Source organism: Lysinibacillus sp. G1-3, from assembly GCF_056322905.1.
The window spans coordinates 346,029-403,699 of the sequence record NZ_JBWHYQ010000001.1 but is presented as its reverse complement, the minus strand read 5'-3'; the positions used below and the strand labels follow the sequence as shown (position 1 = coordinate 403,699).

The following is a 57,671-nucleotide window of genomic DNA, read 5'->3' as shown; positions in this document are numbered from 1 at the left end:
TTTATAAAATTTAAGTATTTTAAAAGTGAACCTTAATGGTTACTCTCTTCAGAATAGAAACTTAAAACAGTTAAGGTGATTGTATATCTGTCGTTGCTGTCGCTTCGCTTTCGCACAAATAACACATCTTGTTGAAGCTTGATTTTATCCCTATAAATTAGATTAACATGCCAGAAAATACATGCTAAATGAAGAGGTTGATTGTAGAGGAGACTGGGCGACTCCTTGGGGATTAGCGATAGTGGAAATCAACCCCTCGTTTTTCCGAAGAGTCATATTTTGATGCTTTAATTTCATTGAATTAACAAATTTTCAAAACAAAAAACTATTGTGCATTTTTTACATACACAATAGTTTCTCTTCTTATGCTTGGAACGGATAATCTTCGTTTATATACACTCGCTCACAATGACGAGCTTTTCCTGTTTTATCATCAATGTCTACAAAGAAACCACTTAACACATCGCGTCCTTTTTTAGGCACTTCAAAACGAGATGGCATGTTTGTTTGGAATCTATAAATGACACTTTCCTTCGTCATCCCTAAAATTTCATCGTATGGACCTGTCATACCAACGTCCGTAATATAGGCTGTTCCATTTGGATAAATTCGTGCATCAGCTGTTTGCACATGTGTATGTGTACCAACTACTGCCGAAGCCTTTCCATCTAAATGCCATCCAAGTGCAATTTTTTCACTTGTCGCTTCTGCATGAAAATCCACGAATACAAGCGGTGACGTTTTATGCGCTTCTTCGATTAATTTCTCTGCCATTGCAAATGGATCCTCATGAGGAGGTAAAAACACTCGACCGTGTAAATTAATAACAGCTAGTGTTACACCGTTTTTTGAAATTTGCACCATACCTTTACCTGGTGCATCACTTGAAAAGTTTGCAGGGCGTATTAAATAATCTGCATCATCTATAAAATCAAAAATATCTTTATTATCCCAAGTGTGATTGCCCATCGTAATAACATCTACACCCATTTGCAATAGGTCATTATAAATATTACGCGTAATTCCACGTCCTGCCGCTGCGTTTTCACCATTGGCAATAACAACGTCTGTGTTATATTTTTTCTTTAAGCGTGGTAAATACTTTTCCACTGCATCTCGGCCGATTGAACCTACAATATCCCCAATAAATAAAACTTTCATTTTCATAACCACACTTTCATTAATTAGCACCTTATATTTTACCACCAATTCAAAGACAAACGCAAAATTATGTCCGTCTAGCGTATTTAACAGATGCTTTTTATAATAGGCTTGAAGATGTAGGCGCTGATACTCTTTCTGATTGTCTATAAAAAAACTGACAAGCTATTAGGTACTTGTCAGACGGACGTTGCTATTTTCTATTTTCTTGTATGATAATACTGGCTCTTATATTGTTCTTTGGGCAGAGCATAGTTATTCATAACAACGCCTAATATTTTCGCTTGTGCTACTAGTAAGGAATTTTTTGCTTTGACAACACTAGATTTCTCTACTACTCCTGTATTAACAATAAGTAGTGCACCATCTGTTTTATTCGCCAAAATTTGTGCATCGGTCACAGAATTAACAGGCGGCGTATCAAAGATAATTACATCATAATAAGTTATCATTTTTTCTATTAACGTATCCATCATTTCTGAAGCAAGAAGCTCTACAGGATTAGGTGGGATTGGTCCACTAGTGAGGACAAATAATCCTTCTATAAACGTTTCTTGTATCGCTTCGCTCAACGTGTCATTTTGTATCAATACACTTGATAGACCTGAAATATTAAGCAATTCAAATGTATAGTGGATAGCAGGTCTTCGCATATCAGCATCCACTAATAAAACTTTTTTACCTTCTTGAGCAAAAACGATTGCAATATTTGCTGCATTCGTTGTCTTTCCTTCACCAGGGATAGATGATGTCACTAAAATTGTTTTACACGATAAATTAGGGAGTGCAAATTTTAAATTTGTTCTAATTGTTCGAAACTGCTCAGAAATGATAGAAGTTGTGTGCACGTTAGTCAATAGTTTCCGTTGCATCATCGCTAATGCTTTCTTTTTTTTATTTTTCATTTTAAACATTATGTGACTCGTCTCCCTCTTCTAGTAGAGATAGATCCTCTGCCTTCTTTTATTGAACTTACAAATCCTAATATCGGTAAATTTAATAGTTCTTCAATTTCTTGCTCTGTCTTTATTGTTGAATCGAAAAATTCTACACTAAAGGCAATACCTGTTCCTAAAAGTAGTCCAAGAAAACCAGAAATCGCAATATTTAGAATTTTTTTCGGCTTCACTGGTTGTGGGTCATCAGCTAATTTAGCTACTGAAAGGACATTGATATTATCTACGTTCATCAGTTTTTGAATATCTTCTTTAAAGACATCTATTATCGTATTGGCAATCTCCACCGCACGTGCTGGTTTTTCATCAAGAATCTTTATAGAAACTACTTGTGATTGGCTTTCATTATTGACTGTAATTTTTTCTGCTAATTGTTCGGGAGATAATTCTAATTTCAACTCTTCAATTACTTTTGATAGAATAGCTGGGCTCTTTATAATGACATTATACGTATTTATTAATTGTAAATCTGTCTCAATTGAATACGCACCCGTATACATTTGTTGTTGATCCATATTTTTTTGATTGATTAATATTTGAGTTTCAGCCTGATATACGGGTGTGATGACATAGTAGCTAACATAAGCAGCCAATACCATCGCGATTACGATTATCGAAAGAATAAGAAGTATACGTTTTCGTAAGATTTTTACTATCGCCTTTACTTGAATAGAATTCTCCATCGAATATATCTCCTTCCCCTAAACTATCTAAATTTGTGTAATGGAGTGTGATATTCATAGTTAATTGTTATAGTAGCTAGTAAAATGAAATACTCAATTATATATTTATTATATAAATTTATGTCCTATGTTATTCCTAATACAACAAGTAATTCATTTTTTCCTCATCGATAAAAAAATGATAAATGCTAGCGTAGATACAGCATTTTTTTTCAACAGCTGATAATAGAGCTTCTTTTTCAATGAAAATTTTATTGGATTTAACTCGAGAACATGAGGGTAGTCATCAACAAAACTGACTATTTCTTCTTTAATCTCTTTTAATAAATGGAGCCCCTTATATGGGGAACCCTGCAAATGAAGTGTTAAATTTACTAAACCTGAAAATACATATCCATTAAAGCTAGTTTCAATGGATGTAAAAATATTTTCAGCTACTAATGTCTCACGAATACGTTCATAGATTACATCATATTTTTCTCGCTCATTCTTACGGTAGCTTCTCGTTAATGATTGCTGTGGCAACACATTGTAATGATAAAGCTGCTGAGGCACATAACAAATTGTTTTACTCTTTGTGATCGCTTTTGTTATGAATAAAACATCTTCAGAAAAATTCATATCCTCTTCAAATCGAATTCCAAATTGATCAAGAAAGGCTTTAGAATACAATTTGCAGCAAGCAAAACCGAAATGTTTTTCATGAAATTCAGTAAATAATAAATGCAAACATTTCTGAGGGTCAAAAAGTGCATTTGCTGTCGACGGATAGTTCAGACGATTGCCATCATTTTTCCCATCTACAAAAACGTCACATTTAGCTATTTCAGTTTCTGTTTCTTGAATAGCGTTATATAATCGTTCCAACATAGATGGCTCTATCCAATCATCCGCATCGACAAACGTAACGTATTGACCTCTAGCCTTGTTAATCCCTATATTTCTTGCATGACTAACCCCACCATTTGATTTATTATGAATGATTATTCGCTGATCTTGTAAGGCAAATTGATGTAAAATAGAAAGAGAATCGTCAGTACTGCCGTCATTAATCGCAATAATTTCGATTGGCTTTAACGTTTGTTGGCAAATACTTGCTAGACATTTCTTTAAATACGATGCTGCGTTATATACCGGTATAATAACAGTTACGAGGATTTCTGACCCCAAAATTTCACCCCTCCAGCTAGGCTGAGCATTTTCATTTTTCCAATTAAATATTTTCGATCAGAAGTAGAAATTCCAAATATGAACAAAGATATACCAAAAATCATACTGTATAAGGCAATATACATTCCTAGAATGTACCAAGTATTCGAAAGTGGGAAAACAATTAGTATAACTTGCATTAAAAGGGACGCAATAACAATAGATACGAAAAGCTTACTAATGCGTAACCAAAATCTTTTAATATTCAGTTGTATTTTTTTTGCATAGTAAACATTCATAATACATGCATTTCCAATAAATAAAGATACTGCAGTTATGATTGCTGTTCCAATAACCCCGAAAAAATAGATGGCAGGAATAGATAGAATAAAATTTGTGCTAGCAAGTGTAATTAACAATACCGTTCGAAACTTAAACATGTTTTTTGCCTTTAACACACTCAGACCTATATTTTGAATTAAATCGACTGAGAAAGGCAACATGATGATCAGTACGATCGGATAGACGATTAAATATTCATCACCTATCCATAATGAGATAAAAGTTTTACCAAATAAAAAAAAGCCACTTAGTACATACCCAAGAATCATTAGCTGAATGGCGCCAACATTGACAAATAACCGATTAATCTCCATTAGACCATCTGCTTGTGTCACCAACATTGAAATCTTCGGCAAATACAAATCACTTATGGCAAGTGCTAGTGCCATAAAAATCATAATAAATTGTATAGCAATTGCATAAATGGCTACATCTTCTGTTCCTTTCATAATCCCCAGTAATACTTGGTCAGTTTGCCAATAAATTTTATCCACTATGACTGTCACAAACAAAAAAAATGAATAGACGAATATTTCTTTTATAAGGCCTGGATTATAACCAGAAAAGATAAATCGTACTTTTAAAGTTTTCAAACAAATAATAGAATTTATTATTAATACACATACATTTAAGCTAGCTACAATACAAACCATCCCCACTGCATCAGCATCTTGTAACAAGAAAAACAGCATCAGTAACGGTTGTACTATTACTTTTATAAATGAAGTTAACTTAATTAGTATGAATTTTTCATAGGCTTGAAGTATTGAAGAGAAAACACTTAATGGAAATTGTAAGGCAAAGCTTACGGTCATCACCATTACCATTACTTTTGCCTTTTCGATTTGCAATGAAGATAAGCTTTGTCCAAAAATTGTCTCGACTTGGAAATATACAAAACAACCGATGGCAAGTGTAAACACACCTATAATCGAAAAAAGTCGCAGAAAAAAGCCATTTAATCTAGCCTCCATCTCCTTATCCCCGACTACTCGATTATTAGAAATATAACGAATAATTGCATTCCCTAAACCAAAATCTAATATTGTTAAATATCCAACAAAAACTGTAATTAATGTGTATAATCCGTATTCTTCTTGACCAAGAATTCGAATCATAATAGGGGTAAACACAATTGCTACTATAAACGTACAAACAATTGATAAGTAAGAGAGAATAGCACCCATCCGAATTTCCTTCATTAGTTCACCTTACCCCCACTTGTCCTTTTATGGATTACATTTTCACTCGAAAATCTTGATACCATTTAATTTTTTACGTGTTTTATTTAACTGATCAAAAGCATTCGGTCCAAATAATTTGTTGATAGCATATTTATAACGCATTACTTTTTTATGTCGTTTTTTTTGTTGCTCTGACAACCATGAACCATTAAAGTGATGGATCGTAAAAGTATTAACAGTTTGGTTAATCGTTCCTGATTCGAAGTCCTTCGCACAGAAATATTCAAATGGATATATGTGTAGGTCGTCATCCAATCGCCTATGTTGGTTGGACTCTGTAAATCCATACTTTTGTCTCGTTAGATCTGTAATGATAACAGTATTTGTTTGTTGACCTTGTTCCGTATAGAAGCTTTTATCTTCATAATAATCTAGCAGTAACTTAATCCATGGATGCCCCTTTACAGCCCCCATTGTACCGGTTACACATGTATCACTATTTTCTCCGCCAGTAAATGCTTGATGAGATAAAAAAGGGTTTAACGATTGCACAACTTCTACATCTGAATCCAAGTAAATGCCACCTTGTGTATATAGTGCATATAACCTTACATAATCAGCTACATAAGCATACTTTTTAGATTCGTAGGCTTCTTGTACAAATTGATTGGATTGAATATCAAATGATTTTTCATTCCATTCAATTAGTTCATAGTCAGGCATTAATTTTTGCCAGGAGGTAATACACGCTTCAACTACCTGCGGATACGGATTTTCGCCAAACCAACAGAAGTGAATTTTTTTAGGAATCATTATACAATTTCCTTTCTGTTATCCAAATAAATTAACGGCATATTACATATCAAACTATTTCATTACTAACTTAATAAACTCCATCAGTTTTACCCTATCTAATAATAGGCTCCACTCTAAATAACTAACATCTGGTGTCACAAATTCAAAGCTATTTAAGTTTGCCATCGTAAAATTTGATAAATTTCGGTGTAATTTAAAAAAGTGTCCCTGTGTTTTCCGTTCAAAATTGTTGACCCAAGGATAATCGGTCGTAACAATTTTCAAATCTAATGCGCAGTACTCAAGGAGCTTAGTTGAAGCTTGTAAATTGAAAGGGTACACATCAGGCATATAATTCAATCCGTATTCAGCCTTTGACGCTAGAAGAGGAACTTCATGATAAGGAAGTGATCCTGAAAAGATAATATTTTTATAGCCTTTGAAAGATTTATATAATTCATTTGTTGGATTTCCTATTAATAAAATCGTGTTATCCTTTAAAGTTGTCGTAAAGGGCTTTAGCGCATCAGCGGTACCTCTTTCAGTTCCCATTGCGCCGACATATACAAAGTCGTACTCTTTTTTTGATGTTTTGATGAAAAAGTCTTTTGATATTCCCATATCTCGATGAATTTTGGGAACATTGTCCTTCATCTTAAAATCCTTTTCCACAAGTTCATTCAAAAATACGCGACCATGTGGTTTAACATTACAAGTCTTTTTTACAAAATTTTTCAACATCGGAAAATGACCAGTTGATAACGAATTATATTCATGAATAATCTTTGTCTCTCTTGAATGTTTTTTTATATCTAAACCAGGAAATTTCCATATTAAATCTATATTAGTTTTTGGAATTTCATCTATCTCCGCTGTTAAAATGGTGCTGGCTTCTATATTATCCTGCTGATTTAAATATGCTACATAGGCTGAGATTTCTGGTAAAAATGATTTTCCGTTGTTGACAAATCCAATCTTCAAATAGATGATTCCCCCTTCTTACAACTGCTAATTTTCATTTATAATGGTCTGTCTATTAATTTCACGCTTTATTCATATTTGACCTATTGAGTGCGAGTTTATGATGGGTAAATGAATTTCCGGAAAGAACAAATAAAACAATCATTATCGGTGTTGTATAAATAATAATTTCCGTCATTGAAAGTAAAATATAGGTTATAAGTATTAAAAACGGTAATAGTTGTAGCATGTTCGTATACTTAACTTGTTTTTTAGCAAAAGAAAATGCGTTCCATACTAATGCTGCTACGAATAGTAGAAAAAATGTAACGGCCAACCAACCATACTCAGCTAATAAGGCGATAAAGGTATTATGTGCGTCCAATTGTCCAACATGATAATTTTCTCCATGGCCAAATAATGTGGAATCTTTTATGATGTTTTGCCAAATAGCCATTCGTCCATCAGATAGATCAGCCGATTTCCGCTGAAATTTCCCTACAATTTTTTGAACCGCTTCATTTAGTATCGGAATTTTACTTAGACTAAAAATAAATGCCACACTTAGTACAAATAGAACCGTTACGAGTGCGCCCACTTTTCTAATATTTGAAGCGTTTTGAATAGCTAACAAGACCATACTCATTATGACAGCGGTTAGTACGGTGATGGCAGCCGTTCTACTTTGAGTTAGTAAAATAATATAAAAAACAAAAAAGAATAGGCTTACTAGAACTACGATAGGAACCTTGTTCTTTACACCTTGAAAATATTGAATAGTCCCAGCTAGTAATACGACTGCTAATAATGTCATGGCCAATCCCATCATGTTCGGGTTGCTATAAATCCCCGCAAATGCGTTGAAAACAACTCGATTCATGAAAAAAGATAAGAGAAGAATAATGAGATGTGAGAGACAAATACTAATAGCTAGCACATGTAAAGTAGCTGTTTGAAAAGAGTTATATATAATCGATAACCCTATATACATCGTAAGCATACATACAATATTCATAAGTGATTCCATATCAGAATTGGCTAAAGCACTTATTAGCCCACAAATAATAAATAAATAGAAAAATAAATCGCTCACATACATCCTGCGAATATTTGCGCTGCGATTATAAATAAAAAGGATGATCGGAAAGATGGAAAAAAAGACAGTAAAGTAAATTAGTATAGATATTTCATAAGATAATGCACTGGTGAGTAGTAATACACTCATACATATTGTTAGGATAAAAAACCGCACTTTCATCACCCTCACTATAGCTTCATTTCGTATGTTATTTTGTGAAAAGATGCCACCATTTTCTTTCACTTTTTACGATTGGCTCCGCAATTAATAGCTGCTTATTTTCTAAAATACGTTCATTGTTTTCAAGAAAAAGGTCGACCATATCCAGTTGTTTCATTTTCTCCAAGTAATCTAACCCAGCTTCAAAAAGCAATGGTCTTGTAGATATATTATGGACATCTGAACCATACGTATGAACAAGTCTTGCTTCTATTAAATCCATTGCAAATTGTTGAATTTTTTTGCCAAAATGCCCAGCAATGCTACCTGCCGTAATTTGTGCTAATGCCCCATCACGAATGAATTGTTCAAGGAGCGCTACGTTTTGTCGAATAGCTCCATTTCGCTCAGGATGCGCAATAATCGGTGTAATACCCGATGCAACTAATGACCTAATAATTTCCTTGCAATAGAAAGGGATTGTTTCTGAAGGTAATTCCAGTAAAAGGTAGTTTGAGTTTGCTAACGTATGAAGCTGTTTAGTTGTGATTGACTTTAAAATATTTTCATTAATGCGCACTTCATGTCCAGGAAATAGTTTGATTGGCCATGCTCTTTTTTCTATTTCTAGCTGTAAAGTATGTACTTGATGTAATACAATTTCATATGGCACATCGTACATTGGGTGCTTGACATGAGGGGTCGTAATAATGGCTGTTATACCTTGCATCACAGCATGTTCTAGTAATTGCAATGACTCTGAAAGTTGTTGTGGTCCATCGTCAACTCCGTATAATAAATGACTGTGTGTATCAACCATGCTCTATCATCTCCACATTCCAATTCATCACCTAACTGTTTTTCACCAATTTAAATTATTATTAGTAGAATTTTTTTTTGCTGATAAATAAAGGCACTTATTGTATATATGCCTATTTTCACGGTAAATATGACAGTAGCTTACATACAACTAAGTTAAGAAAAAAGCGCAAAAGCGCTGGAGAGGCCGAAGCAAAAGTAAACGCTCCACCACTTTTGCCCGAGGAAACGAAGCGACCTCGAGGATGTAGCGCTTTAGCCTAGATCCTCGAGGTCGCTTTAGGTATTGTACAGGCAAAAAATCTATAGTTTCCTTAACTATAAAAAAACGTCTTTTACTCTATTTTGAGTAAAAGACGTTTTTTGTATGACAATTATTTTGCGTATTCTACGGCACGTGTTTCACGAATAACCGTTACTTTAATATGGCCTGGGTAATCAAGTTCTTCTTCAATTCGCTTACGGATATCTCTCGCTAAGCGATGTGAAGCCAAGTCATCTATTTTTTCAGGTTGTACGATAATACGGATTTCACGACCAGCTTGAATTGCAAAGGATTTTTCTACACCATCATAGCTTTCGGAAATTTCCTCTAACTTTTCAAGTCTACGGATATAGTTTTCAAGCGTCTCACTTCGAGCACCTGGACGAGCTGCTGATAACGCATCAGCTGCAGCTACTAACACGGCAATAACAGATGTTGCTTCAGTATCACCATGGTGAGAAGCAATACTATTTATAACGACCGGATGTTCTTTGTATTTTGTAGCTAATTCCACACCGATTTCGACGTGGCTACCTTCAACTTCATGGTCAATTGCCTTACCAATATCATGTAATAAGCCTGCACGGCGAGCTAATGCTACATCTTCACCAAGTTCAGCAGCAAGTAAGCCTGCTAAATATGCGACTTCAATTGAATGTTTTAGGACGTTTTGTCCATAGCTTGTACGGTATTTCATGCGGCCTAAAATCTTCATTAAATCTGGATGTAAGTTATGAATGCCAATTTCAAATGTTGTTTGTTCACCTGTTTCGCGGATTTGTTCATCCACTTCACGACGAGCTTTTTCCACCATTTCCTCAATTCGAGCAGGGTGAATGCGGCCATCCTGTACAAGTTTTTCAAGTGCAAGTCGAGCCGTTTCACGACGAATTGGATCAAAGCCTGATAAAATAACTGCCTCTGGAGTATCATCAATAATTAAATCTATACCTGTTAACGTTTCCAAAGTTCGGATATTACGACCTTCACGACCAATAATACGACCTTTCATTTCATCATTTGGCAAGTTCACGACAGATACTGTTGTTTCTGCAACGTGATCTGCTGCAAAACGCTGTAGTGCCAGTGATAAAATTTCACGCGCTTTTTTATCTGACTCTTCCTTCGCACGTGTCTCAGCTTCCTTCGTCATCACAGCAATATCAGTTGCTAGCTCTTTTTCTACTTCTCCTAAGATAATAGCTTTTGCTTCATCTCTAGTTAAAGCCGAAACTCTTTCTAGCTCTGTTTTTTGCGAGGCAACGAGCTCGTCCACTTTGCTTTCCATCTGTTCAATATGCTGTTGTCTTTCGCTTAGAGCTTGTTCTTTACGCTCTAAACTTGCTTCTCTCTTATTTAGAGCATCATCTTTGCGATCAAGATTCTCTTCTCTTTGCAATAAACGGTTCTCTTGTTTCTGAAGCTCAGAACGACGTTCACGAATGTCATTTTCTGCTTCAGTACGAAATTTGTGAGTTTCATCTTTGGCTTCAAGTAGTGCTTCTTTCTTCAATGCCTCCGCTTCTCGTTTTCCTTCTTCAACGATTGTTTCAGCGACATGTTTAGCACCAGTGATTTTTGAGTCATTCACTTTTTTCATGTAGATATAGCTAACAGCGGCACCAACGATGAGTCCAAGCAAAGCGGAGATGATAGTAATTGCATCCATATGAACACCTCCTCTTGCTATTTGGGTAATACAGTTTCAGTCGGCGCATACATTCATTTCACCTTGGCATAATTATGTCCCGGATTTTGAATTGTGTTCAAGTATGCACGAGGACCGAAACGATGTCGGTCATTCGGTAAAGTCACTAGACGTGGTGTTTTACCTATGCAAATTAGTTAGCCGTTTTCGCAGGATGCGAAGCTTTAAGGCGAACGTTCTTATGCATCATTGTCTGTTCAAAATCTTGCCAGTTGCCAGAGGCTTCAACTTCATTTACGAGATCTTTAAAAGCCTTTCCAAAATGAAGTCAAAATGTAATGTACTGCCTATTTAAAGTCATAATTCAGAAATTATACATATTTAATTGTATAGCTAGCCTCAAGCTCTGTCAAGGATAGTCGGGCATCTGTTCGCCTCTCAAAAGAAAAAAAGTCAGTCATATCCATTAGGAGAATTAATTACCTATTACTTTTACACTAACGTTAAATTCACCTTTTCATATTCATACGTAGAAGCAGTACTTAGGAAGTATTATTTTCTTTTGGTGGAAGCTATTTATTCCCGATGCTATATCAAATTTACGGTGAGGAAAATATGATCCCCACTTCCCTTTATGACGTTCAATCTATCACTTCTTTGATTCTATCCTTCGGTACCTCTTCCTATTGCCGACTCATTGCTCAATTGCCTTCATCACTAAATATATGGATATCCTTACAAATATTATACAACCACATTCTCCAGTATGTGTAAAGAACAAATGGCAAAAGCGCTCGTTTACATCCGACAAGCGCTGGAGAGGCCGAAGCAAAAGTAAACGCTCCATCACTTTTGCCCGAGGAATCGAAGCGACCTCGAGGATGTAGCGTTTTAGCCTAGACGCCGACTATGCTTTAGTTTATCCACAGGCAAAAAATCTATAGTTTCCTTAAAAAATAAAAAAAATGCATTGCTCTCACTATAAAGAGTGGGAACAATGCATTTATATTATTCATCTTCAAGAAGAAGCTTTAATTCATCATCCATATCTTCCTCTTCATCATGCGCAGCAATTGTATAAGATGAAGATGCAATACCGTAAGAAGCACGGATTTTATTTGCGATGTCGTCAAGCACTGCTGGATTTTCTTTTAAATACTGTTTAGCATTTTCACGACCTTGACCTAGGCGCTCATCACCGTAAGCGTACCAAGAACCGCTTTTTTGAACAATGTCTAGTTCAACACCTAAATCGACTGTTTCGCCCTCTTTTGAAATTCCTTCACCGTACATAATGTCAACTTCAGCTGTACGGAATGGTGGTGCTACTTTGTTTTTCACAATTTTAATTTTTGTACGGTTACCCATAATGTCATTGCCTTGTTTAATAGCTTCTGCACGACGTACTTCTAAGCGAACGGAGCTATAGAATTTAAGTGCACGTCCACCAGGTGTTGTTTCTGGGTTTCCGAACATAACACCAATTTTTTCACGTATTTGGTTAATGAAAATAGCAATTGTTTTTGATTTATTGATAGCACCTGAAAGTTTACGTAAGGCCTGAGACATTAAACGCGCTTGTAAACCAACATGCGAATCACCCATATCTCCTTCGATTTCCGCTTTCGGAACTAATGCTGCTACTGAGTCAATAACGATGATATCGATAGCACCACTACGTACTAATGCTTCTGCGATTTCAAGCGCCTGTTCTCCTGTATCTGGTTGAGATAATAAAAGCTCATCAATATTGACACCCAATTTTTGTGCATATATTGGATCTAATGCATGCTCAGCATCGATAAACGCTGCTTGTCCACCATTTGCCTGAACCTCTGCAATGGCATGAAGTGCAACCGTTGTTTTACCTGATGATTCAGGGCCGTATACTTCAATAATACGTCCACGTGGATAACCACCTACACCTAATGCAGCATCAAGTGCTAGCGAACCACTTGAAGATGTAGCAATTTCTAAATCCGTCTTTTCGCCAAGTTTCATGATAGAACCTTTACCAAAGTTCTTTTCAATTTGTTTTAACGCCTGTTCTAAGGCTGCTTTACGATCACTCATTCATTTTCCTCCTTCGAAAACTGTTCACTGTTTTTCTCTATCTCTACTATACTTGTTTTTAAGAGAAGACGCAAGAAAAAAGCGAACGTTTATTCGTTTTTCTTCAAAATAAAAATTTGGGTAACTTTCCATTACCCAAATTTCTATTTTCAACTATATTATGGACCATCACTAAAACGTGTGGTTGATTTTCGTTCTGGCTGGGCGCTCTCCTAGGGGCGTCCAGTCTCCCAACTTATTTACATAGTAGACGTTTTAACAAAAGTCATCTGCAACTTTTGGTGATGAACCTATATTATACCGGGGCAAATTAATTAACGTTTTTTAAAGCCTCTTTCTTCTAAAAGCTGCATTAAATAATGACAAGTAAATTTCGCAGCCCGCAGTCGATTTGTATTACGCATGCCCGATAAATGAAGTAAGTACGTGATCGGTTTCTCATCACCAATTGCGATACCAATCCAAACCGTCCCTACTGGTTGATGATCATGGGCTGTAGGACCTGCTGCACCTGTTAATCCAATACCAATATTAGTATCAAATTTTTCACGTACAGCGCTAGCCATAGCTGCTGCACATTCACTGCTTACAATCCCATGTGTAGTTAATAATTTTTTAGAAATACCGAGCTGCTTTATTTTAGCCTCTTCTGTATACGTAACAACGCCACCAACTAGGGCATCCCCAACACCTGGTATTTCTGCAAGCTCAGACTGAAATAATCCCGCTGTTAAACTTTCTGCCGCAGAAATTGTTAACTGATTATCTAGTAACATTTCTACTGTTTTAGAGGCTAGAGAATCATCATCTATACCGTATTGATAGTCACCTACAAGCGCTTGGATCTCTGCTACCTTTGCAGCAATAAGCTGCTGTGCTTCTTGCTCCGTTTCTGCCTTGGCAGTCACACGCAGTGTAACTTCGCCGTCAGAAGCAAGTGGCGCAACAGTTGGGTTTGTTTGCGAATCTAAAATGGCTTGGACACGTACTTCAAGCTCTGCCTCTCCAATGCCATAAAAACGCATAACATGCGATAGAATAACCCCTCCAGTATTTAACATCGCACTAAGCTTTGGCTTTGCTTCAAACTGGAACATCGGCTCAAGCTCTTTAGGTGGCCCCGGAAGCAAAATATAAGTACGCTCATCTTTAGTTAGTATCATTCCAGGTGCCATACCATGATGGTTTGCAAGCACCTCACTACCTGCTAATATTAAAGCCTGCTTACGATTATTGTCCGTCATTGGACGTCCTCGCTTTGCAAAAAATTGCTCAATATATGTCAGCGCGATATCGTCAAATTCAAGAGTAACGCCAAGATGACGAGCAATCGTTTCCTTTGTTAAATCATCCTTAGTAGGTCCAAGCCCACCAGAAAAAATGATTAAATCAGCACGAGACTCTGCAATGGAAATAGCTTCTTCTAAACGTTGTGCATTATCTCCAACTACAGTGTGATAATACACATTTATCCCTAATTCGGACAACTGACTAGAAATAAACTTTGCATTTGTGTTCGAAATCTGACCAAGCAATAACTCTGAGCCAACCGCAAGAATTTCAGCATTCATGATCCTCAAGACCTCTCTTATTTAGAATCGAGTAAGGCACGTCGATTTAGATAGAAATAATCCCATCCAGACCATAGTGTAAAGAACAATGCAATATATAACATAATTGTATCAAACGGAATACCAATAAGTGTAAATATTGTATTGTGTAAAAGTGCTGCTCCGATGGCGACAATTTGGGCCCACGTTTTAATTTTACCAAGCTGGTTTGCCGCAACAACTTCTCCTTCACCTGCCAATATTAAACGAAGACCAGTTACTGCAAACTCACGGCTAATAATTATAATTATTATCCATGCAGGCGCCATATTAAGCTCTACCATTAAAATAAAAGCTGCTGAAACTAGTAATTTGTCAGCAAGCGGGTCTAAAAATTTACCAAATGTTGTCACAAGATTATACTTACGTGCGTAATAACCATCCACCCAATCAGTCGCTGAAGCAAAAATAAAAATAAGTGCACCTACAAAATGATGAACAGGCATATCCGCACCGAATAGTGACATTGTTCCCCAGCCAAAATCAAACATCATAACAATGACAAAGAACGGAATAAGTAAGATTCGAGAGATGGTAATTTTATTTGGAATGTTCATTTTTCTAACACCTTTCATGATGAAAGAAAGTAGTCATCACTAGATGACTACTATTCTTTATTGAAATTGATGACGATGTTTTGCGTTACAGCTTGCTGTGCATACGTTAAAGGCTCGTCATTAATGTATACCTTGGCTTGCGTTGAATTACCTAAACGGATACGAGCATAATTTTGAGATGTTGCGTCAAATTCTACTACTTCTCCTGCATTATATACACGAGTATCTGTTAGTATTTCTTGTTGCTGTTGGTCTCGAATACCGATAAATGTAGGACCTGATACTTCGATACGTATTTTAAATGTATCTGCACCTGTTAACGTATATGAAGTTGTAGCACCATCCGCTTCAACAGTCCCTGCTGAAATCGATTGCTTAACCTCTTCAGTTTCGTCAGGTGTATCCTTTGCTGAATCTGTTGACTCTTGTTTGTCATTTGATTGAGCTTTTTTATTTTCTTTTTCTTTATCTTTTTCTGTATCTATAGGTTTTGCTTTTGTATCGTATTGCATTTCTGGAGGCGTCTCATCTCCAGCATTCGGTACTGCACTATTTTTAGACTGCATGAGTACCCAAATTACTACAATAATGACAATGATAAATAAACCAACGATTATTTTCGGCATTGCCTCCATCATTTTAGTAGAAGGGCCTTTTGAAATTTTTCTTCTACTTGGACTATTCGTCATCGATTGACTTACTTGATTGTTTGAAGTACCTGGTAGCTCACTTTTATACGTTTCTAAAATTTCCTCTGCGTTCAAATCAACGGCGTCAGCATATTGTTTGATAAAAGCTCGTACATAAAATGAACCAGGCATGATCGAATAATTGCCCTCTTCAATACCTATTAAATAACGCTTTTGTATTTTCGTTATTTCTTGTAAATCGTCTAAACTGTAGCCTTTAGACAGTCTCGCCTCTTTCAGTCGAGTCCCTAATTCTGCCACTCAAAACACCTACTTTAACATCAATTTAAAAATTAAATCCTAAAATCCTCCAAATGAATTGGATTCGGACATCATATGGTTTTTTTCCATTATCTCATACGTAATTTCTTCATCTGGGTGATGACGTAATTCAATGATATAATCAAAATCCTCTATCCTATAATCTGAATGCTGAACAAACATGTCTGGATGCTCGACGACCTTTATGGAAGGCATATTCATCATTTCACGCACTAGTTGTAAATGCCGCTCATCAGATGAACGACGTGTTACAATGCCATCTAATATAAAAATATTATTGTCACTGAATTCATCACCAGCGAGTTTATTGCGAACAGTCTGCTTAATCATTGTAGATGATAAAAAAATCCATTTTTTATTGGCACATACACTAGCCGCTACAATCGATTCAGTTTTTCCAACTCGAGGCATTCCACGTATTCCTATGAGCTTATGCCCTTCTTTTTTAAATAGCTCAGCCATAAAGTCAACTAAAATACCAAGTTCATCTCGGACGAAGCGGAAGGTATTTTTTTCATCTGCATCTCGAGGAATATAATGACCGTGCCTTATGGCTAAACGATCACGGAGTTTTGGTTGTCGAAATTTGGTTACGTTAATATGTTCCATTGTCGAAACAATTGTACGAAAACGCTCAATTGTCTCATCGTTGTCTGTATGCACTAACATACCACGTCGATCCTCATCGACACCATTTATTGAAATAATATTGACACGAAGCATCCCTAAAAGTGAAGCAATATCTCCTAATAATCCAGGGCGATTCACCTGAATTTCATATTCAAAGTACCAATCGCTCAAACACACTCGTTCCCTTCCTATTAGTTAACGTAAAAAATCCCTTATAAGTTCCATCATAGCTGATTTTTTATGTAATGGAAAGTTAGAATACATGGAATTATAGCGTTATTTTTAAAAACTTACTATTTTTTTTTTGAACATCCTAAATAGGCTTACATACGTTCCCTTTTCTATACAGAAATTGCTTTATTAAATAGAAAAAAGAGGAGATCACTCTCCTCTTTTTTTACTGTACAGGTTTATTTTGCACAAGTTTAACGACACAATTCGCCAGTGCGTGTTTTTCTTCTTCAGAGGCAACGCCCCATAAATCCGACAGCACTCGTTCTTGTTCATTTTTAGGATCGACATTTGTCGCCAAATATTCTCCAATTTGTACAGCAGCTTGTTGAATCATTTGCGATGGCACACCGCTAGATTCTGCTCGCATAACATTTTGACCTAAAAACGATGTCCATTTATGCCAGTTCTCTAAGATAGTCATACTGTTCCTCCTCCTTTACACATGTAGTATGTGCAAAAAAGAACATTATATGTACCAACCACCGTTTAATCGAATTACTTGTCCCGTTACATAATCTGCATTTCCAGAAAGGTAGAAGCGCACCATTTTAGCAACATCCGTTGTTTGTCCAGCTATCCCTAGCGGAATGTCCTCTAAAATATAGTCAAGCTCCTCTTCACTTAAATGACTGTTCATCGAGGTATTTATAAAGCCAGGTGCAATGGCATTAACTCGAATACGTGACAGTGCCGCTTCTTTCGCATATGACTTTACAAAAGCATGTTGGGCGCCCTTCACAGTTGCGTATAGAGCTTCACCAGCCGATCCAGCCTCTCCCGATACGAAAAACATATACATTTCTTCAAAAAATGTAAACATCTCTACTGTGACACAACTTATTTCTTTCGAATTTCGTTTTGTGTCTTCCTTATTCTCCGAGTCTGGTTTCGCAAAAAGCTACTGCCATTTTGTATGACTCTCCAAAGGCTTAAATTCTGCAGTATCGTAGCGTACACACCTAAGGGTTAGTTTTTAGTTAAGCTCCTTAGATTGAATAATTTGCTAAGTTAATGCTTGCGTTCAAATCTCTATACAACTTTAATCCGCAAGAGCAGATAAATAATCTGTCTTTCAGTTTCAAATCGAATTTGATTTGTCCACAACTAGAACAAGTTTTGGATGATGGATACCATCTGTCGGCTTCAATAAATTCAATTCTGTATTTTTGACATTTGTATTGAATTTGCCGTTTGAATTCATATAGCTTTTGCCCGGCTACCGCCTTCGCCAGATGTTTATTTTTCATCAACCCTTTTACATGTAAATGTTCCATTACAATACGAGATGGCTTGGTTTTCACAATCTCATTAGAACATTGATATAATGATTTGTTCGGATGTCATTAAGTCACTTATATAAATTGCGGATTTCAGAGTTTAGCAAATTTCCCAATGGACATTCATTCCATGCGTACCACCTCTCTTTCACTAGGATAAAATCACATTACCCTATTTAGAGAGGTTGTTAACATTTTTAAAGTTGTATATATTTTTCTTGTTCACACGAAGGCGCAACCCTTCATGCAGTCTTTCTCTCACGAGTAGACCTCTTATGCTTTCACATAAGCGCAGACTATATCTTCATCTTATCTTCTAATAAGAGCCACATTTTTCTTCCGCCATTCGCTTGCGGTTTTACTCTCCCTCGAGGAGATAGTCGTTGAACGTCTTCCTTGTCTCATTAGAGATTTAGGAGTTCGCTGCTAAACATCCATTGTCAAAGCACTTAGCGCCACCGTTTTCCGTTGTCACGATGATCCTTTACGGACACTGAGTGATTTTTTTCAGCTTATGCCATCCTTGTTGTTTTTTCTGCTTTCGCACCGTTACATCTGCCGTTTCCAGCTCCGCGTTGGTCACAAGGCTTTAGGAGTTAAAAGCAATTAACGTGGAGTTCGCACCAATCGCTTGATACGAAGGGTATTCTGTTATAAATTTATGCTACTATACAGGTTTGTATAGGTTTGTCAAAATTTGTTGTAACAGTTTAGTTACCCAAATCGAACCGATAAAAAGTACATAGCTGACATCATGAGCACGAAGCTTTGATGACAGCAATGCCGTCAGGCGCATTGGGTTTTGCACATGGACACGCCATAATGCATCCATATCCTCCACAGTAGTATCTTCAAGTAGAGAATAATGCGCTTGACCATTTGCAAAAACAATTGCTTGCACATTAAAAATTTGCGCTGCTAGTAATTGCGCCCCGGATGCTTTCGAAAAATCTCCCTGCACAAGCATAAATTCCTGTGCAGGGAAATTTTCTGAAAGAGAGTGGTATAAAGCCTGTGCTGCTTTTTCATTGTTTGAAAAGTGTAAGTAGATGGACCAGCCGTCTTCTGCCAGACTCTGACAAATAGCACGACCAATCTCACCCGATGCACCTAACACGAGGGCAAACTTTTTCACTGTTCGCCCTTCTCTGTAGGTAAAATTTTAAAGACAGTTTGTTGTGATTCACCTTGAATTGAAGAAAATGCTTTTTGCAAATCTTCAATCGTTAGTTCTTCTAGCACAGGTACAACATCGAACAAATTCATCTCATTAAACGAATAACGTGTAAATTGGTTGGCGATGAATTCAATAGAGTTCAGCGCACGTAGGAAGAAACCAATTTTTTTACGTTTCACTCGTTCTAAATCGGCACTTTCAAATTGTGCATATCCTTCATACTTTGCCAATTCTTCTTTAATAGCTTTCTCTAATCCAGCCGGGTCTGCAGAATCCGAGCCAATCATAGCAAAACCAAAGCCGTTTTCTAACGTGAAATCAAATGCATACGTTTCATCAATTAAGTCATTTTCATAGATGCGCTCATAAAATTCAGATGTACGTCCGAAAATAAGTTCAAGTGCAATTTGAACAGATAGCTCATGTTTTAACATATCACGACCAGAAAGATTTGTTTCTTTTGCTTTTAAGCCGATATAAACCTTTGGCTTTTGTACATCCATATGCAACTCACGCTCTTTGATAGCAACATCAGTCGGTTCTTTATCAAAGTAGCGTTGTATTGGTGTTGGTTCAGTGAACTCTTTTTTACCTTGATTGTCACGAATAAACGTCATCATTTCATTAGGGTCTACAGCACCAATAACAAACAATAACATATTGGATGGATGATAGAACGTATTGTAGCACGTATATAAGTGGTCCGCAGTAATGCCATCAATCGTCTCGATTGTACCAGCGATATCAATTTTTACCGGGTGATTATGATACATATTTTCGATCGTACCAAAATACAAGCGCCAATCTGGCTGATCATCGTACATCGTAATTTCCTGACCAATAATACCCTTCTCCTTATTCACTGTTGCTTCTGTAAAGTAAGGCTCTTGCACAAAATTTAATAATGTTTCTGTACTTTTATAAATATTGTCCGTCGAAGAAAATAAATAAGCCGTACGTGTAAATGATGTAAAGGCATTTGCTGAAGCGCCGAATTCACTAAACTTTTGGAATACATCCCCATCTTCTTTTTCAAACATTTTATGCTCTAAAAAGTGAGCAATGCCATCTGGAACTGTAATGCTTTCTGTTTCACCAAGCGGCACAAATGCACGATCAACAGAACCGTACTTAGTTGTGAACGTCACATATGTTTTGGAATAGCCTTTTTTCGGTAAAATATAGACATCTAAGCCATTCTCTAATTTTTCATAATACAATGTTTCATCTAATTGTTTGAATTCAATTGTCTTCATTGTGCGGCTTGCTCCTTCCCACATAAGAAATAGACCGCTTCTAGCTGAATTTGCTTCGCCATTTCAACGATATCTTCTCTCGTTACAGCTTTCCATTTATTTGCCCAAGCTTCAACAGAGAACTCCTCGGGTAAATCTTTATATTGGTCAAAAATTTCTATTTGTCCTCGGGCAGAATCCAATGACTCTTTTAGCTGATTCGTCAGCATTGCCTTTGTTTGCTCTAATTCCAAATCAGTAATATCGCCTGCTTGCATAACAGCAATTTGTTCTTTAATTAGTGATAGTGCTTTTTCTTCATTTTTTGGTTCAATCCCAGATACAACAAAGACTAAGCCATAATGTGATGCAAAGGAGCTAGACGCATAGTAAGCTAAACTTTCCTTTTCACGAACATTCATAAATAATTTGGCATGAGGATAGCCACCGAATACGCCGTTAAAGATTTGCATTTTAGCAAAATCAGGATCACCAAATCGTACTGGTGTACTAAAACCAATATGCAGCTTTCCTTGCTTCATATCTTGTTGCTCACGTACATAATCATTTTGTGGATGCTGTTGCGGAAGCACAGCAGGAACTTCTTCAGGTGTACGATCATTAAACGGTAGTGCTTTTTTCAGCTGTTCCACGATTTCGTCTTCATTAATATCACCCGCGACATAAATATCTATTTTATCGTTAGCAAGCATCGATTGATATGCTTCAAACAATGACGCAGGGGTAATTTTTTGAATGTCCTCAACAGTTCCATTAGCAGAAATAGAGGCCGGTTCATTCGGACGTAAAATCTGTTGAATACGTTGCTGCGCAAATCGAGATTTATCGTCAAAAATAGACTCGATACGTTGAATGACCGTTTTCTTTTCACGCTCTACTATCGATTCTTTAAATACACCGTTTTCTATATTCGGTTCAAAGATTGCTGTGTGCAATAAACCAAGTACCTCGTTTAAAACACTTGTATTTGCCAAATAATGATCGTTAACGGATTCTACATTCATCAGTACTGTATGCTCATTACCACGTTTAGATGTATCAAAATAAAGCACTGTGCCATACAAGTCATCCAAGAAACCTCGGAATGCAGCTGTTGTCTTATATTTAGCATTGCTGTGTTGCAACACATTTGTTAACACTGTGCGTTCAGACGCATTTGTAGCCGTTAATGCTCTTCTCCATTTAATTGAAAAATTTACGGTTTTAAATTGGGTCGTTTGTCGGATATGCAAATTGACACCTTTTGCAAAAGGGATTGTTTTAAACATATATAGAACCCTCCTTATCTTTCTTAATATAACAAAGTACTACACATACTATACATGTCTATTGTCTATAATTGCAAAAAGAATCCAAAGTATGTATACGGAAAGTTTGAAATTTCATTTGGTTACTTGATGAACCTGTTCATACTAGCAAATAAAGATCAACCTTCAACCATTATTTTCCCAAACACTTGCGCTATGCACAAGGAAAAAGACTGAGCATTTTCGCCCAGTCTTTGTTGTAAACAATTGTTTCTTTAGCGTTTCCCCTTAATATAAGGTTGACCACTAGCTTTTGGTGCATTTGCTTTACCGATAAATCCTGCTAATGCAAGGATTGTTAATACATACGGTAAAATTTGCAAGTATACAGCAGGAATGTCTTGAACGTAAGGAATTGTGCTTCCTGCAACACTTAACGTTTGTGCTACTCCAAAGAATAAAGCTGCACCTAATGCACCGATTGGATGCCATTTCCCAAAAATCATTGCAGCAATGGCCATAAAGCCTTGACCAGCAATTGTTGCATGTGAGAAATCGCTTGTAATTGATTGCGCATACACTGCACCACCAAGACCACCTAACGCCCCTGAGATGACAACAGCAATATAGCGCATTCTATTAACATTTACGCCCATCGTATCTGCAGCCATTGGATGTTCACCGACAGCGCGTAAACGTAAACCGAATGGCGTTTTATAAATAATAAACCATGCGCCGATAGCTACTGCAAAAGCTAAAATTGACGTACTATAGACATCACGGAATAATAATGGACCAAGGAACGGAATATCCTCTAACAAAGGAATTTCAAAACGAGTTATTGGGTGGGTAATCATATCAGTTTGCCCTTTACCATAAATCATTTTTACTAAGAATACAGTTACTGCTAAACCTAATAAATTAATAGCAACCCCTGATACCGTTTGATCGGCACGGAAGGAAATCGAAGCAACTGCATGGAATAGAGAGAAGATTCCCCCAGCAATGACAGCTGCCAGCATAGCTACCCAAATTGTTGCTGCACCAAATGTTGAAGCAAATTCTAAATTGACATAAATACCAACAAATGCACCTACAACCATTAAACCTTCTAATCCGATATTGACAACACCAGATCGTTCAGAGAATACACCACCGATTGCCGTAAAAATTAAAGGTGTTGCGAAGAAAATTGCAGAAGGGATGATGAAATATAACATTTCTAAAAAGCTCATGTTATTGTCCCTCCTTTTTTTTGCTCAACTTTTGTAATGCTACTCGAATAATATAACCTGATGCTACGAAGAAAATAATTAACGCAATAATAATAGATACGATTTCCTCGGGAATACCCGCAGCATTTGGCATATTTAGTGCTCCGTATTTAAGTGAACCGAATAATGAAGCCCCGAATACAACCCCTAGTGGCGTATTAGCACCAAGTAAGGCAACGGCGATACCATCGAAACCTATACCTGTAAAGCCTGGTTTAATAGAAGCGTTTTGGAAAGTACCTAATGCCTCCATAGCACCTCCAAGACCCGCAAACATACCTGAAATCGTCATAGCTAAAATAATGTTTTTGTTGACGCTCATACCTGCATAATCTGCAGCATGTTTATTAAAGCCTACCGCTTTAAGCTCATATCCACGTGTTGTTTTTTCTAAAATGAACCACATAACCATGACCATTAACAGTGCAACAATGATGCCATAGTGAAGACTTGAATTGTCTGTTAGCTCTCTTAAAAACGGAGAACGTAAAGAAGCTGATTCATGAACGCGTTCTGTTTTAAAGCCACCGTCAGACAATTTTTTAATCACTGCATTCGCAATATAAAGCGCAGTGTAGTTTAACATAATTGTCGCTATAACTTCGTGAACTTTAAATTTCGCTTTTAAGAAACCTGCAATAAAGGCCCAAAATGCACCTGCAGCTGCTGCCGCAAGTAATGCTAATGGTAAGTGAATAATTTTAGGTAGATCAAACGCATAGCCTACCCAAGCTGCTGCTAGCCAACCTAAAATTAACTGACCTTCTACACCAATATTAAATAAACCTGTACGGAAAGCAAATGCTACCGCTAGACCCGCCAATAAATACGGTGTTATTTGACGGATTGTGTTCCCAATAGAATATGAATCTCCAAAAATACCTGTCCAAAGTGCGATATAACCTTGTACTGGGTCATAGCCGCTAACTACCATCACGATAGCCCCAACAATTAAACCGATAATGATAGAGATGATAGGAACGAGAATATTAATGACACGATTTGACATTAGTCATTCCCCTCCTTCGTACCATTCTTTTTATTTTCACTTTTTTGTCCTGCCATTAATAGACCCAGCTCTTGTTCTGTCGTTTCTGTTGGATTTAACTCATCAACAATTTGACCGTCATAAATAACAGCAATTCGGTCTGAAACATTCATGACTTCATCTAATTCAAATGAAATTAACAGTACCGCTTTTCCTTTATCACGTTGCTCGATCAAGCGAGAGTGAATAAACTCAATTGCCCCTACGTCAAGACCACGTGTTGGTAGTGCAGCAATCAATAAGTCTGGATTACGATCAATTTCACGACCGATAATCGCTTTTTGTTGGTTACCACCTGAAAGGGCACGTGCTGGTGTCATTTCACCATTCCCTGTACGCACATCATATTCTTCAATGATTTGGCGTGCTTTTTCAGACACTTTCTTATAGTCCATAACAAAGCCCTTAGCGATCGGAGACTGATAATATGTTTGTAGTGCGATATTATGACCTATTGGGAAATCTAAGACTAAACCATGCTTATGGCGATCTTGTGGAATATGCCCAACGCCTTCCTCAGTAATTTTCCGAGGCTTCATATTTGTAATATCTTTGCCATTTAATTTAACAGTACCACTCTTTATTTTACGTAGACCAGTAATGGCTTCGATTAACTCAGACTGTCCGTTACCATCGATACCTGCAATACCAACAATTTCACCTTTACGTACTTTTAAGTTTAAGCTTTTAACCTTATCGATATTACGGTAGTCTGTAACAACCAAATTATCGATTGAAAGTACTTCATCAGTTGGGTTTGCTTCTGTTTTTTCGGTTTTAAATTCGACTTGGCGACCAACCATCATTTCAGCTAATTGGTTAGGATTTGTTTCAGCAGTGCTAACCGTTCCAATCCCTTCACCTTTGCGAATAATTGTCACACGATCAGAGACTTCCATAATTTCTTTTAGTTTATGGGTAATTAGAATAATAGATTTGCCCTCTGCAATTAAGCGACGCATTATTTGAATAAGCTCTGTAATCTCCTGTGGTGTTAAAGATGCAGTTGGTTCATCAAAAATTAAAATTTCTGCACCGCGGTATAGTGTTTTTAAAATTTCAACACGCTGTTGCATCCCCACAGTAATATCTTCGATTTTGGCATATGGATCAACATCTAAGCCATATTTTTCAGAAAGTGCTTGTACTTTCTTCGCCGCATCTTTAATGTTAACAATACCCATTTTCGTTGGTTCAGAACCTAAAATAATGTTCTCTGTTACTGTGAAATTTTCCACTAACATAAAATGTTGATGAACCATACCAATCCCTAAATCATTGGCCACATTCGGGTTTGTAATTTTAACAGCTTTCCCACGAACTCGAATTTCGCCACCCTCTGGTTGATACAAACCAAAAAGGACGTTCATTAAAGTCGATTTACCTGCACCATTTTCGCCTAGCAGTGCATGGATTTCGCCTTTTTTCAGCTGGAGGGTGATGTTATTATTCGCCACGAAATTACCGAACTCTTTTCGGATTCCTAGCATTTCAATCACATATTCCAATTTTGTCACTCCCTTAATAGGCACTTTTATCAATTTCGCCTTGACGTAATTGTGGCTGTCGCCACAGAAAACATTGTTCACCGCTTAAAACTAATGCAAATACTTACCATAATCCCTGGTGCTCAGCGTTTATCACATCGCACAACAATGAATTCAGCCAGAGATTAACTCTTCGTTCATTGGGCATTATGTACCCTATTCACAAAAAATCCTTGCCTATCTTGTCCCACTAAATAGAGGTAGATAGTCTTCTAAATGAAGATAAATTAATACAGGAAAGGTCATCGTTAGAAACCTTTCTTCTATTAACTTGTTACCATCATTACTATTCTTGCGATAAGCTCATATAAAATTCTACCTCTACGATAATGATCAGTATAGTTAAATAGAATGTTATGAATAGTCAAAATATAACGATAGATTGAAAAATCATCATAAGGGCCTTCATAAAAAGTCCCTTATGATGATCAAAGGTGAATTATTTTTTCACTTTTTCTGGAACTTTAATTTCACCCTTAGCAATTTTTTCTTTATATTCTTCAATAACCTTTAGTACATCTTCTGGGATTGCGCCACGAGAATCCGCAAGCTTCACGCCGTCTTCAGCTAAACCATAAGTAAGCGTTTCGCCACCTGGGAATTCACCTTTTTTCGCTTTATTAGAAATATCTACAACTGCTGTGTTTACACCTTTTAACATAGAAGTTAAAGTAACATTTGTTTTACCGTCTACTTTACCTTCTTCATATTGGTCAGCGTCTACTCCGATTACCCAAATGTTTGCATTAGGATCTTTTTTCTTACGTTCTTTTGCCTCAGAGAATACACCGTTACCAGTTGCACCAGCAGCGTGGAAGATTACATCTACACCTGAAGAGTACATGCTGTTTGCAGTAACTTTACCAAGGTCAGCTTTATCGAATGCAGCAGTATATTTTGATGTGATTTCGATATCTGGATTTAAAGCTTTTGCACCTTCAAAAAATCCAGCTTCGAAGCGGTTGATAACTGGAATATCTACGCCACCTACGAAACCGATTTTACCCGATTTAGACATTTTCGCTGCAGCTACACCAGCTAAGAAAGCACCTTCTTGCTCTTTGAACAATACTGATACTACATTGTCCGCTTTTACTTCAGCGTCAATGATTGCGAAATGGTTATCTGGATTTTCTTCAGCGATTGCAGAAATAGAATCTTCCATCATGAAACCAATACCATAGATTAAGTTAAAGTCACGACGTAATAACGCGTTTAAATTTGAATCATAGTCTGCATCTGATTTTGATTGTAAGTAGTCGAAGCCGCCATCACCTTTTTTTAGGTTATGTTCTTTACCGAAAGCTTGAACGCCTTCCCAAGCAGATTGGTTGAATGATTTATCATCAACGCCACCTACGTCAGTTACCATTGCTACTGAGAACGCATCTTCTTGGTTGCTTTCGCCTGATGAAGCGTTTTCATTTTCATTTTTAGTTTTTTCTTCCTCTTTCGTACCACATGCACCTAAGATTGCACTTGCAGCTAAAACTGATGATAATACTAAGCCAAATTTACGTTTTTTCATTTGATTAACCCCCCAAAGGTATTGTAATTAGCAGGAAAAAATTAGAAATGTTCTACACCCGTTTACGAACTACATGGAAGCTGAATTTATCAGCTCGGAAATAATTTTTTGAATACAGCACTACTTGATCATGATCATCGTAATGTAACTGCTTTAATACTAAAAGAGCTGTTTCACGTCCGCAATTTAAAATCGGTGAAGCTTGCTCATGATACCCGATAGGATCAATATATGTAACCGCATAGGCAACATGAATTTTACCGGATTGTTCAAGTGCAGAGAAAAGTGAAACTTCTTTTTTTTCTACAAAGTCAGTTGGCAGGAAGCTTGCTGGTAATCTGTCTATGCAATAAACTACCGGCTCACCATCCGCTGTTCTGACACGTTCAATTGTGAGTATTTTATCCTCGCCATCACACTGGAAGCGTTTTAAATCTTCCTCAGCAGGTATGCTTTCCGTCGCCTTTAAAAAGCGGGAACCGGGTTCCATACCCGCTGCCTCGATCATGGAAGAAATGCTCGATAAATGCTCGATGCCTGATGTAAACAACGGCTTAGGGTTTACAAATGTGCCCACCCCATGTCGACGCACAATCACATTTTCCTCTTCCAACAGTCGTAGCGCTTCTCTAAGCGTTGCTCGACTGACTCCTAGTGATTTCGATAATTCAAATTCTGAAGGCAGTTTTTCATTTTCTTTAAAAACGCCTTTTTCAATGTCAGACTTTAAACGATCAATTACTTGAAGATAGAGATGACGATGATCTGCTTTTATAGTCACATATATCACCACCAAAATCAGAGATCAGACATCTGATGTACAACATTCCTACTAATCGTTCATAAATATAACATTTTTATAGACTGAAAGCAATTACACTTAATGTAATTGCTTTCGAATTTTTAAATGAATTTGGGCCTACTCGATGTATACAACATTGTTCAATTTTTAAATTTTATTTTGGTACTAATTATCGTATTGATGAATGAGCACTTGTCGAGGTTTACTACCCTCTGAAGGCCCGACAATACCGCGTTGTTCCATTTGATCGACAATGCGAGCAGCTCTCGAATAACCGATACGGAAGCGGCGTTGCAACATCGAAACAGAAGCCGTCTGCATACTAACAACTAACTGTACAGCCTCATCAAATAATTCATCCGTTTCCTCTAAAATTGTCTCTTCTTCGGTCGGAATCATTTCCTCCTGATATTGCGCCTTTTGCTGTTCTATAACAAAGTTAACAACTGACTCAACTTCTTGATCTGATAAAAAAGCACCTTGCACACGTTTTGGTTTAGATGCACCCGCTGGTAAAAACAGCATATCTCCTCGACCGAGTAACCGCTCGGCTCCACCCATATCTAAAATCGTTCTAGAATCGATTGCAGACGACACTGCAAAGGCAATGCGCGAAGGAATATTTGCTTTAATAACACCTGTCAACACATCTACACTTGGTCGTTGAGTTGCAATTATTAAATGAATCCCCGCTGCACGTGCCATTTGTGCTAAACGTGTAATAGAATCCTCTACATCACTTGAGGCAACCATCATTAAGTCTGCTAACTCATCTACAATTACTACAATATAAGGTAATTTAGGGTGTTTTTCATCTGTTTGCTCATTTACTTTTTGTACATGACTATTGTAACCTTCGATATTACGGGTACCTGTATGTGAAAATAGATCGTAGCGGCGTTCCATTTCTGCCACAACTTTCTTCAACGCCTGAGACGCTTTACGTGCATCCGTAACAACTGGTGCCAGTAGATGTGGAATACCATTATAAACATTTAACTCCACCATTTTCGGGTCAATCATCATCAGCTTAACCTCATGTGGTTTTGTACGCATTAGGATTGATACGACAATACCATTTACACACACACTTTTCCCACTACCTGTCGAACCCGCAACAAGTAAATGTGGCATTTTATTGAGCTCAGCAAGTACTGCTTGTCCCGTAATATCACGACCAAAAGCAACTTGCAATAATGCTTCTGGCTTTGCGCCGTCCTTAGTCTCTAACACTTCCCGGAGTGTAACAATAGCTACCTCACTATTTGGTACTTCAATGCCAATCGCTGACTTCCCAGGAATAGGTGCTTCCATACGAATATCCTTCGCAGCAAGTGCTAAAGCAAGGTCATCCTGTAAGTTTACAATTTTACTTACTTTCACACCTACGTCTGGTAATATTTCGTACTTTGTTACAGCCGGTCCTAAATGAACCTGTGTAACTTTTGCCTTTACCCCAAAGCTTTGCAACGTTTGCTCTAGCTTTTTCGCATTTGCCTGTATGACCGAATATTCGCCACTTTGGTCATGTTGTGGCGGTAATTGTAATAAATTATAAGACGGAAGTTGGTAGTCTGCATTCTCCACAGCATCTGCACCTTCAATATGAACATCATCAATAATCTCACCATGTTCAATGTCTTCATTTTCGGCCATTGCAAATGACTCTCGTTCATGAGACACATTTTGAGTAAAAGCAGAGATGATTGGTTCATGAGGAGTCTCTTCTTCCTCTTGTACTTCAGGCTCCTGATCAACGGCCGCAATTTCATCCTTGCTTTCTACTTTTGAACGGCGATTAGTAGGTTTTTTCGGCATATTCTTTTTCTTATCACGATGTTTCTTCTGCCATTTGCCAAAAAGGTCGGGCATTTTTTTTGCTAAATATGGAACAAGTGCCTTTCCTGTTACTAAAATTAAACCGATAAAGAAAATAACCCATGCAACGACTTTCGCACCTGCCGCCTCAAATAAAACATGTAGAGCACTAAATAACAGTGCACCCACCATTCCGCCACCAAGCGCATTACTTCGATTGATGATACCCTCAGAATTAATTAAAATTCGCCAAGATTCTCGCAATACAGAGTCTGATAATAATCCACCAGATTTTGATAATTGTTCAAATAAAATGCCATGACTAAAAATTGTTAAACTCATAACAATTAGAAGCATACCTAATATGACACGATCATAAATGCTTATTTTTTTACGCCCAATCATCAGTAACACCGCAACGAAAATAAGCATAAAAGGCACAGCAAAATGTAAATTCCCAAAAAGGAACATCGCAATTGTTTGTAAAACTCGGCCAATCATGCCATATTCAAAAATCATAATAACCGCAAATGCAATTAAGATAAGACCTAAAATTTCATACATAAGCGGATGCATTTCTTTTTTCTCTGTCGTCGCTTTTCCTTTCGTGACTTTTCTTTTTTTACTAGTCGCCATCTATTTCACCTTCTTTTGCAATCCATTCTTTAATATGTAGCAAATAATAACATGTAGAACTTGATTATTTCAAAAAAAAGAATCTTCACCATAACGTGGGGGTGATTTCCGTTCCGGCTGGGCGCTTTGTTGCTGCCGCTTCGCTTTCGCACAGTTAAAACATTTGTTGCTGCCGCTTCGCTTTCGCACAGTTAAAACATTTGTTGCTGCCGCTTCGCTTTCGCACAGTTAAAACATTTGTTGCTGCCGCTTCGCTTTCGCATAGTTAAAACATTTGTTGCTGCCGCTTCGCTTTCGCGCAGAGAAGAGATTCCTGAGGGCGCCCGATGAACCGCTAATCCCCAAGGAGTTGCCCTATCGTAACGAAGATCAACTTATTATAAATGGCATATATTATAACAAATATCATCTCAAACTTTCTGGATTGAGGAAAAAAAGGATTTTCCACCGTTTACATTCGGTTAGAAAATCCTTTTTCAATCAACGATGATCTTTCATTTTTAATATTCCATAATGATTGGGATAATCATTGGGCGGCGCTTCGTTTTTTGGAATAAATACGTATTCAGTGTATCTCGAATTTCTTGTTTAATGTTTGTCCATTCAAATGTATCTTTACCAACGTATTTTTCAATAACATTTTTAGCAATATCAGAAGCTTCCACCATTAATTCTTCTGATTCGCGTACATATACGAAACCACGCGATAAAATTTCTGGACCCGATGCAATTTTCTTTTGAGCACGGTTTAATGTAACGACAACAATGAAAATACCATCCTGCGATAATAACTTACGATCGCGAAGTACTATGTTCCCTACATCACCTACACCGATACCGTCTATTAAAACATTACCAGCTTGTACACGGCCACTCATTCGCATTTTACCATTTTTATATTCTACAATATCCCCTTTATCAGCGATAAAAATTTGTGATTTTTGCATACCTAGCTGTTGAGCAAGCTTAGAGTGAGCAATAAGCATGCGATACTCACCTTGCACAGGGATAAAATACTTTGGTTGCATTAAGTTTAGCATTAACTTTAAATCTTCTTGGCTACCGTGACCCGATACATGTACATTTTTGCTAGATGTGAGAATTTCAGCACCTGCTTTTGCGATCGAGTTCATTGTATTAGCCATCTGTACTTCCATACTAGGAGACGGTGTAAATGTAATTAATACTGTATCGTTCTTTTTAATTTTAATGTCTCGGTGATGTTTGCGGACAATTTTCTCTAATGCATCAAGTGGCTCCCCTTTATTACCAGTAGCGATAATAATAATCTCATCATCTTGATACTTTTGCATTTCTGAGATAGGGATGATTGTATCTTCTTCTACTGTTAAGTAACCTAGATTTGCACCTAAATCCACAGCTTTTTCTAAAGGTTTCCCTACAATAACTACTTTACGGAACGACTTTTGAGCTTGTGTTAATACTTGCTGTATACGAATAAAATTCGATGCATAAACAGCAACTAAAATACGACCTGGTGCTGAATGGAATGTTTTTGATAATTGCTCTTCAATCACAATCTCAGATGTCGTATAACCTGGTCGCTCAGCTTCACTCGACTCAGATAGCAGCATAAATACGCCTTCTTCTCCTAGCTGAGCCATTTTTGCTAAATCAGGCTTAAACTTACCTGTCGCGGATTGATCGAATTTAAACTCACCTGTATGAACAATTGCTCCTTCAGATGTATGGAACACTACCCCTAACGAATCGGGAATACTATGTGTTGTATGGAAGAATGTCACATACGTTGAGTTAAAATTCATACGACTACGGTTCGTAACCTCAAAGAATTTCACCTGATGTGGTGCAGGCAATTCCTTTAAATGTTCCTTTGCAAGTGCAATTGTTAATTTTGATCCGTACACTGGCGCTTTCACTTTTTGTAATACATAAGCAATTGAGCCAATTGCATCTTCATGACCATGTGTTAAGAAAATCCCTTTCACACGCTCTTTATTTTCTTCTAAATACGTAATATCTGGAATTACGATATCTATGCCCAACATTTCGTCTTCTGGGAACATCAATCCGCTATCCACTACAAATAGCTCTTCGTCGATTTCTACTACGTACATTGCTTTTCCAATTTCGCCAACGCCACCAAGTGGGATGATGCGAATTAATTCATTTTTCTTTTTTGTCAATTTATTTCCTCCTAAAAAATATCCCGAACAGCAACCACTTAAGATTTATTATAAGGTTTGCAAAGCTTTTGCACAAATTAAAAATGCAGCTTTCATGATAGAAACAGAAATTTATTGCTAATTTTATTTCTAATAGATGGAAAGTAGGCGGAGGATGTAGCATCGTAAAAGGTATAATTTTATAAAAAAAAATCGAAGCGAGCTTTTGGAGATTGGGATATAGTGCGGTTAAAGCCATTTTCAGTAATGTTTTTTCTTCTTCCATTTAAATAAAATCGATGATTAAAAGATAAAAACAATTGACTATAAAAATAGATCTAAATACCTTGATAGATTCTGGATTCCTACCTGAGAGAATATCAGTCATCCCTGAGCAGTTATCCTCATTGGGACGATACTCTATATTTTTTCGGGAAAGTGTCTCACCTGTCTACGAAATATCCAAAGAAAAAAGACCGTAAACAAACTAAAAAAATTCGAGTTTGTCTACGGTCTGAAGATTTACTATTTAGCTTTAATTACAAATTAACTAAAGGTACTTACTTCTCTAAAGCTTCTCGCTTTTTCTTGATACGTATCCCAAATTCGGTCAAAGTTTGCTTTTTCTTCTTCTGTCATTTCCATCATTGGTAAACGAACATTAAGTGTATCAAAGCCTAATTTGGTCATCGCGTATTTTACAGGCGATGGGTTTGGCTGTGCGAATAGCGCACGTACAAGTGGTAATAATGCTCGGTGAATTTTGGCTGCTAGCTCGTGATTTCCTTCTTCAAACGCTTTAATCATTAATTGCATATCATTCCCTACAACATGGGCAGCAACTGAAATAATTCCTGCTCCACCGATTGCTAGTAGTGGGAGTGTTAAACCATCATCACCACTATACACTAAGAAATTATCATCTGAATCAACATTCTCAATAATATCGCCCATTTGATCTAAATTGCCACTCGCTTCTTTTATCCAGGCAATATTAGAAATTTTACTTAAAGCAACAGAAGTTTCATAGGCAACATTGACGCCTGTACGTCCTGGCACGTTATAAAGCATGACAGGTAAACTTGTTTCTTTTGCAATTGTTTCAAAATGCGCGAAAATACCGCGTTGATTTGGCTTATTATAATATGGTGCTACAAGCATGATACCATCTGCGCCATTTTCTTCAGCCTTGTGCGTCATTGCTATAGAGTAAGCCGTTTCGTTATCTCCTGTACCCGCAATAACCGGTACACGACCTGCCACTTTCTCTACTGTAAAGCGTACAACTTCAATTTTTTCTTCTGTGGACATAGTTGGGTTTTCAGAGGTTGTGCCACATGCGACAATACAATCTGTACCATTATCAATCAAATGATTAATAATACGTTCTAGTTCTGGATAATTAATCGTGCCATCTTCTTTGAACGGCGTAATCATCGCCGTTCCAATTCGACCTAAATTCATCCTTACACCCCTCTTATAGTAAGTTATCCTCTAGCATTGCTTCAGCAATTTGAATAGAGTTTAATGCCGCGCCTTTCAAAAGATTGTCAGAAACGATCCATAAGTGGAATCCTTTTTTATTGTCTAAATCTTGACGGATACGCCCTACAAAAGTAGCGTCTTCCCCTTCTGCATAAATAGGCATTGGGTAAGTTTGTGTTGCGATATCATCTTGTAATACGACACCAGGCGCATTGCGTAATACTTCAAAAATTCCCTGTAATGTTGCTTCTTTTTCTACTTCAAGATAAACAGATTCAGAGTGTCCGGAAACGACTGGCACGCGAACGCAAGTTGCGGCTACTTTTAACTCTGGTGCATGCATAATTTTCTTCGTTTCATTAATCATTTTCATTTCTTCGTATGTAAAGCCATTGCCTGTAAATTTATCAATTTGTGGAATGACATTACGAGCGATTGGATAATGACGTTTGTCGCTACCAGAAGGTAAAATATTTGCTTCTACATCCTTACCTGCATCCCAATTTGCACTTTGTGCCTTTAATTCCTGAATAGCAGAAACACCTGCACCTGAAACTGCTTGATATGTTGATACAATAATTTTTGTTAAGCCAAATGCTTGACGGATAGGTTCAAGTGCAGCCATCATTTGAATCGTAGAGCAGTTTGGATTTGCAATAATCCCTTTATGCTTAGCAAGATCACCTCTATTTACTTCTGGAACAACTAATGGTACGTCTGGATCCATGCGGAAATGACTCGTGTTATCGATCACTACTGCACCGCGTTTTGCTGCTTCTGGCGCTAGCACTGCTGATACCGAACCACCAGCTGAGAATAAAGCGACATTGACGCCATCAAAAGCTTCAGGTGTCGCTTCTTCAATTGTATATGTCTTCCCATTAAATTCGATTGGTTTTCCTGCTGAACGTGCTGAAGCTAAAAACTTTATATCTCCGATTGGAAAATTCCGTTTAATCAGTTGTTCCATCATTTTTGTGCCTACTGCTCCTGTTGCTCCAACTACCGCAACTGTTAACTGCTTTGTCATCTGTCATCTCTCCTTGAATCCAAGTTACATAATGTGTGCTATTGTATCACAAAAATACTGAAAATTGTGTGTAATTTGAGAATTATTTTAAATATTGTACCAACAGTGGCTGTAATTGCTTTTTCTCAGTAATCGCTTCATAAACAGTTTCGACCATTTGATCAAAATCAGCAATCAAGGAATTTGGTTTTGAATGTGGTGAGTCCTGCCCAAATGGAATAAAATAAATATTTTTAGCATTTAACAGCCTCATTATATTTATACCATTTAAGCCAAGTGCATCATTCGTTGATATACCTAGAACAACAGGCGAACCGTTACGCAATGTTGCCTTCGCAGCCATCAATACAGGACTGTCTGTTGCTGCATTTGCAAATTTACTAATACTATTTCCAGTCATCGGAGCTATAACCATCGCATCCAATGGATTGGATGGCCCAAATGGTTCTGCCTCTTTAATAGAAGAAACAACCTTTTCTCCCGTTAATTCCTCTATTTTGGCAATCCACTCCTCGCCAGTGCCAAAACGCGTAGCCGCATGTAAAACGGAGTGTGTAATGATTGGAACAACTGTTGCTCCTGCATCTATAAAGTTTTGGATTTTAGGTACTACGTCCGCATACGTACAGTGGGAGGCCGTAATACCTAAACCAATTCGTTTCCCCGTTAGCAATTTTCTTCCTCCTCTATTGCCTTGCACAATATTGTCGCAGCATCATGCGCAAAGTATTTCCCAGGTAATGATGGCAATAGCACATACGTTTGTAATTGTTCAACGTCTATATCTAAACAGCCAGGCTCCGAAGCCAAATCATATAGTACAGCTGGGACATGATCTTGGAATGATTCAGTAATCCACTTAGCAGGAATCGTATTGACAAAAATCCCATCATTAATTGACCATTGGCGGTCATCTAAATCCGTAGCTTTATAACCATATGCCTTTGCTTCACTCACTTGTACAACTGAACGCGCTACTATATGGACATTAGCGCCCATCTTGACGAGTAAAGATGCGAGCATTTTGGCAGTGCGCCCAAATCCTGCGATAGTAAAGTTTTGTCCGTAAATACATTTTTGCTCGAGTCCATAAAACGTGGCGATAAATCCCTCTGCTGTTAATCTTGCATTTTGCCAAATAAATGATTCTTGTTGTAAATAGCAATTTGTTTCATTTTTCTCAAGCAATTGCTTCCAATGCATCGTTAAACGCCCTGTATAAAACTTAACTTGAGATATCCCATAAAGCTGTTCCACTTCAATTTTTAGTGGAAGAATAGGAAGAATAATTCTATTTGGTTGGAATTCTAATACAAGCTTATTCAACTCTTCATTCCAAACTGATGTTCTTTTATAAAATACAGTTCTCGATGGGCTTCTTAGCATGGTAGCTAATTCCTTTAACCTTAGATCCTCACCGATAACAAGCCATTTTTCATTTTCCAAAAGCTCACCTCACTGTAAAAATTCTGACTGTACTGTCGTTGTTTTGTTAAATAAAATTCGATCTTCGCCTATTAGTATAATTTCGTGCCAAGGTATCATTTCACTTACTTTCACTTTCTTTTTCTGAAATGGCAATTTATCTTTCACAATTTCAAAACCATGAATTTTTCCTGTTTGCACATCTAATAAACATTCCGTATGTGCCAATATGCCAAAGTGTACGCCACCCTCAACTTGAATTAACTCTTTATCCACCATCTCTGATAGTAGCATGCCTCATCTCCCTCCTTGAACCGTTACCCCAATATATGCCGAGTTTTTGCAATTCGTGACCCTTACCCAAAGTCTGAAATGTGTATTTACTAGCACATTTGTAAATAGTGTATATATACAAATGTGTGAGGTGAGGAATTTGTGCAAATCCATTTGAGCAACCACAAGCGTTTTACCATTTTAAGGGAGTGTGCTAACTAAAAAATTAATGGCAGGTGACACACTACCATCTATTAGTGCACTTACTTTTCGCGATATGACAATGTGGTGGGCTTATGTTGTTTTAAGCGAGGTGGATTTATCGAAACGGTAACTGGAAAGGAAGCTTTGTTACAGAAAGAAATCAAGATTTTCTACGCGAGGATATTGCGTCATTTTTAAAAGTATATGCAGCAAGCGGTTAGAACGGTCTTAACTGCTGGCTAACAAAAGAGAAAGTACAGGAGTTATTTAAATTATGAATACTATTGAACTTCATGCTTTACATTAAGGCATGAATGGTTTTCTCTTAATTCAGTACCGAGGTTATCATTGGTTTTACTGGACCGAGGAGTCGACTGCGAAATTTTGCTATTCGGCAAGGATGTTGTCGAACATGAAATATCGATTAAAAACGACATCGGTGTAGTTTTTGACGATTTTCATATACTTGAAACGCTCAATGCGACGTAACTCGACAAGACTATGGAAAAAGGTTTTAAAATATGGGATAGTGATTGGCACTATTTAAAGGAAGTAATGAGGAAGTAAGCAAAATACCAGAGGTACTAGTTCATAAAAATAAAGTATCCAATGAAAAGGCTTCGATTCATTTTTGTTCAGTTTTATATCCATCATCTAGACGAGCAAAAAGGGGGCGTCATTTTTATGATTAGCAAGAGAAGTTTTTTAAAGAATAAAAAAATAGGTTGCCGTAGAGGGGCGACCTATTTTTTATCAATTACTACATGGACTAACGTATCATTCGCTATATCAATTATAAATGCCTTACCGAAGCCTACTACATAGCGGCCTTCCAATGGTGTGAGCTCAAATAGTGAGAAATCAAGTGTACGTAACAGCTCCATCATTTTAGCATTAAACAATTTATTAAATGCTGCAAATACATCCTCATGTCCTTCACTGCCTAATTCCTTTGGTTTACATTGCCAACGTGCTCGTTCTGCTGCAAATGGATTTGGTGTCACTGCCTCATCTGCCACGCAAAGTACATCTACAAGTTGAGCCTGCTCCATGAGTTGGAAATGCTCTGCGATACGACTAATATAGACGTAAAATTTACCATTCAAACGCACAAATGGGGTAGTGCTACTAAAAGGTTTCCCTTCTCGATCCACAAGACTTAACACACAACTTTTCTTTCCTTCAATAAATGTTTCATAGCCTTGCTTTACTTGCTCAATATCCATTTCTTTTTGCATCTTACTTCCTCCTATGCCTTGACAGTACTTTTTAATTGAATCCGCGGAGCACTATCCCATGATACATATTGAATTTCTGCATCCATTCGGTATATTTGCTGAATCATCTGTTCGGTCATTACCTCTTCAGGCGTGCCAACTTGGGCGCGTTGACCATCCTTTACAACTACGATTTTATCACTATAGCTAGATGCTTGATTTAAATCATGAAGCACCATCACAATCGTCATCCCCATTTCGTGATTAAGCTCTCTCACTAATTCTAGAACTTCATGCTGATGTGCGATATCTAGGTATGTCGTTGGTTCATCCAACAATAAAATTTGTGGCCGCTGCGCCAAAGCCATTGCTATCCAAGCTCGCTGTGATTCACCACCCGATAAAGCTGCAATAGGCTTTTCTCTGTAATGTGTGAGATGTGTTTTCTCAAGAGCCCAATCAATAATAGCCTCATCCTCTGCATTTAAACGCTCAAACCATTTTTTATGTGGATATCGTCCGTATGCCACTAGGTTTTTAACAGATATATCAGTTGGAGCCTGATTTTTTTGACTCAACATGCACATTTTTCTTGCTATGTCTTTGGAAGAGAGTTGACGAATATTCTCTCCATCAAAGATAATGGTTCCTTCATTATAAGGCTGCATACGTGCAATAGCTTTTAAAATAGTAGATTTTCCGGAGCCATTGGGTCCAATAATGGATAGGACCTCACCTTTTCCAACTTTAAAAGAAAAATTATGGACAACTTCCTTTTGTTCATAGCGGACATATAGCTGTTCAATTTTTAACATTAAAACGCCTTCTTTCTCATTAAATATAAGAAGTAAGGTCCACCAATGACAGACATAAGGATGCCCGCTGGAATATCGAGTGGCGCAAACAAAGTTCGTCCACCAGTATCAGCAATAAGTAACACAATAGCCCCCATTGCCATACTCATTGGTAGTAAATATTTATAGTCTGAGCCTACAAGCATTCGAGCCATATGCGGTACGATTAAACCAATAAAGCCAATCATTCCTACTGCTGCTACCGAGATTGCCGCTAAAAATACAGCCAAAATAGATAACATAATACGAATACGAGTTACATTTTCCCCTAAATTTACTGCTACTTGATCTCCTAAACGTATAATATTTGCCTTGCGTATCGCAAAAATAGATATGACCCAACCTATTATTGCGTACAAATAAATCATTTGCAGTGAAGCATTTCCCTTGGCCGCTAAACTACCATTCATCCATTGCACTGCTGATGGTAATCGATCACTATAAAGAGTCGATAAAAATCCAATAACACCACCGCACAGTGCATTTACTGCAACTCCTGACAAAATAATAGTGATTGGTGTAATGCCTGTTCGTCGCCAGGCCAGTGCATAAATTATAGTTGCGGCAATTAAGCCCCCAATAAAAGCTGCGGCTGGGATAAAGTGAGTGAATTCTGGATTTGCTAATAAAATGATTAAAACAAATGCCGCTGCTCCACTTGTAACACCCGTCAGCCCTGGATCAGCTAGTGGATTTCCCATTACGGCCTGCAATAATGCACCTGAGATTGCAATATTAGCTCCAACTATTAGTGCTAATAAAACACGCGGTAAACGTATATCCCAAATAATTGTAGTATATACGCCAGCATTATCACGTCCATTGACAATTGTTGTTAGAATATCTGGGATTGATATTTTTACACTCCCTAGCCCTATCGCAACAATAGCTGCTACCATTGTTAACACAAAGGTCATGATAATAATTATTCGACTTCTTGTTGTACTAATCATAGGAATACCTCATTATTATTTGTAAAAATAATCTGCGATTGTTGTAAGTGCTGTCTCAACATTAGAAATGGAAGTTACACCAAACGTACTATAATCAAGCATATGGATTTTATCATTTTTATAAGCTGAGAGTTTTTTCCATGCACTGTTTTTTTCAATCTCTTCTTTGAACTTATCTTCATTTGCTCCATGGTCACCTGATGCTAATACGAAAATGATATCTGGATCAGCAACGACAATGTCTTCTAGATTCATTGCAGAATAAGTTGATTCTGCTTTTAATACTGATTTTGCAATATTATCAGCACCTAAACGCTCAACTAGACTACCTAGATATGATTTTTCATTCATAACCATAAAGGAATCAGATGTTCCGATCACAAGCATGACAGATGGAAGTTCCTTTCCTTGTGCTTTTGTTTCAAGTTCCTTTTCCTTTGCGACAATGTTTTGAAGTAATTTATTCATTTCTTCTTCTTTTCCAAAATATGTACCAAGTACCTTGAAGCTCAATTTTAAGTCATCATATGAATCTGTCGGTAGATAGGCTGTTGGTAAATTCATTCCCTGAAGTGCTTGGTCTAGTGAGCTTTGTAGAGAAGTAGCTCCAATTATTAAGTCAGTTTGTAAACTCGCTATAACTTCTAGATCTGGTGCCATAGGTGAGCCAATTCGTGTAATAGCATCGAAATCTGCTGGAATCGGATTTGTCGATGTTGGAACACCTACTGGTTCTATATCAAGGAGATGTAGCATTTCTGTTAAAGGAACCGAAGAAGTAACGATTTTTTCGGGAACTTTTGCTGGAAAGCTAGCTAATGCTTTTTGAAATTCCTCCTCATTTACACCATCCACAAATTTCCCCTCTTGTACTTTAGTTGATTCTGATATTTCTCGTTGCTGTAATGTCTCGTCTTTTTGTATCTCCTTATTTTCCTCTTTTTCTTGTTGTGAGCATCCAACTAATGTAAGTGATAATGCTAGAAGCCCTACACCTAACCAATTTTTCATACTAATACTTACCTCCAACTAATTGATAATGATTTTCAATATCAACTATACTATCAAACTTTATTGAGAATATCAACTTCTAATTGATAATGAGCTTTTTCAACTAAAAAAAGAAGAACCTCGAAAGCTATCGAGATCCTCCTACTATCGAAAAACGATGTCAGTGATAATGAAAAAAGGAACACAAAACTATAGTAATAGTTTTGTGCTCCTTTTAAATTTAAGCTTCTGGACCAATAATTGAAATGGCTGGCTCAGCTTTTAAAATTTTTGCTATTAAGCGATCAACCGATTCCATTGATACGGCATCGATGGACGCTAATACTTCATCAACCGAACGATGTTTACGATGCACTAACTCACTTGTACCGTTGCGATTCATACGAGCACCTGTCCCCTCTAGACCGAGAACAAAACTACCCTTCAGCTGTTCCTTCGCATTCATAAGTTCTTCCTCTGTCACACCACCTGCTACGATATCAAGTAATGTCGCATCAATTGTATGTTGAAGCTGTGATAATTGCTGACGACTTGTACTACCATAAATCGTAAATGCGCCAACATCAGCATAACAAGATTGATAAGAAAATATCGAATATGCCAAACCACGTTCTTCGCGTACTTCTTGGAACAAGCGAGAGCTCATATTACCACCAATAATATTATTAAGTGCAATAAAGCTATACATATCCGGATCCTTTACACCAATTGCTGGATACGAAATGGCTAAATGTGCTTGCTCCGTATCGCGAGTTTTTGAAATCTCTCCTGGATAAAAATGAGGATTCGTTAACACAGGCTCAACTACAAGTGGAGATGGCTGATAGTAGCCAAATAACTCTTCAATTGTTTGTATGAGCTTTGCAGAAATATTTCCTGCTATTGAAATAACAACTGATTCTGGACCATAATGTTTAGCCATATAGTGACGGATCATATCTGCTGTAAATGTTTTTAAAGTAGCAGCAGTTCCTAGTATTGGACGACCGAGTGAATCGTTTGGATACATGACTTCCCATAGCTTTTCATGAACATCATCATCAGGTGCGTCTTCACTCATTAGTATTTCCTCTAATACAACTTGCCTTTCCTTCTCTAACTCTTCCTCTGCAAACGTAGAATTAAAGAACATATCCGCTAATATTGTAACGGCAAGCTCAGCATGATGGTCTAAAACCTTTGCATAATAACAAGTGTTTTCCTTAGATGTAAAGGCATTTAACTCGCCACCAATTCGGTCAAATTCTTCGGCAATTTGGCGAGCTGTTCGAGTTTTTGTCCCTTTAAAAAGCATATGCTCGATAAAATGTGTAATACCATTTTCCTCAGGTAGCTCATAACGAGATCCTGCATTAACAAAAATGCCTAGCGCAACGGATCTTACATGATCGATTGGCTCAGACACAATACGCACACCATTCTGACATGTATGTACTTGTACCAAAAAATCTCCCCCAATTCATCTCTGGTTCAACATTAAAGGCAATGTGAAGCATACCAAAATTTATATGGATATCTCGAATAGAACCAGTTTCCTTATAGTTGATTTAAAAAAGGCTGCGCATAATACGCAGCCTTTTCTACAATTTATTATTTATCTTGCTCAGCGCGTTCTTTTTCCTCTTGGATAACTACTTTACGAGATAAATTCACACGACCTTGCTTGTCAATTTCAATAACTTTTACAAGTAATTGATCGCCTAGTTTTAATACATCTTCAACTTGTTTTGTACGTTCCTCTTGAATTTCAGAGATGTGAAGTAAGCCGTCTTTACCAGGGAATATTTCACAGAACGCACCGAATTTTTCAATACGTTTCACTGTTGATAAGTAATACTCGCCAACTTTTGCTTCACGTACGATGTCTTCGATAATTTGTTTTGCACGAGCGTTCATTTCTTCATCTGCAGAAGAGATGTAAATTGTACCATCTTGCTCTGTATCAATTTTTACGCCAGTTTCTTCAATAATTTTGTTAATTTGTTTACCACCAGGTCCGATAACATCGCGAATTTTATCAGGATTAATTTTCACGATTACAATTTTCGGAGCAAACGTAGATAATTTTTCACGTGGTTCTGCAAGAGTAGCAAGCATTGATTCTAAAATGTGCATACGGCCTATTTTAGCTTGTGTTAATGCTTCTTCTAAAATATTGCGTGATAAACCATCAATTTTAATGTCCATTTGAAGTGCTGTTACACCTTTAGCTGTACCTGCAACTTTAAAGTCCATATCCCCTAGGTGGTCTTCCATACCTTGAATATCAGTTAAAATAGAGTAGTGTTCTCCTTTTTTAATAAGACCCATTGCAATACCAGCTACAGGTGCCTTTAATGGAACACCAGCATCCATCATTGCTAACGTTGAAGCACAGATAGAAGCTTGAGATGTAGAACCGTTTGATTCAAGTACTTCCGATACACAACGGATTGTATATGGGAATACAGTTTCATCTGGAATAACCGCATCAAGAGCACGTTCGCCTAATGCACCATGACCGATTTCACGACGACCTGGTCCACGAATTGGGCCCGTTTCCCCTACAGAGAATTGTGGGAAGTTATAGTGATGCATAAAGCGTTTTGATTCTTCTACACCTAAACCGTCGATAATTTGCACATCTCCAAGTGCACCTAATGTACAAATAGAAAGGGCTTGTGTTTGTCCACGCGTAAATAATGCTGAACCGTGCGTACGTTGTAATAAGCCTGTTTCAGAAGAAAGTGGACGGATTTCGTCTAACTTACGACCATCTGGACGTACTTTATCTTCTGTAATTTGACGACGTACTTCGTCTTTAACCATTTTATCTAAAATTGTATAAACTTGCTTCATTGTTTCATCATCAGCTTCTTGCTCTTCATAAGAAGCAATAACACGATCTTTTACCGCTTTAATAGCTTCATCACGTGCATGTTTTTCAGCAGTTTGAATCGCGTCATGCATGTCAGTCTCACAAGCTGCTTTTATATCAGCTTGAATCGCTTCATCAATTTCAAATAACGTTACTGGTAATTTTTCTTTTCCTACTTCTGCAACGATTTGCTCTTGGAAAGCAATAATTTTTTTGATTTCTTCATGTCCGAACATAATGGCTTCTAGCATTGTTTCTTCTGGTACTTCTAGTGCACCTGCTTCTACCATGTTGATAGCATCCTTGTTACCTGCTACAGATAATTGGATTGTTGATTGATTAGATTGTTCCACTGTTGGGTTCACGATAAATTTACCGTCGATATAGCCAACTTGTACACCCGCAATCGGTCCGTCAAATGGAATATCTGAAATAGCTAACGCTAATGAAGAACCAAGCATTGCAGCCATTTCAGACGTGCAATCCGTATCGTTAGACATGACCATTGAAATTACTTGTACTTCATTACGGAAACCGTCTGGGAACATCGGACGAATCGGACGGTCGATTAAACGACTTGCTAAAATTGCTTTTTCAGATGGACGTCCTTCACGTTTAATAAAGCCACCAGGAATTTTACCTGCTGCGTATAAACGTTCTTCGTAGTTTACTGTTAATGGGAAGAAATCAAGTGGTTTCGGTGATTTTGACATTGTTGCTGTTGAAAGTACAGATGTATCACCATAGCGTACTAAAACGGCCCCATTTGCTTGTTTAGCTAACTGTCCAACTTCGATTACTAGCGGACGGCCAGCCCATTCATAGGAATAGACTTTCTTTTCGTTCATTCAATGAACCCCTCTCTATTATAAAAACACTTACTTCGTCTGTATGTACTAATAGTAAGTGTACCAAAAATGCTTGTTCTATGCTAAATATTTCATCAAATAATCATACATTTAAATTCAGTTATTGCCAATTTATTTAGGATTTATTTCTGTATTTGATTGAAACAAAGTTTTTTGCTTGAAATTCGTGTCATATATATGCTTTTTTTCGCAATAGTAAAGTTAACTGCCTTCTTAATGTTTATAAACATAAAGAAAAAGCGGGATTAATCCCGCTTTTCGACAATTAGCGACGTAAGCCTAAACGAGTGATTAGTTCACGGTAACGTTGTACGTCAGTTTCACGAAGATATTTTAATAGGTGACGACGACGACCTACCATTTTAAGAAGACCACGCTCAGAGTGGAAATCTTTTTTGTGTGTACGTAAGTGAGTATTTAGAGAGTTAATTTCCTCTGTTAATACTGCAACTTGTACTTCTGGAGAACCAGTGTCACTTTCGTGAGTACGGTACTCAGCAATAAGTTCGTTTTTACGTTGTTTTGAAATAGCCATTTGTATGGACCTCCTAAATAATTGTTAATCCCCATTAGCACAGTAAACGTTGGAGTCATCGATATACCGAGCTAAGGTTAAGCATATTATGCACTTATGAATGTTACCATAAATCAAAAGGTCAAGCAAGTGTTAACGTAAGCCTATTCAAATGCTAAAGCAGATTTAGGCTCATCTCTATAACATGGGGTTGATATCCGTTCCGTCTGGGCGTTTTCCTGGGTGCTCCCAGTCGGAACGAAAATCAACTTACTATACAGAGTATACGTTTCCAAATGCCATTCTTAACTTTCGGAAATGACCCCAAAATAGTCAATTGCTTCTTGTTTATCCTTTTCGATTTGGGCTTTCAAAGCTTCAATCCCATCGAATTTTCGTTCACTTCTTATACGTTTATACCAAGCGACATGAACTTCTTCACCGTAAATATTTTTTTCGAAGTTTAATATATGGACTTCGATGGATAATTGCTTGTCATTTGGATCTTTAAATGTTGGTTTATAGCCTACATTACAGACACCATCATACCAGTTATTTTGCACAAGTAATCGAACCGCATATACTCCGCTTGCTGGGATATAAGTTCCCTCTAACGCTTGGACATTAGCAGTTGGGAAACCGATTGTGCGTCCTCGCTTATCACCATGTACAACGATACCTGTAATTTCAAAGGGTCTTCCTAGAAGCAATCTCGCTGCTTCCATATCCCCCTCTTGTAAAAGCTTTCGGATACGTGTAGAGCTAATTTTTTCAATATCGTCGGTTTTCTTTTCAACAACCGTTACGCCGTATTCTCCATTACTCAATGCACGCATATCTTCCATTTTACCTTTACCGAATGCACCAAAAGAATAGTCAAAGCCAGCTGTAACATGTTGAATGTTCAACCCACGAATAAATGTATCAATAAATGCATCAGGTGAAAGCTTTGCAAAATCTGAAGTGAAATGTACAACAAATGCTGTATCCACGCCCTGTTCTTCAAATAGCTGCAATTTTTGCTGTAATAACGTTATATAAAATACTTTTTCGTTACGACCGCCTAGCACTAAAGAAGGATGTGGATCGAATGTCATAACAGCCGTTGGAATTTGACGCTTGTCTCCTTCTTCCTTCGCTGTCTGAATAACTGCCTGATGCCCTCTATGTACACCATCAAAAAAGCCAAGTGCCAATGAATACGGTTGCATGCTTTCTCGTTGCTGTAGCTGGTGTGGGTATTTTAAATGAATGACCTCCATACAAAAAATCCTCCTACTCTATCGTCGGAAACATCTTATGTGGCTTCATAAACCCTTCCTTTGTAGGATGGGCTTGATAGACCGCAACTGCTTTCCCACTGATTCCAAAAACAATTTTATCATGTATCTTTAATAATGCATCTGCGGGAAGCACTTGTCCATTGAAAATTTCTTTTTCATTAGCAGAAGTTATTTCAATAAATGGATAGTCTGTCAATGCATACTCAACTGGTAAAATGCAAGTATCGATTTGTTCAGCTTCCATCAGCTCAGCTACCTGTGCCAATGTAAAGCAATTTTCTTGTGTAAACGTACCTGAGGCTGTGCGTACAAGCTCTTTCATATGCGCAGGATAGCCAAGCGCCGCTCCGATCTGCACAGCTAGTGTTCGAATATACGTCCCTTTACTACACGCTATCCGTACAGGGAATGTAATTTCTTGTCCTTCATATTGTTCAACATCATCTAGTAGCTCTAATGCATAAATAGTAACTTGACGTGTCGGTCTTTCGACGATTTCACCTTTTCGAGCATATTCATAGAGACGTTTACCATTTACTTTAACAGCTGAAAACATCGGAGGCGTTTGTTGAATAACACCTGTAAGCGAGGCTAAAACTTCTTGCAATTGGGTACGTGTGAACTTTTTATTCGTATGATCTTGTTCAACCGTTTCTCCTTCTGCATCTTCAGTTGTCGTTGTACGGCCAATTGAAATAACCGCTTCATAGGTTTTTCCAGCATCTGTTAAATACTCTGCAATGCGTGTTGCTTGACCAATACAAATTGGGAGAACCCCCTCAACACCAGGGTCAAGTGTGCCTGTATGTCCTACTTTTTTTGTGCGTAAAATTTTTCGTAATTTAAAGACGCAATCATGACTTGTCATGCCGCGTTCCTTCCAAAGCGGTAAAATACCGTTCATAAATTCCCTCCTAATATCCAATAAAAATAACAGGTGTGTTGTTTAATCAACTTTATCCATTCTAATAAATAGAAGGCTCTGATTTCCGCTACGGGCTACTCGCTTTGTCGCTGACGCACAGATAAAACATTTGCTGTCGCTGCGTTAGCAGTACGCTTTCCCGCGGGAGTCGAGTAGCCCTACGCTACAATCAGTTAAAAATGGGCATATATTAACTAAACAACAAAAAAAATCTTTTTATCGCTCCATTAATAAATCTATTTTCCCCTAATCAACACGCCTGTAAAAAAATAGAGTCACAAATGTTTTATTCATTTCCGATAAATTTAAAAAGCCTGCCTGCATGAACATGCATATGGCAGACTTTTTTAGTTATCTTATTCTTCGTGTAAACCACGTAGCAATGTATCAATACGGTTCCCATATTCAATCGATGAATCGAATTCAAAAATTAGTTCTGGTGTACGACGTAAGCGGATTCGTGAACCGATTTCTGAGCGAATAAAACCAGAAGCCTTTAATAAAGCTTTTAGTGTATCCTCTTTTTCACGTTCATTGCCTAGAGTTGTAATATAAATTGTCGCTTGCTGTAAATCACCTGTTACTTCAACACCAGTAACAGTAACAAAACCAACACGCGGATCTTTTATTTTACGTCCAATAATATCACCAAGCTCTTTTTTCATTTGCTCGGCAACGCGGTTTGAGCGTAGAGACATAGTTTGTCACCTCAATTTCGATGTACAGAAAGTTGTGTCCTCACTTACACATAGTTTTTCATGCAAAGTGGTAAATCATACAACACAACTTCTAATGTAACTTATAAATAGTCCCGCCACACATTTAGCTGTTCCCAAGATGGATTTGACTGTAAGTAGTGAAGCGCGTGATTAATTTCACGCTCGGCTGCTTCTTTTGAAGAAGAAACAGCAACAAGCGCTATTTTCGTGCGTTGCCATACATTTTGATGATCAATTTCCGCAATCGATACATTAAATTTTTGTTTCGTGCGCGTAATCATACGCTGTAAGACAGCACGTTTTTCCTTCAACGAATGGGCAGTTTGAATAATGAATTCAACCTCTGCGTAAACGATCATTAAGCTCGTTTAACTTCTTCCATAATATAAGCTTCAATAATGTCGCCTTCTTTAATATCGTTGAAGTTTGTAATTGTAATACCACATTCGTAACCTCGGGCAACTTCTTTCACTTCATCTTTGAAACGTTTAAGTGTATCTAATTCACCTTCAAAAATTACTACATTATCGCGAATTACACGTACGCCTGAATCACGAGTTACTTTACCTTCTGTTACGTATGAACCAGCAATTGTACCAACTTTTGATACTTTAATTGTTTGTCGAACTTCTGCTTGACCAATAATTTTTTCTTCAAATTCTGGATCAAGCATACCTTTCATTGCTTGTTCAATTTCTTCGATTACTTTATAGATAATGCGGTGTAGACGAATATCTACGCCCTCTTCTTCTGCTGCACGTTTTGCATTAACATCTGGACGAACGTTGAAGCCGATAACAATTGCATTTGAAGCCGCAGCAAGAGAAATATCAGATTCTGTAATCGCTCCAGCGCCAGTGTGAATAATTTTCACGTTTACGCCTTCAACATCAATTTTCATTAATGATGCAGCCATAGCTTCTACAGTACCTTGAACGTCAGCCTTAACAATTAAGTTAAGCTCTTTCATTTCGCCTTGACTCATTTGTTCGAATAAGTTATCAAGCGTTACGCGTTGTTTTTCTGAACGTTGTGCTTGAATCGCTGACATTGCACGAGTTTCACCAACTTGACGTGCTGTTTTTTCGTCTTCAAAGACTACAAAACGGTCGCCAGCTTGTGGTACATCATTTAAACCTGTGATTTCTACTGGCGTTGATGGCCCAGCTTCTTTTCCACGACGGCCTTTGTCATTCACCATAGCACGTACACGACCATAAGTATGGCCAACAACAATTGGGTCTCCCACTTTTAATGTTCCATCTTGTACTAAAAGTGTTGCAACAGAGCCTCGACCTTTATCTAACTGTGCTTCAATTACTGTACCAAGTGCTAAGCGTTTAGGGTTCGCTTTTAGTTCCCCAACTTCAGCGACAAGTAAAATCATTTCAAGTAATGTGTCAATGCCTTCGCCTTTTAATGCTGAAATTGGTACGAAAATAGTTTCGCCGCCCCAAGCTTCAGGAACTAGGCCATGCTCTGTTAACTCTTGCATCACACGGTCTGGATTAGCTGAAGGTTTATCCATTTTGTTGACTGCAACAATAATTGGTACTTCTGCTGCTTTTGCGTGGTTAATTGCTTCTACTGTTTGTGGCATAACGCCATCATCTGCAGCTACCACTAAAATCGTTAAGTCAGTAATTTTCGCACCGCGCGCACGCATAGTTGTAAACGCAGCGTGTCCTGGTGTATCAAGGAAAGTAATTTTTTTGTCGCCTTCAGTTACTTGATAAGCACCGATATGTTGCGTGATACCTCCAGCTTCGCCAGCGGTAACTTTAGTATTGCGAATAGAGTCTAACAATGTAGTTTTACCATGGTCAACGTGACCCATAATTGTTACTACAGGAGGACGTTCTGATAACTCCGCCTCGTTAACTTCTTCAGTTTGTTCGAAGTGTGTTTCTAAATCCGTAATATCTACACGAATTTCTTCTTCAACTTCTACACCATAGTCTGCACAAATTAATTCAATTGCATCCTTATCTAATTCTTGGTTAATTGTTGCCATCACACCAAGCATAAATAATTTTTTAATAACTTCTGATGGTTCACGGTGTAATTTTTTTGCTAATTCAGCTACGGAAAGTGATTCAACAAAAGTAATTTTTTCTGGTAATTCCTTCTGCTTCACTGGCTGACTCGGTTGATGTGTTTTTGGATGGCGACGTTTTCCGCCATGGATTCCTGGTTTTGGACGTTGGTTGTAACCACCGCCACCTCTGCGATTATTATTATTATTGTTATTATTATTATTTTGTGTCATATTTCTATTTTGATTACCTTTTATATTCTTAGATTTTTCGTTAGACGAATTTGAGTTTTGACGCGTTTGTTGCTGATTATTTGCTTTAGGCTTAGAAGTAGCAGATTGTTGCTTTTGCCCTTCTTGCTTTTTTACCGGTTGCTGCTGTTTTTGCGAAACATTTTGAGTAGGTTGCTTCACATCTTTATTATTTTTAAATGATTGGTTTAACTTTGTCACTATGTCATTTTCTAACATTGACATATGATTTGTTACGCTCACATTTAATTTATTTAGTGCTTCAATAACCTCTTTACTCGATTTATTCACTTGTTTCGCATATTCATGAACTCTGATTTTGGTCATCTGCTCACCCCCGATTATTTTTCGTTGAGTAGACTAGACAATTTACTTGCAAAACCTTTATCGGTAATAGCTAAAGCCACTCGGGCCTCCTTACCTGTAGCATGTCCTAGATCATAACGATCACCAATTACATGATACTCAACGTTGTAGTACGTGCATTTATCTTGAATTTTTTTGCTAGAGTTTTTAGAAGCATCGTTTGCAAGCAGTACTAGCTTAGCATTACCATTGCGGACTTCCTTTACTACTAACTCTTCTCCTGAAATCACTTTACGGGCTCTTGCCGCTATTCCAAGCAAATTATGCACTGCTTGATTGATCATAATATAGACTCCCTACGAATCAACAAAATAAGTTCTTCGTAGATTTCTTCAGGAATTTTTACATCAAGTTGATGCCCTAAAACATTTTTCTTACGAGCGATTTCAATCGCTTTCTCTGATTTAGAGACATAGGCACCACGTCCAGGTTTTTTCCCGGAAACATCTACACTTACCTCGCCCTCTTTCGAACGAACGACACGAATCATTTCTTTCTTTGGTAACATTTCACCAGTAGCTACACATTTTCGAAGAGGTACTTTTTTATTAATAGCCATAAGAATCACCTTTCCTCTCTGAAGCTTGTCGTAAGAGGTGGACTAGCCGTGCACTACATTAGTTATATACTTGCATTTTAATTAAATACCGTACTATTTTCAATTGTAGGCTCTGCCATTATTCAGTCGGCGCAGCCCAACGCCTACTGAATAATGGTAGTTAACTAGTCACACGGGCTTTCTTACTTATTCTTCGTCGTCTTGATATAAGTCAACTGTTACATCAGCAAAATCACTTTCTTCATCCTCAGCAGGTATGAAAGTGCTTGTTGCAGATGGATAAATACCTAACTCACGAGCATCTGTTTCACTCTTAATATCAATTTTCCAGCCAGTTAACTTCGCAGCTAAACGAGCATTTTGACCACGTTTACCAATTGCTAATGATAATTGATAGTCTGGAACAACAACTGTTGTAGATTTTTCTTCTTCATCTACTTGAACATCTAAAACCTTTGATGGGCTAAGAGCATTTGCTACAAATACAACTGGATCTTCTGACCATTCAACGATATCGATTTTTTCACCGTTCAATTCATTTACAATTGTTTGCACACGAGCGCCTTTTGCCCCTACACATGAACCTACTGGATCTACTTCTTCGTTATGTGCATAAACAGAGATCTTAGAACGGTCACCTGCTTCACGAGCAATTGATTTAATTTCTACGATACCTTCGTAGATTTCAGGTACTTCCATTTCAAATAAGCGGCGTAATAAACCAGGATGTGTACGTGAAACAATTACTTGTGGTCCGCGTGTTGTACGTTCAACCTTTGTAATATAGACCTTGATGCGGTCGTGTGGATGATATGTTTCACCTTGAATTTGTTCGTTTTGTGGTAATGCAGCCTCTACTTTTCCTAGACCTACGTAAATATTACGAGCATCTAGACGTTCAACTACACCCGTTACGATATCATCTTCACGGTCCACATATTGCTCGTAAATTAAGCCACGTTCTGCTTCGCGCACTCGTTGTGTAACAACTTGTTTCGCTGTCTGTGCAGCAATTCGACCGAAGTTTCGAGGTGTCACTTCCTGCTCTACGATATCTTCTAATTGATAGGCAGGGTTGATTGCCTTAGCATCTTCTTCAGAGATTTGTAAACGATCATCTTCTACTTCTTCAACAACATCTTTACGTGAAAAGACACGAATAGAGCCCTTATCTAAATTTAAGTCCACACGAACATTTTGTGCTTGATTGAAGTTGCGTTTGTAAGCTGTAACTAATGCCGCTTCTATTGCTTCAATTAACACATCTCTTGAAATTCCTTTTTGTTCTTCTAGCGCATTTAGCGCATCTAACAAATCACTACTCATTTTTTTTCACTCCTAAATATGCATTATGCTTAAAAATCGATGGCAAGTCGTGCCAATGCGATTTTTTCTTGTTCAATTGTTACTGTAATTTTACGCGTTTTAATGCGTACTTCCATCACTAATGTATGTTCATCGTATGACGTTAAGTAGCCTTGGAATTCCTTCATGTCCTTAATGGGCTCATAAGTTTTAACATAAATAAATTTGCCAATCGCTTTTTCAAAATCAGTGTCTTTTTTCAATGGACGTTCTGCTCCAGGTGAAGAAACTTCTAAATAATAGTTTTGTGTAATTGGATCATTTTCATCCAATAGCAAACTTAGTCGTTCACTAACTTGAGCACATTGTTCAATGTCAATTCCACCCTCAGGTGTATCCACATAAACACGTAAAAACCAGTTACGTCCTTCTTTTACGAACTCGACATCTACAAGCTCAAGATTCAACTCTTCAACAATCGGTTTAGCGAGCTCTTCAATTAAAGATGGTACTTTGCTCATTGTTTCCTCCTGCATCTATCAAATTCTGGCGTAATAAAACAGAAATTCCACCAGTAGCTTTGGTGAAATTTAACGGTCTTACCTGCTGTTAGTCAAAAATTTGTTTTGCTACGGTATAACAACAGAAAAGAGCGGGAAGGTCCCACTCTTTTGCTGGAAAAATATCAACAAATTATTACCATAAGGATAGCATAGTTTACAGCACAATGCAAATTTCCTTTTTATAGACATCTAATCCATTATGCCTTGACATAATTGTTGCTGTCGCTTCGCTTTCGCACAGATAAACAATGTGTCCAGAAATCAAAATTGCGCTTAAATTAAGCCCTCACTACAACGTGGGGTTGATTTCGGTTCTAGCTAGGCGCTTTTCTAGAGTTGCCCAGCCTTGCCTCCAATCAACTTATATACTTGGTAGACATTTTAACAAATGTCATCCCCAACTTTTATTAGACTTAATTTGAACAAAAGGCAGAGAAGTTATTCGTGATATTGATGAAGATGCCTTCAAGCTAACTTTCGTAATTTTAGAAAAGTGATAACTGATTGGCATCAGGCATTCCTTCTAAACAACCCAATTGATCCATATATTCTATTAATGTTTTGGATACTCGACCTCGTTGCTGTAAATCTTCTTTCGATAAAAACTCTCCGTCCTCACGTGCTGCCACAATTTGTTTAGCCACGTTTGTACCAAGTCCAGGAATCGCATCGAATGGTGGAATTAAAGAGTTCCCATCAATGATAAATTCACTAGCCTGCGAACGATACAAGTCCACTTTCTGGAAGTTCATACCACGTTCACACATTTCAAGTGCTAATTCCATTACCGTTAATAGGTTTTTCTCTTTTGTTGAAGCATCTAAGCCCTTCAGATTGATTTCATCAATTTTTGTACGAATCATTTGCGGACCTTGTACCATGGCAATTAAATCAAAATCATCTGCACGAACTGTGAAATACGCTGCGTAATAAAGGATTGGGAAATGTACCTTAAACCATGCAATACGCACTGCCATTAACACGTACGCGGCAGCATGGGCTTTCGGGAACATGTATTTTATCTTTTTACACGATTCGATATACCAGCCAGGTACTTTATTCGCTAGCATTTCCGCTTCAAATTCGTCAGATAATCCTTTCCCTTTACGCACGGATTCCATAATTTTAAACGCCAGTGACGGTTCTAGATCTTGATAAATTAAATACACCATAATATCGTCACGACAGCCAATTACTTCTTTCAGCACACATGTACCATTTTGAATTAACTCTTGCGCGTTACCAAGCCATACGTCTGTTCCGTGTGATAGTCCTGAAATTTGCACGAGCTCCGAGAATGTTGATGGCTTTGTATCTTCAAGCATTTGGCGTACAAAACGGGTACCGAACTCAGGAATGCCGAGTGTTCCTGTCTTACAGCCAATTTGTTTTTCTGTTACGCCTAAAGTTTCTGGCGAACTAAAGATTTTCATAACGACTGGATCATCTGTTGGAATGGTTTTTGGATCTATCCCCGATAAATCCTGCAACATCCGAATCACAGTCGGATCATCGTGCCCCAGTATATCAAGCTTTAAAATATTATCGTGAATGGAATGGAAATCAAAGTGCGTTGTACGCCATTCTGCATCCTGTGCATCCGCAGGGAATTGTACTGGTGAGAAATCAAAAATATCCATATAATCTGGTACTACGATAATTCCTCCAGGGTGCTGTCCTGTTGTACGTTTTACGCCTGTACAGCCTTGTACTAAACGATCTACCTCGGCACCGCGGAAATGTAGATTGTTATCATTGGCATAGCCCTTTACGTAGCCATACGCTGTTTTCTCTGCGACTGTACCGATTGTTCCTGCACGATATACATAATCTTCACCGAATAATACCTTCGTATAATTATGGGCTTGTGGTTGATATTCACCAGAAAAATATGACGATAGGTAAACTTTTGATATTATCTCCAGCTTTTCCCCCGCCCCACACCGTACGTGACCCTTTCGGCGTCATACGGCGTTCCATCGTTAACTTTGTTGAAATTTATAAACTAAGCTTTGGATTTCCTACTTCCGTTCTTAGTTCGTTTATTTTATTTATAGCCTTCTTTTCGAATCGAGCTAACATCTTTACATAATCTTTATAAGCGAGCGGGTCTTTTGTATGAACAAGCATGTGATAACTCCTGTTGATTATAATCAGGTTATCATAGTCGTCTGTCCCACGTGAGCTGTCGGCTTAATATGATGACAAACGGCTTGATGTGGAGTAAGTCTTTCTCCTGTTATTCCGCAACTCCCTTTTTGAGCCACGTACTTACTCAGGCGATTATTTTCATACAAAACACTTTTAGCTTTATATATTCCTTTACGAAACATCTCAATTTCACGTACAGACACATGTTTTAAATCTTTATGAATTAAGGACCTGTCTTTCTCATTGTAAATCGTAAATTCAGGCTTTCTCTGTCCTCGTATATCATGTCGAATTGCTTCAATAGGATATACCAGCAATCCATTATTTTTAAATATTTGATAATTGTAATCCCCATAAAATTTATCAATGACATTGTTTGTTTCCCTCGTTTTCACGAATATGTTTCTCAACAACAATGATTTGATATTCGGATGCACTTTATGTCTTATTACATTGAAATCTTGTGATATCCTGGTCGCAATTTTGTAATAGTTATGCAGTCCAAGAATATTTGCATTAAAATTCATCACTTTTTCTGGAGTAGGACTTTTTCTAAGTTTAACTAACTGATACCTTATAACCCCTTGCACTTTTTCTTTTGCTTTAGGGTCCATTTTAGAATTTACGATATACCCTGTTTTAGCGTTGCCTTTTTGAACAGCCCTAAATCGTATCCCTAAAAAATCTGTACCGTTTTTACGTAGATTCGTGATTTTACTCTTTTCTTCACTTACTTCAAGCCTTAGACGCTCTTTTAGCCATTTTTCAACAGCTACTTTAATCTTTCGAGCGTTTTCAAAAGAGTTTGTAAAGATTTTAAAATCATCTGCATATCTGACAAGGTACATAGGCTTTAGCCTTGTTTTCTTTAGAGCATCCGTTTTATTTCGTTTCAGTTTATAAGGTACTTTTGTCGGCTTTGTTTCCCACTGGTTCGATACCCACCAATCTAATTCATTCAATACTATATTAGCAAGAAGCGGGGATAGGATACCGCCTTGTGGAGTTCCCTTTGTCGGAATACTTTCACCTGTAATTTCAGCTTTTAGCATCTTTTTAATAATTGTTAAAACTTTTTGGTCCCTTATACCAATTGCCCATAATTGCCTCATAAGCTTTTTATGATTAACGTTATCGAAAAATCCTTTAATATCTATATCGACCACAAAGTGTTGATGACTATGATTAACCAAATGGTAACACCTTGCTAATGCATCATGTGTGCTTCTTTTCGGTCTAAATCCGTAGCTTTGAGGATGAAACCTAGCTTCTACAATCGGCTCCAGCACTTGTAGGAACATGCTGAATCAATCTATCTTCAATCGTAGGAATTCCAAGTGGTCTCATTTTTCCGTTTGGCTTTGGAATAAACAACCTTTTAACCGAATGTGGTTTGTAGTTTTCAAGTCTTTTTCTTATTATCTTTATTAGCTTGTCGGCATTTATTTTGTTTAAATGTTTAATTGTGTGTCCGTTTGTACCTTTCGTTTTACTACCTTACTTTTTAGGTTACGAAAAGCGAGTAAAATATTTTCTTCAGAAATAATCAGCTCATAAATATCTGTAAAGTATCGACCCTTTTCGCTTTCTATAAAGAGATTATCAAACGTCTCTTGTAAGCCAAAATACTCGTTATTTCTTAACTTTTGAATCATTAAGTCAGCCAACTAATCACTTCCTTTACGAAGTTTTCGTTCTCTTTAGTCATACACGAATCTGACTTATTGTAGGTTTTGTCTCAACGTTAACGACTTGTGCCCTTCCCTCTGAAATGTTTTTCCCTCCGACTT

Annotated in this window: 51 protein-coding genes and 2 pseudogenes; all 53 read right to left on the bottom strand. The window is 37.5% G+C overall.

All coding sequences use genetic code 11. The annotated features are described in order from the left end of the window. Positions 1-363: 363 nt before the first annotated feature. The 53 genes and pseudogenes from ACVYAD_RS01915 to ACVYAD_RS01655 all read right to left on the bottom strand — a co-directional run bounded on the left by ACVYAD_RS01915 (position 364) and on the right by ACVYAD_RS01655 (position 57,548). Entirely contained in the window at positions 364-1,161 is a 798-nt protein-coding gene (locus tag ACVYAD_RS01915) for a TIGR00282 family metallophosphoesterase (protein ID WP_476424251.1), read from the bottom strand. Between the two features lie 200 nt (positions 1,162-1,361). Beyond that, positions 1,362-2,075: a CpsD/CapB family tyrosine-protein kinase gene (locus ACVYAD_RS01910; RefSeq protein WP_476424219.1), complete on the bottom strand. Its 714-nt coding sequence runs from the start codon at positions 2,073-2,075 to the stop codon at positions 1,362-1,364. Beyond that, positions 2,075-2,800 carry a YveK family protein gene (locus ACVYAD_RS01905; protein ID WP_476424217.1) on the bottom strand — a complete coding sequence of 242 codons (726 nt, stop codon included), beginning with the start codon at positions 2,798-2,800 and terminating at the stop codon, positions 2,075-2,077. The genes ACVYAD_RS01910 and ACVYAD_RS01905 overlap by 1 nt, the downstream gene beginning before the upstream one ends. A 153-nt stretch (positions 2,801-2,953) precedes the next feature. Continuing rightward, entirely contained in the window at positions 2,954-3,970 is a 1,017-nt protein-coding gene (locus ACVYAD_RS01900; RefSeq protein WP_476424215.1) for a glycosyltransferase family 2 protein, read from the bottom strand. Further along, on the bottom strand, positions 3,949-5,493 hold the full coding sequence (locus ACVYAD_RS01895) for an oligosaccharide flippase family protein (protein WP_476424214.1): 1,545 nt from the start codon (positions 5,491-5,493) through the stop codon (positions 3,949-3,951). The genes ACVYAD_RS01900 and ACVYAD_RS01895 overlap by 22 nt, the downstream gene beginning before the upstream one ends. 42 nt (positions 5,494-5,535) lie before the next feature. After that, positions 5,536-6,288 (bottom strand): glycosyltransferase family 32 protein, encoded by a 753-nt coding sequence (locus ACVYAD_RS01890; protein ID WP_476424212.1) that lies wholly within the window; start codon positions 6,286-6,288, stop codon positions 5,536-5,538. A gap of 54 nt (positions 6,289-6,342) precedes the next feature. Beyond that, positions 6,343-7,251 (bottom strand): hypothetical protein, encoded by a 909-nt coding sequence (locus ACVYAD_RS01885; RefSeq protein WP_476424210.1) that lies wholly within the window; start codon positions 7,249-7,251, stop codon positions 6,343-6,345. Between the two features lie 61 nt (positions 7,252-7,312). Further along, complete coding sequence (locus ACVYAD_RS01880; protein WP_476424208.1) at positions 7,313-8,323, bottom strand: O-antigen ligase family protein; 1,011 nt, start codon at positions 8,321-8,323, stop codon at positions 7,313-7,315. 193 nt (positions 8,324-8,516) lie between these two features. After that, the gene (locus ACVYAD_RS01875) at positions 8,517-9,287 is read right to left on the bottom strand and encodes a tyrosine-protein phosphatase (protein ID WP_476424206.1); all 771 of its coding nucleotides are present in this window, start codon (positions 9,285-9,287) and stop codon (positions 8,517-8,519) included. A gap of 373 nt (positions 9,288-9,660) precedes the next feature. Next, positions 9,661-11,220, bottom strand: a complete 1,560-nt coding sequence (rny, locus tag ACVYAD_RS01870) for a ribonuclease Y (RefSeq protein WP_349659710.1) — start codon at positions 11,218-11,220, stop codon at positions 9,661-9,663. 987 nt (positions 11,221-12,207) lie between these two features. Next, positions 12,208-13,272, bottom strand: coding sequence for a recombinase RecA (recA, locus tag ACVYAD_RS01865; RefSeq protein ID WP_349659711.1), 1,065 nt, complete (start codon positions 13,270-13,272; stop codon positions 12,208-12,210). Positions 13,273-13,586: 314 nt separating this feature from the next. Then, positions 13,587-14,843, bottom strand: coding sequence for a competence/damage-inducible protein A (locus ACVYAD_RS01860; RefSeq protein ID WP_349659712.1), 1,257 nt, complete (start codon positions 14,841-14,843; stop codon positions 13,587-13,589). A 17-nt stretch (positions 14,844-14,860) separates the two neighbouring features. After that, complete coding sequence (pgsA, locus tag ACVYAD_RS01855; protein WP_197141993.1) at positions 14,861-15,439, bottom strand: CDP-diacylglycerol--glycerol-3-phosphate 3-phosphatidyltransferase; 579 nt, start codon at positions 15,437-15,439, stop codon at positions 14,861-14,863. A gap of 50 nt (positions 15,440-15,489) precedes the next feature. Further along, the gene (locus tag ACVYAD_RS01850) at positions 15,490-16,389 is read right to left on the bottom strand and encodes a helix-turn-helix domain-containing protein (protein ID WP_476424203.1); all 900 of its coding nucleotides are present in this window, start codon (positions 16,387-16,389) and stop codon (positions 15,490-15,492) included. 39 nt (positions 16,390-16,428) lie between these two features. Beyond that, entirely contained in the window at positions 16,429-17,211 is a 783-nt protein-coding gene (locus ACVYAD_RS01845) for a DUF3388 domain-containing protein (RefSeq protein WP_197141989.1), read from the bottom strand. A gap of 226 nt (positions 17,212-17,437) precedes the next feature. Beyond that, entirely contained in the window at positions 17,438-17,695 is a 258-nt protein-coding gene (locus ACVYAD_RS01840; protein WP_079560524.1) for a DUF3243 domain-containing protein, read from the bottom strand. Between the two features lie 45 nt (positions 17,696-17,740). Then, positions 17,741-18,067 (bottom strand): SDR family oxidoreductase, encoded by a 327-nt coding sequence (locus ACVYAD_RS01835; protein WP_349659714.1) that lies wholly within the window; start codon positions 18,065-18,067, stop codon positions 17,741-17,743. Between the two features lie 193 nt (positions 18,068-18,260). Beyond that, positions 18,261-18,655 (bottom strand): annotated as a pseudogene (locus tag ACVYAD_RS01830) (RNA-guided endonuclease InsQ/TnpB family protein); the annotation flags it as partial. A gap of 563 nt (positions 18,656-19,218) precedes the next feature. Further along, on the bottom strand, positions 19,219-19,686 hold the full coding sequence (locus ACVYAD_RS01825; RefSeq protein ID WP_476424202.1) for an SDR family NAD(P)-dependent oxidoreductase: 468 nt from the start codon (positions 19,684-19,686) through the stop codon (positions 19,219-19,221). Continuing rightward, positions 19,683-20,984 (bottom strand): EF-P 5-aminopentanol modification-associated protein YfmH, encoded by a 1,302-nt coding sequence (gene yfmH / locus ACVYAD_RS01820; RefSeq protein ID WP_349660907.1) that lies wholly within the window; start codon positions 20,982-20,984, stop codon positions 19,683-19,685. Before yfmH ends, ACVYAD_RS01825 begins: the two co-directional genes overlap by 4 nt. Then, on the bottom strand, positions 20,981-22,252 hold the full coding sequence (gene yfmF / locus ACVYAD_RS01815; RefSeq protein ID WP_349660906.1) for an EF-P 5-aminopentanol modification-associated protein YfmF: 1,272 nt from the start codon (positions 22,250-22,252) through the stop codon (positions 20,981-20,983). Before yfmF ends, yfmH begins: the two co-directional genes overlap by 4 nt. Positions 22,253-22,506: 254 nt before the next feature. Further along, positions 22,507-23,466, bottom strand: coding sequence for an ABC transporter permease (locus tag ACVYAD_RS01810; protein ID WP_349660905.1), 960 nt, complete (start codon positions 23,464-23,466; stop codon positions 22,507-22,509). A 1-nt stretch (position 23,467) separates the two neighbouring features. Continuing rightward, the gene (locus tag ACVYAD_RS01805; protein WP_349660904.1) at positions 23,468-24,514 is read right to left on the bottom strand and encodes an ABC transporter permease; all 1,047 of its coding nucleotides are present in this window, start codon (positions 24,512-24,514) and stop codon (positions 23,468-23,470) included. After that, a complete protein-coding gene (locus ACVYAD_RS01800; protein WP_476424198.1) occupies positions 24,514-26,061 on the bottom strand; it encodes an ABC transporter ATP-binding protein in 1,548 nt (515 codons plus the stop codon). The genes ACVYAD_RS01805 and ACVYAD_RS01800 overlap by 1 nt, the downstream gene beginning before the upstream one ends. A gap of 478 nt (positions 26,062-26,539) precedes the next feature. Beyond that, positions 26,540-27,628 (bottom strand): BMP family lipoprotein, encoded by a 1,089-nt coding sequence (locus ACVYAD_RS01795; RefSeq protein WP_476424196.1) that lies wholly within the window; start codon positions 27,626-27,628, stop codon positions 26,540-26,542. Between the two features lie 52 nt (positions 27,629-27,680). Further along, complete coding sequence (locus tag ACVYAD_RS01790; protein ID WP_079560516.1) at positions 27,681-28,409, bottom strand: GntR family transcriptional regulator; 729 nt, start codon at positions 28,407-28,409, stop codon at positions 27,681-27,683. Between the two features lie 186 nt (positions 28,410-28,595). Continuing rightward, positions 28,596-30,884, bottom strand: coding sequence for an FtsK/SpoIIIE family DNA translocase (locus ACVYAD_RS01785; protein ID WP_476424194.1), 2,289 nt, complete (start codon positions 30,882-30,884; stop codon positions 28,596-28,598). Between the two features lie 500 nt (positions 30,885-31,384). Continuing rightward, entirely contained in the window at positions 31,385-33,052 is a 1,668-nt protein-coding gene (locus tag ACVYAD_RS01780; protein WP_349660900.1) for a ribonuclease J, read from the bottom strand. A gap of 525 nt (positions 33,053-33,577) precedes the next feature. After that, complete coding sequence (dapA, locus tag ACVYAD_RS01775; protein WP_349660899.1) at positions 33,578-34,495, bottom strand: 4-hydroxy-tetrahydrodipicolinate synthase; 918 nt, start codon at positions 34,493-34,495, stop codon at positions 33,578-33,580. A 13-nt stretch (positions 34,496-34,508) separates the two neighbouring features. After that, a complete protein-coding gene (locus ACVYAD_RS01770) occupies positions 34,509-35,546 on the bottom strand; it encodes an aspartate-semialdehyde dehydrogenase (RefSeq protein ID WP_476424191.1) in 1,038 nt (345 codons plus the stop codon). 82 nt (positions 35,547-35,628) lie between these two features. Continuing rightward, on the bottom strand, positions 35,629-36,219 hold the full coding sequence (locus ACVYAD_RS01765) for a dipicolinate synthase subunit B (RefSeq protein ID WP_349660897.1): 591 nt from the start codon (positions 36,217-36,219) through the stop codon (positions 35,629-35,631). After that, entirely contained in the window at positions 36,213-36,992 is a 780-nt protein-coding gene (locus tag ACVYAD_RS01760; RefSeq protein WP_349660896.1) for a dipicolinate synthase, read from the bottom strand. Before ACVYAD_RS01760 ends, ACVYAD_RS01765 begins: the two co-directional genes overlap by 7 nt. 9 nt (positions 36,993-37,001) lie before the next feature. Then, complete coding sequence (locus ACVYAD_RS01755) at positions 37,002-37,265, bottom strand: YlmC/YmxH family sporulation protein (RefSeq protein ID WP_053594254.1); 264 nt, start codon at positions 37,263-37,265, stop codon at positions 37,002-37,004. A gap of 926 nt (positions 37,266-38,191) precedes the next feature. Further along, positions 38,192-38,686: a HugZ family pyridoxamine 5'-phosphate oxidase gene (locus ACVYAD_RS01750; protein ID WP_476424189.1), complete on the bottom strand. Its 495-nt coding sequence runs from the start codon at positions 38,684-38,686 to the stop codon at positions 38,192-38,194. 11 nt (positions 38,687-38,697) lie between these two features. Next, on the bottom strand, positions 38,698-39,480 hold the full coding sequence (locus ACVYAD_RS01745; RefSeq protein ID WP_476424187.1) for an ABC transporter ATP-binding protein: 783 nt from the start codon (positions 39,478-39,480) through the stop codon (positions 38,698-38,700). Then, positions 39,480-40,472, bottom strand: coding sequence for a FecCD family ABC transporter permease (locus ACVYAD_RS01740; RefSeq protein ID WP_476424186.1), 993 nt, complete (start codon positions 40,470-40,472; stop codon positions 39,480-39,482). Before ACVYAD_RS01740 ends, ACVYAD_RS01745 begins: the two co-directional genes overlap by 1 nt. Before the next feature lie 15 nt (positions 40,473-40,487). Then, on the bottom strand, positions 40,488-41,483 hold the full coding sequence (locus tag ACVYAD_RS01735) for an ABC transporter substrate-binding protein (RefSeq protein WP_476424184.1): 996 nt from the start codon (positions 41,481-41,483) through the stop codon (positions 40,488-40,490). Positions 41,484-41,703: 220 nt separating this feature from the next. Next, positions 41,704-42,927, bottom strand: coding sequence for a M16 family metallopeptidase (locus tag ACVYAD_RS01730; RefSeq protein ID WP_476424182.1), 1,224 nt, complete (start codon positions 42,925-42,927; stop codon positions 41,704-41,706). 146 nt (positions 42,928-43,073) lie between these two features. Further along, positions 43,074-45,188, bottom strand: coding sequence for a polyribonucleotide nucleotidyltransferase (pnp, locus tag ACVYAD_RS01725; RefSeq protein WP_476424180.1), 2,115 nt, complete (start codon positions 45,186-45,188; stop codon positions 43,074-43,076). A 286-nt stretch (positions 45,189-45,474) separates the two neighbouring features. Next, entirely contained in the window at positions 45,475-45,744 is a 270-nt protein-coding gene (rpsO, locus tag ACVYAD_RS01720; protein WP_349660889.1) for a 30S ribosomal protein S15, read from the bottom strand. A gap of 284 nt (positions 45,745-46,028) precedes the next feature. After that, positions 46,029-46,985, bottom strand: a complete 957-nt coding sequence (gene ribF, locus ACVYAD_RS01715; RefSeq protein WP_349660888.1) for a riboflavin biosynthesis protein RibF — start codon at positions 46,983-46,985, stop codon at positions 46,029-46,031. A gap of 13 nt (positions 46,986-46,998) precedes the next feature. Continuing rightward, the gene (truB, locus tag ACVYAD_RS01710; RefSeq protein WP_476424179.1) at positions 46,999-47,910 is read right to left on the bottom strand and encodes a tRNA pseudouridine(55) synthase TruB; all 912 of its coding nucleotides are present in this window, start codon (positions 47,908-47,910) and stop codon (positions 46,999-47,001) included. Between the two features lie 377 nt (positions 47,911-48,287). After that, positions 48,288-48,629, bottom strand: coding sequence for a 30S ribosome-binding factor RbfA (gene rbfA, locus ACVYAD_RS01705; RefSeq protein ID WP_079560500.1), 342 nt, complete (start codon positions 48,627-48,629; stop codon positions 48,288-48,290). 101 nt (positions 48,630-48,730) lie between these two features. Then, entirely contained in the window at positions 48,731-49,009 is a 279-nt protein-coding gene (locus ACVYAD_RS01700; RefSeq protein ID WP_079560499.1) for a DUF503 domain-containing protein, read from the bottom strand. Further along, the gene (gene infB, locus ACVYAD_RS01695; protein WP_476424177.1) at positions 49,009-51,264 is read right to left on the bottom strand and encodes a translation initiation factor IF-2; all 2,256 of its coding nucleotides are present in this window, start codon (positions 51,262-51,264) and stop codon (positions 49,009-49,011) included. The genes ACVYAD_RS01700 and infB overlap by 1 nt, the downstream gene beginning before the upstream one ends. A gap of 14 nt (positions 51,265-51,278) precedes the next feature. Beyond that, positions 51,279-51,587, bottom strand: coding sequence for a YlxQ family RNA-binding protein (locus ACVYAD_RS01690; protein WP_053483263.1), 309 nt, complete (start codon positions 51,585-51,587; stop codon positions 51,279-51,281). Then, positions 51,584-51,862 carry an RNase P modulator RnpM gene (gene rnpM, locus ACVYAD_RS01685; protein ID WP_349660885.1) on the bottom strand — a complete coding sequence of 93 codons (279 nt, stop codon included), beginning with the start codon at positions 51,860-51,862 and terminating at the stop codon, positions 51,584-51,586. The genes ACVYAD_RS01690 and rnpM overlap by 4 nt, the downstream gene beginning before the upstream one ends. A gap of 186 nt (positions 51,863-52,048) precedes the next feature. Continuing rightward, entirely contained in the window at positions 52,049-53,188 is a 1,140-nt protein-coding gene (gene nusA / locus ACVYAD_RS01680; protein ID WP_349660884.1) for a transcription termination factor NusA, read from the bottom strand. Between the two features lie 29 nt (positions 53,189-53,217). Then, on the bottom strand, positions 53,218-53,688 hold the full coding sequence (gene rimP, locus ACVYAD_RS01675) for a ribosome maturation factor RimP (RefSeq protein WP_079560495.1): 471 nt from the start codon (positions 53,686-53,688) through the stop codon (positions 53,218-53,220). A 527-nt stretch (positions 53,689-54,215) separates the two neighbouring features. Further along, a pseudogene (locus ACVYAD_RS01670) lies at positions 54,216-55,619 on the bottom strand (PolC-type DNA polymerase III); the annotation flags it as partial. 109 nt (positions 55,620-55,728) lie between these two features. Continuing rightward, positions 55,729-55,860, bottom strand: coding sequence for a hypothetical protein (locus ACVYAD_RS01665; protein WP_476424174.1), 132 nt, complete (start codon positions 55,858-55,860; stop codon positions 55,729-55,731). 23 nt (positions 55,861-55,883) lie between these two features. Further along, positions 55,884-57,182 (bottom strand): reverse transcriptase domain-containing protein, encoded by a 1,299-nt coding sequence (locus tag ACVYAD_RS01660; protein ID WP_476424173.1) that lies wholly within the window; start codon positions 57,180-57,182, stop codon positions 55,884-55,886. Positions 57,183-57,332: 150 nt separating this feature from the next. Next, positions 57,333-57,548, bottom strand: a complete 216-nt coding sequence (locus ACVYAD_RS01655; RefSeq protein WP_476424171.1) for a hypothetical protein — start codon at positions 57,546-57,548, stop codon at positions 57,333-57,335. Positions 57,549-57,671 lie beyond the last annotated feature (123 nt).

Excerpts from the sequence above, each read along its gene's own strand:
- ACVYAD_RS01755 (WP_053594254.1), bottom strand. The coding sequence starts at position 37,265 with ATGCTACTATCAGAGATGGTGGATAAAGAGTTAATTCAAGTTGAGGGT.
- yfmH (WP_349660907.1), bottom strand. The coding sequence starts at position 20,984 with ATGAAGACAATTGAATTCAAACAATTAGATGAAACATTGTATTATGAA.
- dapA (WP_349660899.1), bottom strand. The coding sequence starts at position 34,495 with ATGAATTTAGGTCGAATTGGAACGGCGATGATTACGCCGTTCAAAGAA.
- rnpM (WP_349660885.1), bottom strand. The coding sequence starts at position 51,862 with ATGGCTATTAATAAAAAAGTACCTCTTCGAAAATGTGTAGCTACTGGT.
- ACVYAD_RS01840 (WP_079560524.1), bottom strand. The coding sequence starts at position 17,695 with ATGACTATCTTAGAGAACTGGCATAAATGGACATCGTTTTTAGGTCAA.
- ACVYAD_RS01750 (WP_476424189.1), bottom strand. The coding sequence starts at position 38,686 with ATGCAAAAAGAAATGGATATTGAGCAAGTAAAGCAAGGCTATGAAACA.
- ACVYAD_RS01660 (WP_476424173.1), bottom strand. The coding sequence starts at position 57,182 with ATGTTCCTACAAGTGCTGGAGCCGATTGTAGAAGCTAGGTTTCATCCT.
- ACVYAD_RS01745 (WP_476424187.1), bottom strand. The coding sequence starts at position 39,480 with ATGTTAAAAATTGAACAGCTATATGTCCGCTATGAACAAAAGGAAGTT.
- ACVYAD_RS01785 (WP_476424194.1), bottom strand. The coding sequence starts at position 30,884 with ATGGCGACTAGTAAAAAAAGAAAAGTCACGAAAGGAAAAGCGACGACA.
- rbfA (WP_079560500.1), bottom strand. The coding sequence starts at position 48,629 with ATGTCTCTACGCTCAAACCGCGTTGCCGAGCAAATGAAAAAAGAGCTT.
- ACVYAD_RS01805 (WP_349660904.1), bottom strand. The coding sequence starts at position 24,514 with ATGTCAAATCGTGTCATTAATATTCTCGTTCCTATCATCTCTATCATT.
- nusA (WP_349660884.1), bottom strand. The coding sequence starts at position 53,188 with ATGAGTAGTGATTTGTTAGATGCGCTAAATGCGCTAGAAGAACAAAAA.
- pnp (WP_476424180.1), bottom strand. The coding sequence starts at position 45,188 with ATGAACGAAAAGAAAGTCTATTCCTATGAATGGGCTGGCCGTCCGCTA.
- ACVYAD_RS01860 (WP_349659712.1), bottom strand. The coding sequence starts at position 14,843 with ATGAATGCTGAAATTCTTGCGGTTGGCTCAGAGTTATTGCTTGGTCAG.
- ACVYAD_RS01835 (WP_349659714.1), bottom strand. The coding sequence starts at position 18,067 with ATGTTTTTCGTATCGGGAGAGGCTGGATCGGCTGGTGAAGCTCTATAC.
- ACVYAD_RS01795 (WP_476424196.1), bottom strand. The coding sequence starts at position 27,628 with ATGAAAAAACGTAAATTTGGCTTAGTATTATCATCAGTTTTAGCTGCA.
- ACVYAD_RS01890 (WP_476424212.1), bottom strand. The coding sequence starts at position 6,288 with ATGATTCCTAAAAAAATTCACTTCTGTTGGTTTGGCGAAAATCCGTAT.
- ACVYAD_RS01735 (WP_476424184.1), bottom strand. The coding sequence starts at position 41,483 with ATGAAAAATTGGTTAGGTGTAGGGCTTCTAGCATTATCACTTACATTA.
- rny (WP_349659710.1), bottom strand. The coding sequence starts at position 11,220 with ATGGATGCAATTACTATCATCTCCGCTTTGCTTGGACTCATCGTTGGT.
- ACVYAD_RS01740 (WP_476424186.1), bottom strand. The coding sequence starts at position 40,472 with ATGATTAGTACAACAAGAAGTCGAATAATTATTATCATGACCTTTGTG.
- yfmF (WP_349660906.1), bottom strand. The coding sequence starts at position 22,252 with ATGTTTAAAACAATCCCTTTTGCAAAAGGTGTCAATTTGCATATCCGA.
- ACVYAD_RS01910 (WP_476424219.1), bottom strand. The coding sequence starts at position 2,075 with ATGTTTAAAATGAAAAATAAAAAAAAGAAAGCATTAGCGATGATGCAA.
- ACVYAD_RS01875 (WP_476424206.1), bottom strand. The coding sequence starts at position 9,287 with ATGGTTGATACACACAGTCATTTATTATACGGAGTTGACGATGGACCA.
- ACVYAD_RS01700 (WP_079560499.1), bottom strand. The coding sequence starts at position 49,009 with ATGATCGTTTACGCAGAGGTTGAATTCATTATTCAAACTGCCCATTCG.
- ACVYAD_RS01905 (WP_476424217.1), bottom strand. The coding sequence starts at position 2,800 with ATGGAGAATTCTATTCAAGTAAAGGCGATAGTAAAAATCTTACGAAAA.
- truB (WP_476424179.1), bottom strand. The coding sequence starts at position 47,910 with ATGAACGGTATTTTACCGCTTTGGAAGGAACGCGGCATGACAAGTCAT.
- rimP (WP_079560495.1), bottom strand. The coding sequence starts at position 53,688 with ATGAGCAAAGTACCATCTTTAATTGAAGAGCTCGCTAAACCGATTGTT.
- ACVYAD_RS01895 (WP_476424214.1), bottom strand. The coding sequence starts at position 5,493 with ATGAAGGAAATTCGGATGGGTGCTATTCTCTCTTACTTATCAATTGTT.
- ACVYAD_RS01690 (WP_053483263.1), bottom strand. The coding sequence starts at position 51,587 with ATGATCAATCAAGCAGTGCATAATTTGCTTGGAATAGCGGCAAGAGCC.
- rpsO (WP_349660889.1), bottom strand. The coding sequence starts at position 45,744 with ATGGCTATTTCAAAACAACGTAAAAACGAACTTATTGCTGAGTACCGT.
- infB (WP_476424177.1), bottom strand. The coding sequence starts at position 51,264 with ATGACCAAAATCAGAGTTCATGAATATGCGAAACAAGTGAATAAATCG.
- ACVYAD_RS01810 (WP_349660905.1), bottom strand. The coding sequence starts at position 23,466 with ATGAGCTTTTTAGAAATGTTATATTTCATCATCCCTTCTGCAATTTTC.
- ACVYAD_RS01770 (WP_476424191.1), bottom strand. The coding sequence starts at position 35,546 with ATGACAAAGCAGTTAACAGTTGCGGTAGTTGGAGCAACAGGAGCAGTA.
- pgsA (WP_197141993.1), bottom strand. The coding sequence starts at position 15,439 with ATGAACATTCCAAATAAAATTACCATCTCTCGAATCTTACTTATTCCG.
- ACVYAD_RS01665 (WP_476424174.1), bottom strand. The coding sequence starts at position 55,860 with ATGCTTGTTCATACAAAAGACCCGCTCGCTTATAAAGATTATGTAAAG.
- recA (WP_349659711.1), bottom strand. The coding sequence starts at position 13,272 with ATGAGTGATCGTAAAGCAGCCTTAGAACAGGCGTTAAAACAAATTGAA.
- ribF (WP_349660888.1), bottom strand. The coding sequence starts at position 46,985 with ATGGAGGTCATTCATTTAAAATACCCACACCAGCTACAGCAACGAGAA.
- ACVYAD_RS01915 (WP_476424251.1), bottom strand. The coding sequence starts at position 1,161 with ATGAAAGTTTTATTTATTGGGGATATTGTAGGTTCAATCGGCCGAGAT.